This window comes from Pedobacter jaeyakensis (assembly GCF_054461315.1).
The window spans coordinates 2017317-2074333 of record NZ_CM136921.1; the positions used below are offsets into that span (position 1 = coordinate 2017317).

Below are 57017 nucleotides of genomic sequence, written 5' to 3' on the forward strand. Positions count from 1 at the left end.
GTTTCCTTGTTTTATCAAGTCATTATCCCACTTCACATAATCACCATAATCGTGATTACCTAAAATGGAGTATTGTCCGAATGGGGCTTTTACCTGACTAAAATAGCTGATCCACGGCTTTATTTCTTCAGCTTTATTGTTTACCAAATCTCCGGTAAATACGAAAAGGTCAGAATTTTGAGCCTTGATCATATCAATGCCTCGCTGCACAGCTTTGGGATTGGTAAAACTGCCAGCATGCACATCGGAGATTTGGGTAATGGTAAATCCATCAAAAGCAGGAGGGAGGTCATCAAAATAAAGCGTGTGTTTGATTACGCGGTAAGCATATTTTCCTCTTACGATGCCGTATAAAAATGCGAAGACAACCAAGGCAACCAGAGCCAGGTCAAAATCAATCCACAGATGACTTCGGGGCGTACCAGTGATCAATCGATATAAGTCGCCCAGCAATAGAACTATCGCAAACACCACTTCAGTAGTGAATAGGATCAAAAATAAGTGGGTTGAAAATTTAAACAGGGTGGTCATCTCCCTTTTCTGAAAGCTGCGTATACCAAAAACCAACAAGGCAATTGTCAATGTTATAAAAGTCCAGAAAACATAAGGAACGACTGGGTCTGGCGCTACAATTCGTATTCCAGACAATACATACCAGTTAATTCCAAAAAACAAAAATGATATAATGAGGAGCGGCAACAGACTAATTCTTCTTTTCATTCGATTTAATAAATCGGTCAAAAGTACTGGATGGTTTTGCAAAGTCGCTATTAGCCAATGCAATTTGACAATAACTGGATATAGATGATTTTGCAATGTTTATTCTACTGCAATAATTTGTAAATTTTTAACAACATTTAAACTTAGATGGTATCATTTTTTATTGATGAGCGATTGTAATTCTTCTATGTCTTTCTGACTCAAGTTTTGCTCCTTAACCATAAACGACAGTAGGCTAGTTGGAGAGTTGTCGAAATACCCTGAAAATAACTTAGCAAAGGTAGTCTTGGTGTACTGTTCCTTGCTAATGGCTGGAAAATATTCGTAGGTTTTACCATAAGCCTTATAACCGAGGTATCCTTTCTTTTCCAAAAGGCGCACAATTGAAGAGATGGTGTTGTAAGGAGGTTTTGGATCTTCATCCATTTCCTCTATAATATCTTTTACAAACACTTTGCCCAGCTTCCAAATGATCTGCATGATGCGCTCTTCTGATTTGGTTAATTCTTCCATATCTTAAAGCTATAACTTATATTTCAGTTATACAACTTAAATGTAAGTTTTATCTACGACAACATAGGAAACCCTGAGTAGAGTGAGAAAGATATAATCGAAGTAATATGAGGGCTCATATTTTACTTGTTTGCTACCGCATTCCTTAAATCATACAATAACCATTGCTTTTTTTGCACTTCCGGAGCTTCATTCTTTAACAGTTGGACAAAATCTTTAATACCCAATGGTTCATTCCCGTTGCCATGAATCAGCACAAGACTTCCATTTAAGGCTTGTTGTCCTTTCGCAAGCCATGCATCACTACCCACAGGTATCAAACCGTAACTGCAAATCTTATTAACTAGTTGTTGGTTAGAAACAAGTCCTGGGAACCTGAAGAAAACAGAAGGAAGTAATCCCTGTTCCAGCATGGCTACCTCAAGCGCAAGTACTTCTTCATTAAGATTAGTGCCCGGTTCCAATAAGAAATTGCGGCTAAGGGCACGGGAAGGATCATAAAAGTGATGATAAGTATGGTTGATCCATGTAATGCTAATCTGGCCTGAGGTAGCCAGGTCCTTTAGCCAGGCGATATCGCCCTCGTGTGCTAATAGAAACTTTCCCGTCAACGACAAGGCAACTGGTACTGGCTGTTCAATATTTTTAAAAGTAGTGATGAGTGAAGTAAAGATATTTCTATCCAAACCCTTGTGCGAAGGGCAGAGGTCAATAGTGAGCGTTATTCCGTTTTCCTTTGGGAAAGCATGTGTAATGCCCGCATCTTGCATTGGCAATGCTTCCGCCTGCGCTTTTAGAAGCGCTCGGATATAGGGAGTGTTACCCATTTTTAAACAAAGTTGCGGAAAGGTAGCTGAAACAATGTGGCTAAGGTCTGTTGCTTTGACGGTTTTTGTAATCAGGCTATTTGGATCTGTAGCTAGATAAGTTGGCACGCTATTCCAATCAAACTTTCTAAGCAGGATGCAATGTTCGCCTTTTACATCGGCAGTGCCGATCGTTAGTTGGTAATTGGATACGATATTCTGGGCATTGAGTAATGAACCGCCAATTAGCAGTTGTATTAAGACTAGCACTGCCACTTTATATGATAAATACTTCATACACTGTAAAATGTTAAGTTACTATGAAAATCTGAAATTTGATTTCAGATTTTCATAGTAAAATTTTAGATAGGTATTGAGGCTTATTGAGCTCCTTGCCCAAACATCTCCAGTAATTTCCTTAGTCCATCAGGCGAGTGCATAAATTCCGTGTTATTCAATGTGTCAGCACCAACTTCTGCAAATCTTCCAAGCATTTCATCTTCGTAGTGTGTAATAGCAGATTTCAGATCAGCAAAACCTTCATTTGTTAAACTTTCGCTCAATTGTAAAGCGTCAAGCATGGCCATATTTACGCCTTCGCCGGCATATGGGGGCATTACATGGGCTGCATCACCAATCAATGTAATATTGGAACTTGCTTCCCATTTTTGATCAAGGGGCATACAATATTGAGGCCTTGGGGTAAAAACAATGTTATCCCCTTTGAAAAGTTCAAGCCAAATGCTATCCCACTTGTCGTAGGCCGTTTTAAACCATTTTAGGATTTCTTCAGTATTTTTGAAATCTATATTGCTATTCGCAGCCCAGTTTGCGTCAGCATTCCAACCCAGATAAAAATCCAGGCTACCGTCGCCTTTGGCACTAACAGATAATGTTTTTGAATCACCTAAAGCCATAATCTTACCACCTTTTAAGAGGTTATTGACATTTGGAGCATTTACTTCAGGATTATCAATGTGCCCTTCCAAGACGGTTACGCCTGAGTAAAAAGGTTTGATGGGCGTAACAAACGGACGAATTTTTGACCGCGCTCCATCCGCTCCAATTATAATATCCGCAGTAACTGTGTTGCCATTTTGAAAGTGTATTTTCCATGCATCGTCAAGCTTTTCTATTAAAACGATATGACTGTCCCAAATAACGGTATTTGGTCGCAAAGAATCTAATAATAGCTCTCTTAGCGGTCCGCGGTCAATTTCCGGTCTAAACCATTCGTCTCCAAAATCACCTTTGGCCGTTTCACAATGTTCATCCAGGAAAATATGAGCATGCTCATCAACTACCCGAAGCTTATCTGCATTTGGCCTGTAGGCAGCTTTAAAAGCATCCATTAAGCCGGCCTGTTTTAATGCCAGCAATCCCGATTCAAAATGGAGGTCTAGCGTTGCGCCCTGTACCCTAACATCCCTGTTTTCATCTCTTTCGTAAACTTGAATATTTGCCCCTTTTAATTGTAGCAGTCTGGCCAGCGTCAACCCGCCTGGTCCACCACCTATTATTGCAACTGATTTATTTAGTAATAACATAACTTCTTTCTTTTATGATTACAAACGTATGGCAGCTTTTACAATTAAAATAGCTAGAATTGATATGAAAATAGTCGTAAATGAACATAAAAGGTTATCAATATAAATGAAAATATCAGTTACAGATAGACAGGGAACTGGCATAATGGCCGAATTTGCCCGGGCAATTGGCGCAAGCGTGGAGGGGCGCTATTTCCGAATTCCAAAAAGCAAAGGAGGGGGTTATATCACCGGGTTCACCTGGGGTACCGACTTGCGGATGTTGGTTCGAAATTACTATTTAAATGAAGAGATCCTTGTAGACAGAACAAACGAACTCGCAGAAGGGCAAGATTATATTGTATTTCTATTAAGCGGCATTTTTTCATCCCCATTGTCAGGCAATTCAGATCTGATGCACGAGCAAGCCAGCGTAATGATTTGCAGACATGCAGCTTCTTCTTTGATAACTATGCCTTCAAACACGTCATTTAGAAGTATTACCATTGCGGTTTCCCGGCAATATCTGCAACAAGTTTTCGGTACGATGCTTCATCCTGTTGTGCAGAGTATTCTACGGTCCACCGAGCAATTTGTATATGAAGCGGTGATTTCAGCAGAAATGGTGCGGACGGCCAATGAGATGCTAACTCAACCAATACCTGAAAGTATAGAACGTCATTTTTACAAATTGAAGTGTGAGGAGTTGCTATGTTATATTTTCTCCCTATTGGCGCAACGCGATGAAACGCCGACAAGCGGAATGCACATAGCAGATATCAAGGCAATTTATGCGATAAAGTCGAGATTGCAATCTGACTTGCATATTCCTCCTGATATTGCGTCTTTGGCCAGAGAAGCTGGAATGAGTGAACCAAAAATGCGCAAGCTTTTTAAGCAAACATTTGGAAAGGGTGTTTTTAATTACTATCAATCGATGCGGATGAATGAGGCTGCTAGGTTATTAAAAAATAAGCGCTTATCGGTTTCTGAAGTTGGCTACAACTTGGGATTTACCAATTTAAGTCACTTTTCGAGAGTGTTTGAAAAGTACATTGGTTTGAAACCCAAAAAATACTCCGCTATCAAAATTGAGGGGTGATTTTTGAAATTCTCATCATTTTATTTAAGTATTAATTTTCTTTAGACAAGACTATTGTAACTGAAAATAGGTGGATGGTCTAAGGTTGAGATGGGATTTATTTAGTTAAGCTGGTGTTTGTGATAATGGTAAGTGATATTGCGTTAATTGTTGGTTACACAAAGAATACTGTGTAATAATGCATCCCATTTTCGTATCTTCGTATTATTAAAATCGTCTAATAATATTAATCATGACTGCCCCTCAATACAATGAGGGCGGAAAAACTTTAACGACTGTTAAGGTTGTAGTTTAATATTATCATTTTTTTTTAGACGTAATGCATAAAATAAATACAATTGCCCTTATTGGTGGGGGCGGCAGAACAGGTAAATTCCTCGTTAGCAAATTCCTTAAACAAGGTTATTCTATAAAAGTCCTTCTTCGTAATCCTAAAGCATTTGAGTTGGAGAGCTCTAAATTAGAAATCGTTATTGGCGATTCCACTGATCCGGGAGCTATTGATCGATTAATTAATAACTCCGATTGCGTAGTGAATACTGTTGGTCAGCGACCTGGTGACCCTATGGTTGCTGCCAGTACTACAGCTAATGTGCTATCTGCAATGCGCAAATACCAGTTAAATAGATATGTGGTGCTTGCCGGTTTAAACATTGATGCGCCCCTCGATAAAAAGGGACCCGAAACTGTAATGGCTACGAATTGGATGAAGGCAAATTACCCTGAAATTCAGGAAGACAGGCAAAATGCTTACAGGTTGCTTGTAGATAGCAATGTGGACTGGACTTTAGTAAGAGTGCCGATGATCATGTTTACTGATGCAATAAGTGAGGTAAATGTTAGCTTGCTGGATTGTCTTGGAAATAAAATCAGTGCTGCAAATATCGCAGCGTTTATCGCGCGCGTAATAGCTGAAGATGGTTACAAAAAGGAAGCACCTTTTATAGCAGAAATTTAATAAATCAATTTACCAGCAGATTAGAAATGACCTGCTGGTATATTACAGCAAGCTCTGAGTTACGTTTTCTTCGAAGTACTTCTTTACCAATAGGTTGATAAATCTTTTTAAATAAGTTTCATTGAGGAACACATTTGACCAATTATCATATCGCTGGCATTGTATGCCCAAGTAAAAGAAATAAAGGCTTACACCAAGAATTGGCAACATTCGCTGTTCTTCAGCGGTTAGCTCATTCACTGATTCATAACCCTTCAGGAAGGCTTCGATTTTCGAATCCCTCGCATTAATATCCTTTTCAGTACTATGTAGTTGCAAAATGTAATAAGCGATGTCGTAACAAAGCCAGCCATTCCCAAAAAAGTCAAAATCAAAGATCGTTACCTGTCCATCTTTGGTGATGTTCATGTTGTCAAACCATATGTCCAGATGAACAGCTCCTGAACGTAATTGTGTGGTATCTGCTCTGTTAATTTCCTGTAAAAGGTATTGCTGTGCATATAACATCCAAGCCATCTCCTCTGATTCTGCAGGAAGAAACTTGTTTAGCTGCAAAAATGGATCTTCCAAAACAACTTTCGGAATGTACGTAACCCTTTCCAGCTTTAAATTTTTGGTAGATTGATGGATTTTCGCCATGGTCTCACCCACTTTAAAATGCAGGTCGGCTGAGAAATTAAATTGTTTTTCCCCTTCAGCAAATGAGAACAATACACCTTGTCGGGTTCCTTCAGGTGCATCTAAATATTGGATGTAGTTTTGATCCAAATCCTGTATTGGGTAAGAAATTGATATACCCCTATCTTTTAACAAGTTGAGTAATCGTATTTCTTCATTTATCTCTATATCGCTGCGCCAGTTTAAGCTGTATATCCTGAAAACAAACTTACCGTTTAGCTGCTCAATCAAATAACTATGGTTAATACCTGTTTTTAATAATTTACAGGAAACAAATCCAAACATTCCGTATTTGCCTGCCACAAATGCTCCCAGTTGGTGGGCAGAAAGGGTTGAACTAGTGACAGGGAATTTTTCCATCAGAAAAGGATTTGTTTGCAAAGGAAGTGAAAAAATGAAGACTTGACCTTCTCAAGTTTAAAACTTACATTTGATTGTATTGAAAAATGTTTGTAAACATATCGCATCCTTAACCCCTGCAATCTGCAGTCGATTATTCTATATCCCGTCTTTTAAGGATTTTGATAATCTGGCCCCAAGCCTTTAAAAAAAGATAATCCTGGCCTGGGGTTTTAATAACAACTTCTTAATCCATTTCAAATGCTTGATTATTTGCTGTGATTTCACACGCATGTTTCAGCAGATAAGTACAGCTGGTAATTCTAACTGCTATAAATGGTTACAGGTTTTTTAATTTAATAACGAAGATCAATTCTTGATGAAAACTATAGATATGTTAAATAATAAGTCTATAAAATGGTATGCACTTTGGGCAATGGTGGCTATCAATGTGGTACTATTAGCGATTGCGATTGCAAATGATGGGGTATGGTACATGCTGGCCAGTTTGTTGTGGTCCTTAATTATTCTACGTTACCATGCTAGGATAACCAGAATAAAGGAACTTAAAATGTTAAAAATGAATAAGCGTAGGAATACCTTAAAACTTAGGTCTGGGATGCCCAACGAAAGAAGGCCGAGAGCAGAAGTTCAATCTTGAATATATAGCAGTTTTTCTAGTTTTGAAACCGATTAATTCTAATATGCTTTATATTGCATGATATATTAATGATATGAGATCAGTTAGAATTTTTGTCCTGATAGCCAGTTTAGTAAGCGGTATAGCATTTGTTTCCCGGGCAAATTTTTGCGTGGCAGATACCAGCAGGTTCAACAAATCTTTAGATACGTTAAAGATCGTGTATCTTGGTTCATCCGTACCATATGGCACTGGTGCTACCAAGGATTTTGGTTATACCTCGATATATACCAGGTTGTTAAGACAACGTGCCTCAGATGGCACGGGCAAGGCTTGGATGCCTGTAAATAAATCTATAGGTGGCGATAATACAATAAAGGTAATGGCACGTTGGGAGCGCGATCTGGTTCCGCAGAAGGCTAAATATGTGGTGATCGCGTTATCATTAGGTAATGAAGGAATCCATGAGGTTGGTAAACCAAGATTTGATCAGTTCAAAACTAACATGTCCAAACTGATTTCGATGGCCCGCGACAGTGGTTATGTGCCTGTGCTGACCAACTGTTATACTCGTAACGATTTTAATGAGGCTGATTATTATTATGTTAAACAGTTAAATCTCTGGATTAACTCACTTAATGTACCATCAGTAAATTTGTTAGGAGCAGTTGATGATGGAACTGGTAAATGGGCTCCTAATTACTGGTTTAACGAAGGTCATCCAAATGATGCTGGTCATGCCGAAATGAGTTATGCTATTGTGCCTTCGCTATTTGACGCTTTGGCCTTAGGCAAACGCCAACCTAAATTTATAGAAGCCTCTTCAATCACCTGGGATAAGAACAATAAAAAACTGCTTTATTTTAAACCGGACAATGCTTTGCATGCATTTACAACTAGTATCACTATAAAAACTACTGGTAAGGGACAAGTTTTGCAATTGGCTGATAGTAGCGGTAATTTTGGTAGTCTAGCTGTAAATCGAAAAGGACTTCTCGCCTATAAATCTGCTGTAAATCAAGTTATACAAGGAAGTACTAAAATAGATGATGGTAAATGGCATAAAATTACCTTGACGCATTATTATGCCAGAGGAGAGACTGTACTTTATTGCGATGGCGTAAAAGAGGGAAGTACTTATGAAAAGCTGTTGATCAAAGCACTTTATGCAGGGTATAGAAAAGGCAGAGGACTGTCTGCAAAGAACTGGTTGTTTTACCGGTCGGGCATGAATTTATCTGAAGCGATGGCCTTGAACGAAGATAAGTTACTGCAATCTAGCCTTGAATTGTATGCTCCATTAGATGGGGAGCATACAATTTTGAAGGATGAGTTGTCTAATTTGGCGCAGAGCACTAATGTAGTAAGGTGGTTGAAGTAGTCAGCTGCAACTACAGTTTCTCGTAAGTTACAGTACTTCCATCGGATGCGATAGATCCATTGCAGATTAGGAGTTGTTTTCCCGAGAATTTGATAAATACCCTCCAGTCTTTTTCATCATCAAACAAGATCCTTTTTTCATATTTATTTCCATCTATATCGGCGGTAGCATCAACAATTGTGTAGGTACCTTCTGTAATGACTTTTCCGCCTTCTATTCTTTTATAGTTTGTTGCTGAAAACTCTATTATGCTTCCATTTCCTTTTGCAAATTGTGATGGAGCTCCAGCTACTTGTACCCCTAAAATAGACCGTACTTCCCATTTTCCTAAGAGATTTTCTGGCTGCATATCCTCATTTTCTTTTTTGCAGCTAAATAATAGGGTGATAATGGCTAAAATAATAATGTTTTTCATCTTGTTTTAAGTTTTATAAGGAATACGTAGTAACTGATTTAAACGCTACATCAGCTGATAAAAAAAATACATGTTGATAAAGAATACGCTAAGATTATCTAATTTTCGAATAATTTCCTAGTTTTAGGTTGAACATAAATTATAATACTATGGGTTTTGTTAAGGAATTTAAAGAGTTTGCCATAAAAGGTAACGTAATGGACCTCGCTGTTGGGGTAATCATTGGTGCTGCATTTGGAAAGATAATAGACAGCGTTGTTAAGGATTTGGTAATGCCTATTGTGTCTGCAGTAATTGGTCAGCAAGACTTTAGCGACAAATATCTAGTATTGAAAGGAGAGGTGCCTAAAGGAACTACTTTAGCAGCGGCGAAGGAAATACCTGAAACTGCCATCTTTGCTTATGGTAATTTTATTACTGTGGCCATCAACTTTTTTTTGCTGGCTTTAGTCGTGTTTATGTTGGTTAAGGGCATTAATGCGCTAAAACGTAAAGAAGCCGCGGCCCCATCTGCACCGCCAGCACCTTCTAAGGAGGAGATCTTGTTGACAGAGATTAGAGATGTATTAAAAGCAAAGAACTAATACGACCTTTTTACAGCCGGGTCGGTTACAATAATGTAATCGCCCTGGCTTTTATATTTCTCCCAATTTGGATTTGAGAAATCATCAGCATAAAAGCAGGAAATATTGGCCGACTTAATTTTTGGTAGTTGTTGCTGTAACTTTGCAAAAGTACCCAAATGGTAGTCGCTATGGAACCTGCCATTGAGTTGCAAGATTTTCGTTCCCTTATTGCTTTTTAGAAATTTAGCGATAGACCAAGCCATAGTTGCATCCCACAAGTTCTGAGTTTGGTAGACTTTCATGTTACCCATACCATGCCCACCCATTAATTCTACGAATTTATTGTAATAATCCCCGGTGGCTGTGTCTATTGGTAATGGAGGTAAAAATCTTTTGGAAACTTTTGGTAATGCTTCTAAGCCTGCTAAACCTGTTTTCGTGACCATATTACTATATCTAGTAGCAGCATTGCCACCAATTACGCTTAGGTGGTTCGTTTTTGCAAATTCAACCAGCGGTTTGTAGTCGTTGTAATTGTTCCAGGCCCTGGCCTCTTTGATAAAATTCTTTTCTGTTATGTAACCTTCAAGATATTCATCGATAACCCCTTGAACATCTGTAGAGAACATTTCCATTGATAATCCGATTTTTGGATATGCGGCATACATTTGCTTGAAAATTTCTGCCTCTAGCCAGTGCCCAACGGAATCATTATGTTCCTCTCCAAAAAATAGCACATTTATGTTTTTCATGTCGTTGACAAGGTCCGTCATCGTAATCAGTTTGCTTTGCTTCACATTGTATATTTTGTAGTGATCTGCCTGGGCGATGCCCAAAACAGGAAGAATTGCGAGCAACAACAGCAAAAGATTTTTCATGTTCAAATTAACACAATTTTTTTTACCGATTAAATGGAGGGATTTACCGACTATTCACTGCTGCATGGATTACTACTGTATATCACGGAACAACTTCTGTATACATTTGATTAAACAAACGAGTACAGGAAAGGTAAATCTTTTGTACCGTTTAAGAAATTAAGGATAAAAGGATATATTTAGAACCAGGAATATGGAAAAGTTTAATAATAACAGCTCGAGCAGAATATGGACCGGGTTGGTCGTTTTAGGAATAGGATTAGTTTATTTTTTAAGGAATATAGGTTTGGACATCCCAACCTGGATTATAAGTTGGCCGATGTTGTTTGTAGTTATCGGACTGTTGGTTGGTTATAAGCGTAATTTTAATGGGATAGGTTGGTTGATTATGGTTATGGTTGGCGGTTTTCTAACGTTGGATAAGGCCATCGACTATAACTTTTCTAAGTATTATGTTGCCATCGGTTTTATGGTTTTGGGAACCTGGCTGATTTTTAAGCCTAAAGAAAGCTACAAGAAACGCTGGAAAGAAAGATGTGATAAGAACAAGACTGCAGATTTCAGTCATATTAATACTTCTGAAGAAGCTGGTCCCGGTTATGTGAACACGGATAAAGAAGATAACGATATCCTTGATTCTGTCAATGTATTTGGAGGAAGTCACCAAAACGTATTCTCTAAGAAATTTAAAGGTGGTGATGTTATAGCGATTTTCGGTGGTTGTGATATCAATCTTACTCAATCTGATTTTGAAGATACCATTACACTTGATGTGGTTGCATTATTTGGAGGGGTAAAAATTATTGTGCCTCCTGGATGGCAAATCAAATCAGAAGTTACCGCCATATTTGGTGGAATGGATGACAAAAGAGGCGTTGCACCAATTAATAGCGATGCGCCAGCAAAAATATTGATTATTAAAGGTGTAGCCTTGTTTGGAGGAGTTGATATCAGGAATTTTTAATTGACAGGCGTTGACAACAAGACCCTTATCAGTAGGTAAAATACAACAAATTGCTACCATCATATTTTTGGTATGGGTAGCAATTTTTGTTTTTTTATTTTACTACTCGCTCAATTTTACCCTTTTAATCTCGGTTTCTGATAGCTTGATTACCAATGGGCTATTGGCTGTTGGCTGTATTATTCTTAGTAATTTACTCGGGTATTATCAGCCTAAGAACGAGACGATCCTATTTGTACTGGTGCTAACCTTAATGCTAGGACTGATCATTACTGTAGTGAGCAAAGTAGCGCTAAATATGTTATTTGCTGATGATCTCACCTACCAGAGTTTTTTGGACTTGTCTGTCATTATCAGGTTCATTATCATGTTTGTATTTTTGGCCTGGTGTGCCCTTGCCAATATCTTATGGTATAGGTTAGAGGAACAATCTGCCACGCAAGACCGCCTGTTGACGGCACAGAACTTATCAAAAGAAGCGGAATTGAATAAATTAAGACATCAATTGCAACCGCATTTTTTATTTAATAGTTTAAACTCTGTCTATGCCCTCACCATTGTGAATCCTAAAGAAGCAGGGACTATGATTACCAAGCTGGCTGCCTTTTTAAGAGGAACTTTGAAACGTGATGATGAGGTTTGGGTAAATGTTGCGGAAGAGATGGAGTACATACAACTTTACCTAGATATTGAAAAGGTAAGGTTTAGTCACCGCTTAAACATTGACGTTAAAATTGATGAAGATAGCCTCAGCATGTGCTTGCCAGGAACGCTATTACAACCTATAGTAGAAAATGCGATCAAGTTTGGACTTTACAATACCTCTGTCCCTATAACCATCGCTATGCACGTAAAAGTTGAACACGGTGTATTGGTGATAAAGGTGCAAAACCCATATGACCCGGAAATGAAAGCAACCGGCGGTACCGGATTTGGATTAACCGCCATTAAGAGAAGATTGTATTTATTGTTTGCAGATGAGCAACTGCTGCAAACAAATGCAACATCAGATAATTTATTTATAACAACGCTTAAAATACCTCAAAATAATGATAAGAACCATACTAATTGATGATGAATCACTAGCCAGGGATATTGTTAAACACTATTTAAGCAGTTTCCCGGATATTGAGGTTGTTGCAGAATGCAGTGATGGCTTTGAAGGATTGAAGGCAATTACCCAACATCAGCCTGATTTTATATTTCTTGACATACAGATGCCCAAAATTAACGGTTTTGAGATGCTTGAGCTGGTTGAAAAACCACCTGCCGTTATTTTTACTACAGCGTTTGACGAATACGCAATTAAAGCTTTTGAGGTCAATGCAGTGGATTACCTGCTAAAGCCTATAGAAAAGAGCCGTTTTGACCTGGCTATCCAAAAGCTACCGCCTAGATTAAATGCAGAGCATGAGGTGGCTACGCAAGAACTATTGGAATCTGCATCGATGAGTCCGGCCCAGCACAATAGGGTAGTGGTTAAGAAAAATGGGGTGATTAAAATCATTCCAGTAGCCGATATTCATTACCTGGAAGCCGATGATGATTATGTAAAACTAAGCACTACTGAAGGAATATTCCATAAGAATAAAACGATGAGCTTTTTTGAGAAGACACTTGATTCCGGACAGTTCATTAGGATACACAGGTCTTACATTATCAACCTGGCACAGGTCACCAAAATTGAGCTTAAGGAGAAGGACAGCTACATTGTGCTTTTAAAATCAGATATTTGGCTTCCGGTAAGTAAAACCGGATACATAAAATTAAAGGCGGCTCTGGGCTTATAGAAAATTCTATTTCTATTTGCAATTTGAAAAAAATCACACTATATTTGCACCTCTTAATTAAAAAAATAGTCTAAGATATAATACAGTTATGAAAAGAACATTCCAACCTTCGCAAAGAAAGAGAAGAAACAAGCATGGCTTCCGCGAAAGAATGGCTACAGCAAACGGTAGAAGGGTATTAGCTTCACGTCGTGCAAAAGGAAGAAAAAGATTAACGGTTTCAAGCGAAGGCCGTCATAAAGCATAATATTTGATTGCAGCACTTTAGGTGTTAGCAGATCAGAACATCTGCAAGGTTGCGATCAAAATATGAACACATTCAATAAAGAAGAACGGTTATGTAGCAAAAAGTTATTAGACTTGCTATTTAAGGACGGTTCTTCTTTTTTATTATACCCTTTTCGGGTTTCCTATCTGCCCATAGAGGCCATTCACCCATATCCCGCACAGGTTGTTATCAATGTGGCGAAAAAGCGTTACAAGAGAGCGGTAGACCGTAACCTGATTAAACGCCGTACACGGGAAGCTTACCGACTTCAAAAAGAACTTCAGCTTTATTCATCAATTTCCGTTTCAGGCAGATTGGTATTGCTATCAATTCAATTTGTAGGGAAGAAGATCTACGATTTTTCATTCTTTGAAAAGAAGCTGGCTTTGGTGATGAAAAAGCTGGTGGTAAATATTTCTGGTGATGAAGGTAATTAGACTGCTGTTTAGCTGGTTGTTTCTAGGTATTATTAGGCTTTACCAGTGGCTTTTATCGCCTCTACTTGGTGCAAGTTGTCGGTACACGCCCACCTGTTCTCAGTACGGAATGGAAGCAATAAAAAAACATGGACCTTTTAAAGGAGGTTGGCTAACACTTAAACGAATTGGGAGATGCCATCCATGGGGCGGCCATGGTCATGATCCAGTTCCATAATTAACCATTACATTTGCAATATGTCGCTAATACTTCAAATTGAAACTGCTACACAAGTTTGTTCCGCTGCTTTATCTAAAGACGGGCATACCATCGCCATAAAAGAACTTCAGGAAAATAATATTCATGCCCGAAGTTTGACGTTGTTTGTGCAGGATGTGATGAAACAAGCGAAAGTAAGTTTCGCCGATTTGGATGCTATAGCTGTAAGTAAGGGTCCTGGATCTTATACTGGGTTGAGGATTGGAGTTTCTACAGTAAAAGGATTTTGTTTCGCTCTTGATAAGCCGCTGATTGCTATTGACACTTTAAAGATGATGGCGCAAGGTTATCTATTGCAGCACCCAGATTATAAAGGCTTGATTTGCCCCATGATTGATGCCAGGAGAATGGAGGTCTTTACAGCGATTTATAATCCTGATTTGGAATACGTAGACGAAATATCTGCAAAGATTATTGATGAAAATAGCTTTACGACCTTTTTGGAGAATCAGGAAGTGGTATTTATAGGAGATGGCGCAGAGAAATGCAGGAGCTCAATCACTAGTCAACACGCCTCTTTTTCAGCAGGTAATTATAACTCAGCCGGAAATATGAGTAAACTTTCCCACATTGCTTTTGAGAACAAGGTTTTTGAAAACCTTGCTTACTTTGAGCCTTTTTATTTGAAGGATTTTGTATTGACCACACCTAAAAAAAGGGTGTAGTTATTTTTTCCTGGAGAAGATTCCAAAAAGGCTTTTAAAGAAACTAGTTTGGTTATCGTTTATGCCTGGCATGGTGCTGCTGTTCTGAGGATGTTCAACTGTATTGCCAAATTTGATCCCGATGCCCATATAGTAGGAGATTCCATTATATCCTTTCCCAATGGTTTCATCCCTGTTTAGTATTCCTTTAACTTGTGAACTGGTTTTAAATACATTATCAGAGCCTAGAAACACTTCGAAGTTTGGTGTTTTGTACATCCCCTGCAGACCGAAAAGCACTAGCCCGTCTATGCTGTAGGAAGGGACAGCACTCAATGAAAAATCGTTGTATGCAAATTTGTTCACAAAGGCTACATCACCACCTTTATAAAATACATTTTTAGAGACAATTAGACTCGGCGTGTAGAATCCATAAGGCCTGGAAATTAAGAAGTCTATTTTAGCATTGGTAAGCGCGTAAAAGCTTTGCCTTCTAGAGTTCAACAGGACAACATCTGTAATCTTATTCTCCACTTGTTTTGATGTCATCGTATCCGGATTATTGATCATAACGACCTTATTAAAATTGGCAACAGCGGAAGTTTTCCCCCACCTGATCACACCCAAATCTTTTAAATTAGCCATGATCACTGTTCCGTTTTTTGCAGTATATGTGGTACCTAAAGTGATGGCGGCTCCAGGGTTTTTAAATAAAGGAACTAAATCTCTTTTTTTCAGTTCGTCGCCTTTTAAAAAGCTGGCTTTGTAGTATCCTGTAAGTTTTACGGCGATATCTCCTTCTTCGCCTTGCTGATTAAAGTTGGATTCTGTGATGTTTAACCTGTTGTAGCTAATTCCACTTAATAAACTCAATTTAACGCCGAATGCCAGCTTCTTATTATAGTTTTCGCGATAGCTAAGGCTGAACTGGTGGTAACTTTGTACCAATGCTTTATTATTGAAGGCATTGTCGAAGTTTGTTAATCCGCTTTCCTCGAATCTTCTGTAACTATCCAGCAAAGCCAAAGTTTCATTCGTATAATCGGCACGACCTTCTGTTTTTACCTGCCAGGACAGCCCAATTTCTTTTTGATATTTATAGGAGTGGAAGATCTTAAGCGTGGCTATGTAGATATTAGAATTTTCCAGGATGGTATTGTTTTGATTGCCGTCAAGTGGAACATTCTTAGCGTTGTAAACACGGCCGTTTACCAGGTTCCGCATAAAATCATCGTTCCCTTTGGTTGAGGCGGTGAGTCCGAAATTTGGTAGAAAGAAGTTGGAGCTGAATTTCCTGGAGTAGTCTAGCAGAAAGGTTTTCTGAGCAGGGTTCTCAAAACCATCAAACATAGTTTTGGTATTGAATAGACCGTATTGCTGGGCATTCAGATGATTGAAAGAAAAAAGGAGTATGCTTAGTATTGCGTATTTTCTCAACATATTTAAAACTAACGCAATAAAGTTAATATTTAAATTGTGTGTTATGGAAGGATTGCAGAAGAATCAGGGCTGTGGCTATCAAGTTTTTTTGTCATCAGGAAATTACTCAGGAACTTTCCATTATCGCTACTCAATTGATAAGCAATGGAAGAATAGCTTTTCAATCCGTCATCTGAATAGATGTGTCTGAAAAAAGGCAAATAAATATTTTGCTGGATAATATCTGATGAATTTTCAAGGTCTATATAGAAATTGATGGTTGCCGAACCAGGAAGTTGGTTGAGCGCGTTGCTGTAATTAAGTTTGTTGATCAGTAAATGATTAGATCTATAATTGACCAGGTACATCTTTAGTGCGGGCGCACTATTTGAAAAAATAAGGTAGTTGTCTAATATCGTGTAGTATGGAGTTTTAAATTTCTTAAAAGCATCACCAAAGAATCCATAAAGGAGATTATTTGCTTTAAGCAATTTGATGTCTTCATCAAATGGATTGCTCAGGTCAATCAATAGCTGTTCCAGCTTATCTCCGTTGCTTAGATTAATAGCCCCTATTTTTTCTCCATTGCTGAGCTGGAAAGTGATCATTTGGTCTTTAAAATATTTTGGAATCAATTGTTCCACATCGATATGGTAGGTGCTGCTTATTGCTCTCAAGCCAGCATCAACTACCTTGTCTTCTTTTTTTGCTTTAAACCAGTTTTTTAGTCCTTTATTATAGGTTTGATAATTTTCAATAAAGTATGTAGTGTAGTTGGCAGTTTGTTCGGGCAGAATGTTGTTGATGGTGATCTTATTTGGCTTTGAGTTGAGGAATAAATTGTAGTAACTGGCAGGATCGTTGACTACTGTTGTTCCTGTTAGCAGTATCTTATCTTTGCTGAAATTGTAAATTAAAGCTCCATATGCCGCCTGATTGTTTAGTGGGCTCAATTCTCCACTTAGCGTACCCGGTGTTGTAACTTTTAAGATGTCTGGTAGCTTTAGAAAGTTTACGTATACTTCGGCCAGGCTGTTTTTGGTAATCCTGCTGTTGGCTTTAATGAACTCCGCGAACCTATTTTCTTTATCAATGCCAGCTTTTAAAGCGTTGTTAACTAACTCTGGTACGGTTGAAAGTAATATAAGATTGTCCTTATTCGCCAAATAAAACACAGCGCTATCGGACAGTTCTATCCTGACCGGATTTTTAGCGTTCTCAGTAACATTTATTTTTGCTGATCTAACAACCTGCAATAACTGCTGAAAGGTATGCTCGCTATTGATCTGCGTGCTATATAATAGCTCCAGGTTCTTTTCTTTTCCGGGGTATAGTCCGATATAAACGTTTTGTCTGGAGAAGAAGTTGGCAAGAGCAGGAATACTAATGAGGTTGTTTTTTAACGATTTCAATTGAGCGAATTTCTCGCTGCCTGTAATCTCCTGCAGCAAATCTTGTCCACTTAAGATATCCAGGATACTTGCATCGTTTTCAAAGGAAAATATAAGTGAGGCGTTTCCCGCCACCGCGTACAAACTGTGGTCATTATTTTTTTGCTCCGTTTTTAAGCCTGTGAAATAGAGATAGGCCATGGTAACGATGGCAATTAATAATACGGCGATTATGATTACTATCCTTTTCATGTGTGTTATAACAAACTTAGAGAATTTGTTTGTCTTTAGTACCTGTTAAATAACAATTTTATATAAGTTTGCTTTCTAAAAAAGCTTGTTGCAATGAACAGAAGCATATTATTGACCGCCTCCATTTTTGGCGCCCTAGCTGTTGTATTGGGTGCTTTCGGTGCACATGGATTGAAGCAATTGATTGATCCGGCAGCGCTGACGATATGGACCAAAGGAGTGGAGTACCAGTTTTATCATACTTTTGCCTTATTGTTTCTATCTCAATTGAAAAGCAGTAAACAACTCAGTCTAGCTTTTTGGTTTTTTACTATGGGCACTGTACTTTTCTCAGGATCTTTATACCTGCTGGCAACAAGATCAATCACCAATTTGAGTTTCGTGAATTTTATAGGACCGATTACACCTATAGGAGGATTATTGCTCATATTGGGTTGGCTGATGCTGTTTTTAAGTGCTTTAAAAATTAAGAATGCTTGATCTTCACGAACCTGATTTTGTAGAAAGGGAGACGCTATTTATAGAGGTGATCTTGCCTTTATCATTAGCGAAGAACTACATATACCGGGTTCCCTTTGATCTGAACGATCAAGTTGCCGTGGGTAAGCGTGTGGTTGTTCAGTTTGGTAAAAACAAAATTTATACTGCCCTGGTCAAAAGCATTAGCAGCACTGCACCAGAAGTTTATGAGGCCAAATACATTATTGACGTAATAGATATACACCCCATTATTACAGAACAGCTATTGCAGTTATGGGATTGGATGACCGGATACTATTTGTGTAACGAAGGAGATGTGATGTCGGCCGCCCTGCCTGCAGGTTTGAAGTTGGCCAGCGAAACAATTATTGTATTGAAAGAAGATGCATCGAGTGATGAAGAAGCGTTTACAGAAAAAGAGCAAGCTATACTTAATGCTTTTAGAAGCAGGCCCCGGCTAACTATTGATGATGTATCTGCATTGCTGGGACAGAAAACGGTTTACCCCATTGTCAATTCTTTACTAAGTAAGGGGATGATTTACATTGCTGAGGAGGTGATAGAGAAATACAAACCTTTACTAAAGAGTTTTGTATCGCTCAATGCTTTTTACCAGGATGAAGAGAACTTGAAGCAACTGTTTACTTTACTGGAGCGGGCGCCTAAACAGTTGGATGCTTTATTGGCTTACCTTAAACTGGCCAGACAACAGCAAATAGTCGCCAAACAGGAAATCTTGGAAGAAAGTAATTGTGGTGCGGGGGCTTTTAAATCTTTACTTGACAAAGAAATATTCACCATTACTAAAAGACCAGTAAGCAGACTTCAGGACAACAATGATGATTTTATTCTCAATTTCACATTAAGTGAAGCCCAGACTAAAGCATTAAATGAAATTCAGGACGCCTTTCTTGAAAAGGAAGTCGTGCTTTTACATGGCGTAACCGCCTCGGGGAAAACCCAGGTTTACATTAAATTAATAGAACAGGCAATAGAAAAAGGTGGTCAGGTGTTGTTCTTGCTTCCTGAGATCGCCTTGACCACACAAATTGTTGAACGCATACAAAGGTATTTTGGTGATGCCATAGGTGTATACCACAGCAAGTTTAACAACAATGAGCGTGTAGAAATTTGGAATAAGGTGCTTAATGGACAGTACCGTGTGGTACTGGGTGCAAGATCTGCCGTATTCCTGCCTTTTAAAGAACTAAAACTTATTGTGGTTGATGAAGAACACGAATCTTCCTATAAACAGCATGACCCCTCACCGCGTTATCAGGCTAGGGATGCTGCAGTTTACATGGGGCACATGCACGGCGCTAAGATCGTACTGGGATCTGCTACGCCGTCCATAGAGAGCTATTACAATGCCACAACGGGCAAGTACGGACTGGTAAAACTAAACCAACGTTTTGGTGGTGTGGAACTTCCGTTACAGGAGGTAATCAGCATTGCGGAGGAGACGAAAAGAAAGAAGATGGTTTCTTATTTTTCCAGCAAACTGATAGAAGATATTGAATTGACACTCCAAAATAAGGAGCAGGTTATATTATTCCAGAATCGCAGAGGATATGCAACCATTTTAATCTGTGCTACCTGTGGATATGCTCCTAAATGCGTGAATTGTGATGTCAGTTTAACATTCCATAAGACCAGCGGCAAGTTGCACTGTCATTATTGCGGATATCACCAGAGCAGTATCAATATTTGTCCGGCTTGCGGATCTGTACACATAGAACAAAAAGGATTTGGTACAGAAAGGATTGAAGAGGAACTGAGTTTGATTTTTCCTGAAGCAAAAATTGCCAGGTTGGATGTGGATAGTACGCGGACAAAAAATGGGTTGCAGCAAATCATCACTGAATTTCAGGAAAAGAAGACAGATATTTTGATCGGTACGCAAATGGTTGCCAAAGGTCTAGATTTTGAGAACGTTACGCTTATCGGTGTCATTAACGCGGATACCTTATTGAATTATCCCGATTTTAGAGCCTTTGAACGCAGTTATCAACTACTTGCCCAAGTTGCAGGCCGGGCTGGCAGACGCGATAAGCAAGGCAAAGTGATTATTCAGGCCTACGATGATAACCATAGGATCATTAGTCAGGTTATAGAGAACAAGTACCTGGAAATGTATGAAAGTGAGCTTGCCGAACGGAAGCAATTTAAATACCCGCCTTTTACTAAGCTTATTTTTATCAATGTTAAGCACAAGGATGCCGATTTGTTAAATGCAGCCTCACAAGCCTTCGCTACGGCATTGAGAATGCAATTGGGCTATAGGGTGCTGGGGCCGGAGCAGCCATTGGTGTCCCGCATCAGAAATTATTATATCAAACAGGTGATCATTAAAAGTGACAAAAGCACGTCGATGCCAAAGGTTAAATCGTTACTGAAAGAAGTGATATTGCAATTCCAGTCGGAAAAGGAATACCGTGGAGTGAATATTCAAGTAGACGTAGATCCTTACTAAATTTATTGGGATTGATTTCGTGTGGATTAGAATTATTTTAGCCACGCACCGGTAAATTAATCGCCAAATTATCGTTCAAAAACCTATTTTTGGAATAGAATGGCATATAAGTTTATCGACAACTATAGAGAACAGGGAGCAAGAAAAAAGCTGGTAGCACATCTTGCATCAAGAGGAATTGAAGATAAAAATGTGCTTAAGGCTATTGGCAAAGTTCCGCGTCATTTCTTTTTTGACGAAACATTCTGGAACCAGGCTTATAAAGATATTGCCTTTCCAATTGGAGACGGACAAACGATTTCACAGCCTTATACTGTCGCCTATCAAAGTGAGCTTTTGCATATAAAAAGGGGAGACAAGGTATTGGAAATTGGAACTGGGTCTGGCTACCAGACTTGTATCCTAATGGAACTTGGTGCAAATGTTTATACCATCGAACGTCAGGAATCTATTTACCGGCATACCATTAGGGTTTTGCCTGGAATGGGCTACAATGCACATTTCTTTTTTGGAGATGGATCTAAGGGGATAGCAGAGCATGCACCTTATGCCAAAATTATTGTTACCGCCGGAGCACCTTTTGTTCCAGAAATCTTATTGAAGCAATTGAAGATCGGAGGGATCTTGGTGATCCCGGTAGGAGACGAGCATTCCCAAAAAATGGTTACCGTGATTCGTGTAAGTGATTCTGACTTTGAACGAATTGAACTGGATACTTTTAGATTTGTTCCGTTGGTAGGTGATCAGGCCTGGTAAATTTATACCTTCATCGCTCTGTCCATTTCGCGTTTAGATTCTCTGTCTTTAATACTGTCTCGTTTGTCAAACTCCTTTTTACCCTGTGCCAGTGCGATCTCTATTTTAGCGAATCCCCTTTCATTGGTAAAAATTCTAAGCGGCACAATCGTATATCCTTTTTCTTCGCCTTTAACTTTTAGTTTTCGCAATTCCTTTTTTTGGAGTAATAATACCCTATCGCGCTTGATGTCGTGATGATGGAAAGAACTATGGCTATATTCTGATATGTGAAGATTTCTAACGTAAAGCGTATTTCCGATGAACATACAGAATGCGTCAGACATGTTTGCCTTACCCTGTCTAATGGCTTTTATTTCTGTTCCAAGCAGGGCAAGTCCGGCATTATATTTTTCAATAATGTGGTAGTCAAAATATGCCCTTTTATTCTTGATCTGTATATCGTTTTTCATTAGCGCAAATATCGTAAATTATCTCACAATTAGCACGGGTATCGTTACCCTATGCCTTACGGAGTTAACCGTAGTGCCCAGAATAAGGTCTTTGAGGCCTTTGTGACCGTGGGCACCCATAACCAACAATTCTAAATGGTTTTTGTTGCTGATCTCAACAATTGCCTGAACAGTACCTCCATAACCTATATGAGTGTTGGATTCATACCCCAGCTCGGCAAGATTTGTTTTGTATTTTTCCAGGTTTTGCTCGTCACTTTGAGTTTCATAATCCATTGCAGAGTTACCGTGATATCTGGCGGCGGCAGTTTCAACTACGTGAATGAGGTAATAGGTCGCCTCCTTGCCTCCTTGTATTAATGCGTGACGGATGGTGTTGCGGTCGTTCTTCGAAAAGTCAACTGTTATACCAATTCTTTTATAATGTACCTTTTCGATTTCTTCGATATTAAGCGCATTGCCATGAGGAGCAATATTTTGGGCAGAGTTGGCCTGTTTTACCAATGGATAAATAAAAATATACAGCAACAGGGCGCCGACAAGCATGGCTAAAGGAACAATGATGTAGTAAACATACCAGCCTCCTGTAGCACCCCAGGCACTGATTTCTTCAATAACCAATCTAACGTTAAGAGAAACAATAACGATTGAGCTTGCCCAGGCTAAAATCTTTAACCATGGTTTAATGGCAAAGTTTTTCATGGTTTTACGATCTGACGTGAAGTGTATGAGCGGGATTACTGCAAACCCTAGTTGTAAACTTAAGACCACCTGGCTTAGGATAAGTAGTCCGCCCAAGGCATCATCACCAAAGTAAAGGATGGTGAAAAAAGCCGGAATGATAGCTAATAATCGAGTAATTAACCGTCTTAACCACGGCTGTATCCGAAGCTTTAAGTGTCCCTCCATTACAATTTGCCCTGCTAGCGTACCCGTAACTGTGGAGCTTTGTCCTGCTGCAATCAATGCGATTGCAAAAAGGGTAGGCGCCGTGTTTCCGAATATATTTTGAAGCAACTTGTAGGCATCTTGAATTTCTGCAACTTCATGCAACCCGTTTTTGTAAAAGGCCGCGGCCGCTAGAATCAAAATGGCTGCATTCACAAAAAAAGCCAGATTGAGTGCGACTGCCGTATCAATAAAATTGAACTTAATGGCTTCTTTAATACCCTTATCATCCCGTTTAATTTTCCTTGTTTGAACCAATGAAGAATGGAGATATAAGTTATGTGGCATTACCGTAGCACCAATAATCCCGATGGCAATATATAAAGCCTCACTGGAAAGCATGCCTGGTTTAAAGCCTTTGGCAATCTCAATGATGGATGGTTCTACGATAAACATCTCCACTAAAAAGGAAAGCCCAACTATAAAAACCATAGAGACTATAAAAGCTTCCATCTTGCGCATGCCTTTATTTAGCAGGAATAACAGCAGAACGGTATCAAATATGGTAACACTAATACCCCAAATCAAAGGCAGGCCAAACAATAAGTTCAGGCCAATTGCCATACCAATGATTTCGGCCAGGTCACAAGCAACAATAGCCGTTTGAGCGAGTCCGAAAAGCGGGATATTTACCCATTTAGGATAGGCATTTCTTGATGCCTGGGCTAGATCTAATCCCCTTACAATCCCTAGTCGCGCGCTGAGCGATTGTAGCAGTAATGCTATTAAATTAGACATTAGCAAGATCCAGATTAGTTGGTATCCAAATTTGCTGCCACCAGCGATGTCTGTTGCCCAATTTCCCGGATCCATATAACCCACACTTACCAGGTATGCTGGACCTAAAAAGGAAAGGATTCGTTTCCATCCGGTTCTTTTGCTCGTATCTACACTGTTGTGTACTTCACTAAGCGAATCGGAGTGTTTGTGGTTGGATGACGTGTTCATTCTATTTTGATAAGTAGATGTTTTGCTATTTCGCGACTGACGTTTATTTTCTTTTGTTCCAATTTAAGCTCTAATGATCCATCGAAATCTATGATGTCTATGATTTCTATACCCTTGCCAAGGGTAAGTCCCATTTTTTCCAAATGCTGCAAAAAAGTAGGCGAATGTTCACTTACACCCATTATAATTCCCGTCTCTGACCTCGCCATTTTACTTAATTTAGTAAATGCCATGCTGCTAAATTTCCCGTTCTTATCGGGAATGGGATCGCCATGCGGATCATTGGCAGGAAAATTTAAGAATTCGTCAAGCCTTTCGATGAGTTCGCCGGAGTTAATGTGCTCCAGTTCTTCTGCAATGTCATGTACCTGATCCCATTTGAACTTTAGCTTGTCCACCAGAAATACTTCCCATAACCGATGCTTTCTTACGATATCTAAAGCAATAATTTTTCCTTGCTCAGTGAGTGATACTCCTTGATATTTTTGATAGTTAAGTAGCTTTTTTTCAGAAAGCTTACGCATCATATCGGTAACGGAGGCCGCCTTAGTTTGAATTTTTTCTGCAATGGCATTTGTTTGAACCAAACCGTTGGTGCCCAGAGAAAGGTGGTAAATGATTTTTAAATAGTTTTCCTCTGTGAAAGATCTCATCGGTGAATGTCTAACTTATAGTTTAGACAAATCTAAAAAAATTAATGACAAATAAAAGATATTTTTTATTCTGCATTTTAGAATAAAATTTGGCAATTAAATCATTGTTGTTCTATATTTGAATAATATTATTGAAAGTATGGCTTCAGAACTAGATAAAACCGATTTTAAGATTCTTAAATTATTGCAAGAAAATGGAAGAATAACCAATCTTTTACTTTCTCAGGAAATTGGCCTATCACCGGCACCTACGTTAGAAAGAGTACGGAAACTTGAAATGTCTGGCTTCATTAAAAGTTATCATGCGCTTGTAGATGAAGAGAAGCTTGGTTTAGGTATTAAAACTTTTATACAGGTTCAGTTGGATTTCCATAAGAACAATACGATCCAGATATTTTTGGATGAAGTTAACCAGATCAAGGAAATTACGGAATGCCATCATGTTACCGGGCAGGCTGATTTCCTGCTAAAGGTATACGTTAATGATATCAAAGCTTACGAACGCTTAATTATGGACAAGATCAGTAAGATTTCTGTGGTAAAAACATTCCAAACGATGATGATTATGTCTACTACTAAAAAGGAACCAATTGTGCCATTAGAATACTAGGTGATCTGCCAGTTTACGGCTGTTTGACCTTCTTGTTCTAAAATCGCATTCGTTTTGGAAAAGTGCTTACAACCTAAAAAGCCGTTGTAGGCAGAAAATGGAGAAGGATGCGCAGCTTTAAGTACCGTATGTTTTTTTTCATCGATCATGGAAGCTTTGTTTTGTGCATATCTTCCCCAGAGTAGAAATACAATACCCTTCTGTTTTTCAGAAAGCTCAGTGATGATTTTATCAGTAAATATCTCCCAGCCTTTGCCCTGGTGAGAACCAGCTTCATGTGCCCTCACTGTTAAAGTTGCATTTAAAAGCAGGACGCCCTGGTTTGCCCATTGCATTAAATTACCATGGTTAGGCATTTGAAAGCCGGAAATATCGTCTGTAAGTTCTTTGTAAATGTTTTTAAGTGAAGGGGGGACTACCATCCCTTTTTGTACAGAAAATGAAAAACCATGTGCTTGTCCGACATTATGGTAAGGGTCTTGGCCTAATATCACCACTTTAACCTGATCAAAAGGCGTATGATTTAGTGCATTGAAGATATCAGCACCTTTGGGATAAACCGTGTATCCGCTTTCTTTTTCCTGAACAAGAAAAGCCTTAAGATTGGTCATGTAATCTTTTTCAAATTCTTCTCCCAGCACTTCAAGCCAGCTTTTTTCCAAATTAACAGACATTATTTCTTTGCTAGTATATGGTACATGTCTTTTTCTAAAGTTTCCAGCGGACTTTCTGTAATGCGACCGAGTTCAATACCTTTTTCGTAAAAGATAATGGTAGGCACAAACTCAATATTTAAACCATCTAACAGCTTACCTTCCGCCTTTTTGGACCCATCTGTAGCTATAATAGTGATGTCTTTTTCAGCTATATTCAGGCCGTCCAATACTTTAAATAAGTGAGGTACCTGAAGTTTACTATCGCCACACCAGGTTCCTAATACTATGGTGACCGTTTTATCTTTTAATAAAGGCTTAATAGTGTCTAGCGTTAGTGAATCTACTTTATAGATGGGATATTGTGCGTCATAACTTTCTTTAAATTCTGGAAAAGATATCAATCCCTCCCGTGTGCAAAGGTTGATCATGACGGTTTTATTCCTGGTTTTATCTTCTATTTTTTTATTAATCTTCTGTGCGCTTACATTCATGGCTAATAGGATTATCATTAGTGCTAGTCCTGTTTTCATTGTGTGTCGATTTTTGCTGAAATTATAATTTTAAATCTATTTTTTGGTATTTAAACACGATATTTGCAAAAAAAATTACAAAGGAATATGCCAAATATAGTTCGTCTAATTTTAGGTTTTGTGTTACTTGGAGCATCTATCGCACTTATGGTATTCAGTTTTTGGGGCTGGGGTATATTAGGCGTATTTATAAGTATACTGGTTCTTGTCACTTATTTCTTTAATGAGAACATGTTGTTAGCGCAATGGTTTTTAAGAAAAGACAATATGGTTAAAGCGGAAGCTTTTTTAAAGAGAATAACAGATTATGAAAAGCAGCTGATTAGAGTGCAACATGGTTATTATAACCTTCTTGTTGGTCTGATCGAATCAAGGAAAGCTCCCATGGCATCCGAAAAGTATTTTAAGAAGGCTGTATCGCTGGGCTTACATATGGATCATAACATCGCGCTGGCTAAATTGAGTTTAGCAGGAATTGCAATGGGTAAAAGAAATAAGCGGGAAGCTCAAATGTATCTTACGGAAGCAAAGAAAGCTGATAAGAATAAGCTATTAGCAGATCAGATCAAACAAATGAAGGATCAAATGGTCTTAATGGACAGACAACAAATCAGATACAGGTAAAGAATTTAAAGCCACATGAAAATGTGGCTTTTTATTTTTCGCTTAATCTATCAAAGTTCTCATCACTTTCATAGTCTGACGCTCTGCTGATCAGATCCTCATCCATATACTGGCTTCTTTTGCTGAAAAACAACTGCTCAGATTGAATTCTTTTAATGAGCTGACGGATCAGGGTTAGGTCAAAGGAGTCCTTATTTAGTTTTATGCAATATTCGTTCTCTGTTATTTCAAGGCTTGAAGTATTCATCATCTTTAGTTTTTGTTATACGCCTTAAAATTAAGAAAGCCCTGCTACACTAAATGTGGCAGGGCTTTAAGCTTTTGTTATGGTTTTGTTAAGAGAACCAAGCAGTTACTTCTTCTTTTGTAGGCATTGTCAATTCCAGTTTTAGCTTTTTACGCATGCCTCCAAGGTCGTTAAACACTTTATTCGGGTTGGCGGCTTTCAGCTCTTCAATGGTATTGATGCCCATTTTCCTGATTACTTGTACCCATTCTGCAGCTACCCCTTCGTTTATGAAATCCTCATCAGTGGTTACTTTTACCTTCTTTTCCGGGCGCATTTGGGGGAAGAAAAGTACTTCTTGTATGGTGGATTGATTCGTCATCAGCATCACCAATCTATCTATGCCAATACCCAATCCAGATGTTGGAGGCATACCGTATTCTAACGCGCGAATGAAGTCATCGTCCATCGCCATTGCTTCATCATCGCCTCTGGCGGCTAAAGTCAACTGGTCTTCGAATCTTTCTCTTTGGTCTATTGGATCATTCAGCTCCGAATAAGCGTTTCCAATTTCTTTGCCCATTACAAACAATTCGAAACGCTCTACCAGACCTTCTTTGCTGCGGTGCTTTTTAGCAAGGGGGGTCATCTCTAAAGGATAATCTGTAATGTAGGTCGGCTGAATCAGGTTCGCTTCTACTTTCTCACTGAATATTTCATCTACCAGTTTACCGCGACCCATACTTGAATCTATTTGTATATTCAAACTTTTACATGTTTCCTGCAGTTCTGCTTCAGTCATTGCTGACACATCAATTCCGGTATATTTTTGAATTGACTCGTACATGGTCAATTTCTCGTACGGACCTTCAAAGTTTATTTCATGTGCACCCACAGTAACGGTTGATTTACCATGTATGGCAACAGCTATTTTTTCGAAGCATTGTTCTACCATGGACATCATCCAGATATAGTCTTTATAGGCCACATAGATCTCCATTGAAGTAAACTCCGGATTATGTGTCCTGTCCATACCTTCATTTCGGAACATCTTGCCGAATTCATAGACGCCATCAAAGCCGGCTACTATAAGCCTTTTTAAGTAAAGCTCATTAGCAATACGAAGATAAAGTGGCATGTCCAGCGTATTGTGATGGGTGGCAAAAGGCCTAGCCGCGGCTCCACCGTGAATGGGTTGCAGGATAGGAGTTTCCACTTCCATCCAACCCTGATCATCAAAATAGTTCCTCATGGTATTAATTACCTTTGACCGGTTGATGAAAATTTGTTTAAAATCTGGATTTACGGTAAGATCAACATAGCGCTGCCTGTATCTTAATTCAGGATCGGTAAAACCATCATATATATTTCCTTCCTCATCACGTTTAACAACAGGAAGTGGTTTTAAAGATTTTGATAATAGTGTAAGGGAGGTAACATGGATGGAAATTTCGCCAGTTTGGGTGGTAAATACATATCCTTTAATCCCGATAAAATCACCAAGATCCAGTAGTTTCTTGAAAACGGTATTGTAAAGCGTTTTGTCTTCATCCGGACAAAGGTCGTCACGTTTAAGGTAGGCCTGTATTCTGCCGGTCGAATCCTGCAGTTCAACGAATGAAGCACTTCCCATAATGCGGCGGGACATAATCCTACCCGCAATACTAATATTCTTATATGCTGTTTTATCGCGCTCGTAGTTCGCTGTTATATCTGCAGCATTTGCATTGATTTCAAATGCCTCGGCAGGGTAGGGATTGATACCTAATTCACGCAGTTGTTGAAGCGAGCTGCGGCGAAATACTTCTTGTTCTGATAGTCCTGTACTCATGTTTATGCTATACGGCAATAGCCGAATAATTTAGTTGTCTATATGATTTTGGCAAAAATAGGCAATTGAATGGTTTTAAAATTATTTTTTTGTCAAGCAATTAATCTGCTTCAACGGACTCATTATACATTTCTTCAATTGCATCTGCATATTTTTTTTCAACTACCTTTCTTTTTATTTTAAGCGTTGGCGTTATTTCGCCCGCTTCCATACTGAACGGGTTACGTTTAACTTTAAAGTTTTTAATACGCTCAAATTTTGATAACTCGGTTGAGAGTTGCTTAATGTCTCTTCCAATCCAGTCGTTAATTTCCTTGTTTTCAATAAAAAGGTTGTCGTCCTGGAAAAAAGATGCCGAGAGATCGAATTCCTCCTGGAGGTTTTCCTGGTTAGGAATGATAATGGCAGTTAGGTATTCCCTTTTATCACCAACAAGAAATAGCTGATCTATCTTTGAACTTTTTAAATAGATATTTTCTACAGGTGTAGGATAAACATTTTTACCATATGCGTTGACAATCATGTTTTTTAATCGATCCGTTATTTGAAGGTTTCCCTTAAAGAACCGCCCAATATCACCAGTGTGAAACCACTGATCTTTATCTATTGCTTCTGCAGTTTCAGCAGGCTTATTAAAATAACCTTGCATTACGCAATGCCCCCTAACAATAATTTCACCCTCTTCGCAGGTAAAATTCTCATTGAAAGACTCATGCGTCTGTACGTTGATCATTTCTTTAGTTTCCACATCCTGAATGCCAATTTCAATTCCCGGAATTACGCGCCCAACAGTGCCATAAACTTGACGATGATATTCTGTAACTGCCATTACTGGCGATGTTTCTGTTAAGCCAAATCCTTCCAGGATTTTGATTCCCAGATTTCCAAAAAACTCACCAACATTCTTTGGAAGTGCGGCCCCACCGGATATCATAAATTTCAGTCTGCCTCCAGTTTTCTCTTTTATTTTGCTGAATACCAGCTTCTCTGCGATGGCTTTCTTTGCCGAAAGCAACAGACCCGGGTTTGCTCCAGCCTCTTTTTTCTTCCTGTATTGTTGACCAGTTTCCAGTGCCCACAAAAATATTTTTGCTTTCGTACCACCAGCCGATGTTCCACTTTTTATCGCCTTGTCGTGGATTTTTTCAAGCAGCCTGGGTACGCAGTTCATTACAGTAGGCCTTACTTCACCCATATTCTTTGCCAGCAGTTCCAGGCTTTGTGCAAATGCGATTTTACACCCTTGGGCACAACATACGTGATAAGTTGCAGTTCTTTCAAACACGTGTGATAAAGGAAGGAAGGAAAGAAATGTCTCCGTCTCATCTATTACTGGTATTTGCTGAAGGCACACCTCAACATTTTTCACAAAATTATGGTGAGAAAGCATTACACCCTTTGGGGTACCCGTAGTTCCGGAAGTGTAGATTAGCCCTGAAGTGTCTGATGGTCTTAAAGAAGATCGTATTGATGCTATCTTGGATACTACTTCAGTAGTTAGCGCAGATTTATTCTCTAAAATATCCTGAAAGTATACTACTTTAGGCTGCAGGTCTCTTGGTAGCTCCACTTTAGTGTATTCCGGAAATGCTGGAATCAGGTATGATAAGTTGGTACAGTTATTTGCGATCTTTAGTATTTTCTTAAACAGGAACGTGTTTCCAATTAGAATGGCCTTAATGCCAGAATCATTGATGATATACTGTACCTCCTGTTCTGAAAGGGTAGGATAGATGGATACGTTTATGGCCCCAATCTGTTGGATACCCTGATCATAGTACACATATTCTGGTGAATTTTCAATCATTAGTCCCATCCTGTCGCCTTTTACTATGCCTTTATAAAGGCAAAATGCAGAAACAGCATCCGCATTGTCCAGCGTTTCACGATAAGAAATTTCCTCCCATTCGGTACCTTTTTTGTGAATTAGAAATGTTTCTTCGGGTCTATGAATGTTTTCTACTACGTTTCTGAGCAAACTCGGAACAGTTGAGAACTCATTAAATGATACCATATTAATTGTAATTAGCTCGTTAAGAAATATACAGGTTATCTATATAACAAAAAAAGGGCGCCATAGCGCCCTTTCAAATATAGTAATTGAAAATTAAACGGAGAAACTTTCACCGCACCCGCAAGACCGGCTCGCATTAGGGTTGTGAAAATTAAAACCTTTGCCGTTTAAACCATCTGAAAAATCAAGTTCAGTTCCTGCCAGGTACAAGAAAGATTTCATGTCCAAAGCAATCTTAATGCCTCTGTCCTCGAAAAACTGATCGCCTTTTTGCTCCTCATTATCGAAGTCCAGGTTATAAGAAAGGCCTGAGCAACCGCCACCTTTAACCGAAACGCGTAAGAAATAGTGCTCATTCATATTTGCATCTTGCATCAGGTGATCTATTTTACTCTTTGCTTTATCTGTTATTGTGATCATAATCGTAGTTATTAATTAGTGATGAGACTTAGCAAGCTCAAATGGTTCCAAACCATTTTTAACCCGGTAGTCGTTGATAGCTGATTTAATTGCGTCCTCAGCCAATACCGAACAGTGAATTTTAACAGGAGGAAGTGCCAATTCTTCAACGATATCCATATTGTCAATAGCCAATGCTTCATCAACCGTTTTACCTTTTAGCCATTCTGTAGCCAGTGAAGAAGATGCAATTGCAGATCCACAACCAAAAGTTTTAAATTTTGCATCAGTGATCACATTGTTTTCATCAACCTCTATCTGCAAACGCATTACGTCGCCACACTCAGGTGCACCAACTAATCCTGTTCCAACAGACTTGCTATCCTTATTTAAAGTACCAACGTTTCTTGGGTTGGTATAGTGTTCCATTACTTTTTCTGAATATGCCATGTTATATTTTCTTTATTAGTGTTCTGCCCACTCTATTTTACTTAAATCAATTCCTTCTTTAAACATTTCCCAAAGAGGAGAAAGGTCTCTCAGGTGATTAACTGCTTTCTTAGTGTTTTCAATCGCATAATCGATTTCTTCTTCAGTTGTAAAACGACCTAATCCAAAACGTATCGAAGAGTGTGCCAAGTCATCTGACAGGCCAAGACTTTTTAGTACGTAAGAAGGTTCTAAAGATGCTGAAGTACAAGCTGATCCTGAAGATACTGCCAGGTCTTTCATCGCCATCATCAAGCCTTCGCCCTCAACATATTTAAAAGAGATATTAGCCACGTGAGGCAAACGGTGTTCCACATTCCCGTTCACATAACTTTCTTCCAACACAGTTAGTGCGCTTTCCAACTTATCTCTCAAACCTGATAAGCGTTTTGCTTCGCTTTCCATTTCTAAACGGCAAAGCTCACATGCTTTACCAAGCCCAACAATACCGGGAACGTTTAATGTCCCTGAACGCATACCGCGTTCGTGTCCACCACCATCCATTTGCGCTGTTACTTTAACCCTAGGGTTTTTACGACGTACATATAAAACGCCAACACCTTTAGGTCCATACATTTTATGAGCAGAAAAGGCCATCAGGTCAATTCCGTCCGCATTAACATCAACTGGTATTTTACCAACAGCCTGAGTTGCGTCTGTCATGAACAAAGCACCGTATTTATGCGCTATTGCTGAAATCTCTTTAACTGGTTGTACAACCCCAATCTCGTTGTTACCATACATAATGGTCACAAGGATTGTTTGCTCAGTCATGGCTGCCTCAAGTTCCTGAAGATCTATTAAGCCATCTTCTTTAACTTTCAGATAGGTTACCTTAGCGCCAAGTTTTTCAAGGTGTTTACAAGTGTCAAGAACTGCTTTATGCTCTGTTGTAGCAGTGATAATGTGATTGCCCTTATCCTGGTACATCTCGTATACACCTTTGATACCAAGATTATCGGCCTCGGTAGCTCCCGATGTAAATATGATTTCTTTCTCGGTACAGCCAATTAATTTTGCAGCTTGTTCTCTTGCATAATCAACCCCTTCTTCTGCAACCCAACCAAAAGCATGGTTACGGCTTGCAGCATTGCCGAATTTATTTGTGAAGTAGGGTAACATTGCTTCCAGTACTCTGGGATCCAGAGGAGTAGTTGCATTGTTATCTAAGTAAATAGGAAGTTCCATTATTTGTTATTATCTTAATAATGAACAAAGATACTAAAAAAGTATCCCAATAATTATAATTAATACCTATGACGGTATAGGTAAAACCCGCATTTTTACATTCCCTTAACGGTTTGTCAGATTATGAAGAACATAGAACATATTGGTATTGCGGTTAAAGACTTAGCCCAGGCCTGCGATTTGTACGAACAGCTGCTTGGAGTTCCGGTTTTTAAGAAGGAAACTGTTGGGTCAGAAGGAGTGGAGACTGCTTTTTTTCTTACTGGCAGCAGTAAAATTGAATTGCTTTCTTCCATTACTGATGAAAGTCCAATCTCTAAATTTTTGGAGCGGAAGGGCGAGGGGATACACCACATTGCTTTTGAGGTAGAGGATATTTTACTTGAAATGGATCGATTGAAAAGGGAGGGATTCGTTCTGTTAAATGAGCTTCCTAAAAAGGGTGCCGATAATAAGCTGATTTGTTTTGTGCACCCTAAAAATACCCATGGCGTTTTAGTAGAGATTTGCCAGGAAATAAAGTCCTAATAATAAACCGATTAAACTTGTGTTAATAGGCTTCCAGATTTTTTCAACAGATTCTTGTTAATGAAAAATAAATTTACGATATTTGCATCCTTTAAAATAAGCGACAATAGACAATATAAGTATATAATAATATGAAAAAAGATCTGCATCCATCAAACTATAGATTTGTAGTATTTAAAGATATGTCAAATGAATACTCTTTTTTAACTAAATCTTGTGTAGATACTAAAGAGAGCATTACCTGGGAAGACGGCAAAGAATATCCTCTTTATAAGCTGGAAATTTCTCATACTTCACACCCATTCTATACTGGTAAAATGAAGTTAGTTGATACCGCTGGTCGTATCGATAAATTCAAAACGCGTTACGCTAAGAAGTAATTCTTTCATTTTATAAATTATTTTAAAGTCCCCTTGCTGATGCATCGGGACTTTTTCTATTTTTGTTGCTTATGACAATCAATTTATTTGATGACAGTGCATGGCATACTTTGCTCCCACTAACTTTTACCCGTCCGGTAGCAGATCTTCGGATCGGCATCTTAACAATTGCGCAAAAGTGGGAAAGATCTTTAAACGCACAAGCAGGTTATATTACCTCAGCCTATCTTCAATTCAAATATCCGAAAGCTGCTGACGCCAAAATCTTTATAAATGGATCTGTTTGCCCGAATGAGGCGCTAATTAATACAGTTCTATCTTTGAAATCTGGCGAAGCCCTCTATCATAAGGGACTGCTAATCGCTTATACAGAAGACATCAGTCCAGCTACCTTGAAACCAATTCAATTTGACCATGATTTGGTGAGCGTAGTATATCCTGAGGATATATTTAAATTGAATGATCATGAAATTCGTAGTGATTTTAAATTGATCACCGAAGGGCGCACATCAGTACAGCTCAGTGCTACAAACACTTTTTTAGGCGATAATATTTTTGCTGAAGAGGGGGTAGAGGTAGAGTGCTCGACTTTGAACAGCTTGTCGGGCCCTATTTATCTTGGAAAAAATTCTCAAATATGGGAAGGTTGTAATATCCGAGGCTCGTTTGCCCTGTGTAACGATTCTCAGGTAAAAATGGGAGCAAAGATCTACGGCCAAACCACGGTAGGTCCTTTCAGCAGAGTAGGTGGTGAAATCAATAATGCCGTCATCTGGGGATACTCATCTAAAGGTCATGAGGGATATCTGGGTAATTCAGTAATGGGACAATGGTGTAATATCGGCGCAGACAGTAATAATTCTAACCTCAAAAATAACTATGCTGAGGTTCGGCTTTGGGATTATAATACGGAAAGCTTCCGTAAAACCGGACTTCAGTTTTGCGGATTGATCATGGCAGATCACTCTAAATGCGGTATAAATACCATGTTTAATACTGGCACAGTTGCAGGGGTAAGTGCCAATATATTTGGCGCTGGCTTTCCAAGAAACTTTATCCCAGATTTTGCCTGGGGAGGTGCCCAGGGCTTTGAGGTTTATAGCCTCAAGAAAATGTTTGAAACTGCAACTAAAGTCTACGAACGCAGAGACATCGTTTTTAATCAAGTGGAACAGGATATCCTAACTCAGGTCTTCGAAGACACTAAAAAACACAGACACTTTTAAGATCTTTTTGATCAAGTTATAAATAGAACCAAAAATATTATGAGAAAAAAAATAGTAGCAGGAAACTGGAAGATGAATTTGGAATATGCTGAAGGCATTTCTTTATTTTCAGAAATCGTTAACATGGTTAAGGACGAGAAAAAAGGTGAGCAAATTGCCATCATTTGCGCGCCTTTTATCCACTTGAACAGCTTGGCTCAACTTGGCGGAAGTACCGTTTACATTGGAGCTCAAAATTGCCACCAAAAAGAAAGCGGTGCTTATACAGGTGAAACCTCTGCAAAAATGATCAAATCAGTAGGATGTGGGTACGTCATTATTGGACATTCCGAAAGACGCCAATATTTTGCTGAGTCTGATGAGTTGCTAGCTGAGAAAACGACCATTGCATTACAAAATGGGCTAACCCCTCTATTTTGTATTGGAGAAACTTTGGATGAGCGTAACAATGGAAGTTATTTTGAGGTGTTGAAATCTCAATTGGTTAACGGTGTTTTTGGACTATCTGGTGCAGACTTTTCTAAGGTAGTTATCGCTTACGAACCTGTATGGGCTATTGGAACTGGCTTAACTGCTACTTCGGAGCAAGCACAAGAAGTACATGCTTTCATCCGTAAAGAAATTGCTGCACAATACGATCAGGAAGTTGCGGATAACACCTCAATTCTGTATGGCGGAAGCTGTAACCCAAAAAATGCTGCAGAGCTTTTTGCACAGGCAGATATCGATGGCGGCTTAATTGGCGGTGCTTCTTTAAAATCAAGGGATTTTGTTGATATTATCAAAACCTTCAATTCTTAATGCAATATATCCAAGTTACATTTCAATTTGAAGCCATAGAAGATTACCAGAGAGATCTCTTGATTGACGATCTGGCTGGTATTGGTTATAATACCTTTGATGAAGTTGATAACGGCTTTGCTGCCTTTATAGATTTCGATTCTTACCATGCGGAAAAACTTGAAGCTGTCACAGCGCAGTTAGATGAAGAGCTAAAGTTCAGTTATACCATTACAGAAATTGCCGCTGAAAACTGGAATGAAGAATGGGAAAAGAACTTTGAGCCCTTAACCATCGACAATAGGTGCTACGTTAGGGCAACCTTCCATAAGCCCCGGCCAGAATTTGAATATGAGATTGTCATAGACCCAAAGATGGCTTTTGGAACAGGTCATCATCAAACTACCACCATGATGATGCAGTATCTCCTGGAAGGTGATATTAAAGGTAAAGCTGTTCTTGACATGGGATGTGGCACAGGAATTTTGGCCATTCTTGCTGGTAAACTTGGTGCCACCGAGCTAGTTGCGATAGACAATGACGATGTCTGCTATCAAAGTACATTGGAGAATACTTCCCTGAATGAAATAGAACACCTTATTGCTTTATGTGGTAGTAAAGAGAAAATCCCTAATCAGCAGTTTGATCTGATTCTGGCCAATATCAATAGGAATATACTTTTAGATCAAATACCTTATTATAGCCGGGCTTTAGTATCTGGAGGTGATATCTACTTCAGTGGATTTTATGAATCGCCAGATTTGGGAATGATCAGGGAAGCTTGTGAACAACTTGGTATCCGATACAAAGATCATAAACAAATAGGGGATTGGGTTGCTGCCCACTTTATTAAAGACTAATTATGCGTATACACTTTATTGCAATAGGCGGAAGCGCGATGCATAACCTCGCCATAGCGCTTCATAAAAAGGGTTATAAGGTTACAGGTTCTGATGATGTTATTTTTGAGCCATCTGCAGGTAGATTAGATAAGTATGGCTTATTACCAGTGCGGATGGGCTGGTATGAGGATCAGATTACTGAAGATCTCGACGCAGTAATATTAGGAATGCATGCTCTGACCGATAATCCTGAATTGGTAAAGGCACAAATGCTGGGCTTAAAAATCTATTCTTACCCAGAATACATTTATGAACAAACAAAAGAAAAGCTAAGGATAGTAATTGGCGGAAGTCACGGTAAAACGACCATTACTTCCATGATCCTTCATGTTCTTAACTTTTATAAAAAGGATTTTGATTATCTGGTAGGAGCGCAATTGACGGGATTTGATACCATGGTTAAAATCACCAATTCAGCACCAATGATTGTGATAGAGGGAGATGAATATTTGGCCTCGCCAATTGACAGGCGACCAAAGTTTCATCTCTACAAAGCAAACATAGCGGTAATCAGCGGAATTGCCTGGGACCATATCAATGTTTTCCCCACTTATAAAGATTATGTGCGTCAGTTTGAACTTTTCATAGATACCATTCAAGTGGGAGGTCAACTTATATATTGTGAGGCAGATCAGGACCTTAAAAAGATTGCTGAAGAATCGATAGCACCCATTGATAAAATAGGCTATGATATTCCAGCGAATGAAATTATTAACGGAGTAACATTTCTCCTTCCGGATAAGACACCACTAGCTGTTTTTGGTGAACATAATCTGATGAATCTCAACGCTGCCCGCTTGGTATGCACAGCGGTAGGAATCTCCCAGACCGATTTCAATAAGGCAATAGCTTCCTTTACCGGAGCTGCCAAAAGGTTAGAGCTTTTGGGGAAAACTGATGAGACAAATGTTTATAAGGATTTTGCACACTCACCGTCTAAATTGAAGGCAACAATCGATGCAGTTAAAAGACAGTTTCCTGCTAGAAAATTAATTGCTTGTATAGAGTTGCATACGTTTAGTAGCTTAAATAAAGAATTTTTAAGTCAATATTGCGATAGTATGTCCCAGGCGGATTACGCAATTGTTTTTATTGATAAGAAAACATTCGAGCACAAAAAAATGGTTCCTTTTTCAGAATCTGATGTTCAGATAGCCTTTAACGATTCCAAAATTAAGTTTTTTGATAATGTTGCTTTGCTTAAAACATACCTCATAAGTTTAAATTATAACAAGGCAAACCTTTTAATGATGAGTTCGGGGAACTTTAGCGGTTTGGATCTCACTAATTTGGCACGTGAGTTGAACACTTCCGGTTAAACAAAGTATCACCCTAAACTTAAATTATGAATACTATAGGTAAAAACATTAGACAATTGCGTCAAAAAAATGGCTGGAGTCAGGGAGAAGTTGCAAAGCGTCTTAATATTTCTATACCAGCATTTTCCAAAATAGAAACAGGCATTACAGATATTAACATATCAAGGCTGGCCCAAATAGCCAACCTTTTCGAAGTATCCACAATGGACATTATTTCCAAAGAAGGAGAGAACCCACAGTCGCTGAACTTTGAAGAAATTAATAAGTTAAAAGAAAGATTATCTCAAAGAGAAGAAGAAATCATAAAACTTCAAAAGAAAGTAATAGACCTATACGAAGAAATCAGGGACAAATAGCACCTAGTTAAACGTTTTTCTCATTGTCAGGTGTCGCTTACCAAAAGTGGCACCTGTTGCTTCATGAATAGCTAACATTTTATCGTTAAAGTCCCCCACCCAAGATAGCTCAAGTTCGTCATACTGATTTAATGGCAAAACATATTCCTTTAGCTTTATGAAAAGCGCAGACTCAAGTCCATGCTTCTGGTAGGCTTGCTTTGTACCCATCACAATAGCCCTCATCCTGTTTACGCCAACCCATCTTCTGTATACAAATTTCAGCTTTTCGATAAGTCCGAGCTTACCTTTGAAGTCTTTAATCATCTGGTTCGCATCGGGAATGATCACTACAAAGGATGCTGGTTCGCCATTTAAGTAAGCAAACCAAATTAACTTCTCGTCCATTATGGTTTCCATTTTTTTAAAGCTTTCCAAAAGGGTCGCTTTTTTTATGGGAACGAAGTTCTCGAAATCTTTCCATGCATCGTTATAGATTTCCATTAGATCGTTAACATATTTCTCGGCAGATTTTTTTGAAAAATGCTCGAAGGTGTAACCTGGTTTATTGGAAACCCATGTGGCTATTTTAGTAAACCTTTCGGGAAAAGGTTTGCGGACTTGTAAGTGATTGGTAATTTGCTCGTACACCTTTTTAAAGCCATAACTGTCAAAAAGATCAAGATAGTAAGGGAAATTGTAATTCATTCCGTAGGATGGGGGTGTAAAGCCTTCAACAAGCAGGCCCCAAAATGAATCATTTTCTCCAAAATTTATTGGACCATCCATAGCTTCCATTCCATGCGCTTTTAGCCAGCCCTCAGCTTCTTTAAAAAGCACGTCCGCAGCATTCTGGTCGTTAATGCACTCAAATAATCCTACGCCACCGGTAGGTACTTCATACTGATAAGCTTTTTTCTCATTAATAAACGCAGCTATTCTACCAATAACCTTTCCATCGTCGCTTTTCAATATCCATCTTGTACATTTTCCATGCAGAAAGAAAGGATTCTTGCGCTCATTGAATATGTCCTCTATGTCATTGTCCAGAGGACAAATCCAATTGCTGTCATTCTTATAAAGAAAACGGGCAACATCCAAAAACGCTTTCTTACTTTCTTTGTCCGCTACGGGTTTTATTACCATACTAATAGTGATCGTTATAAACTAAAAAGCATCCATAAAGGATGCTTAAAAATTGTTCTATTAAGGGTTAATAATCGTCATCATCATCGTCAGCCCCATACGTATCGAATGTATCCAGATCATCCAGAGGCAGATCAAAGTCATCCTCGTCTTCATCCGCTAACTTCTTGTTCGTGGTTTCTTCGTTTGAATCTTCCATTTCGTCTTCCGGGTCCACTAAAGGACTTTTCTTGATTGGTTTCTTTGGCGCTTTCATTGATTAAAAATAAGTTACCTGAGGTTTTTATTTACAATTTAAATTTACGAAAAAGGTTTCAGATCCCGTAGACTGATTACAAAGATTTTCGTTGCCTCAAAAATAAAACAAAATTCAGTTTTAAGGAAGAGTTTATTTACAAATTATCAGGTTTTTTTAAATAGATCATTGGTTCTGATAATTTTAACGCGGTTTCTTAAGGTGTCCTAGTGCAAAAAATTATGGGCAAAAAAAAATGGTAAAGCTTGAACTTTACCATTTTTTAACACACAAATGAAACCTGAATTGAGATATAGTTTTAGGTTAGGTAAAATATCTTTGATCAATTCTATAAGAACGCTTTCTACAAACACTCGGTTTGTTTTAATATCTATAACAATGTTAATGCAATTCTTAAAATGATTTTTTAATAGTTAGTGAGTGGTATATTTAATTGAGTTAACGGTAAAAACTAATTCACAGGAATCAAAATAGCTACCGATGTACCTGATTTTCCTAACTGCTTAACATCAATTTGTATTGGATTTACTTCAACTTGATTAAGCAGGTTGATCCGTTCTTTGGTTAGACTCATTCCTTTGCTTACGTGGTCTCCTTTTTTCTCGGCAAGTGAATTGGTAATACCCACGCCGTCGTCTTTTATTAGAATTCTCAGTTGTGACTGACTAGCCAGTTCAATCCTTACCGTTATATTTCCTCCATCTTCTTTTGGCATAATACCATGCCATATTGCATTTTCAATGTAAGGCTGTAAGATCATTGATGGGATCATAGTTTCTTCGCGATCTATCTCCGGGGCAAGGTGAATGCTATAATTAAGCTTATCTCCAAATCTCTTTTTTTCCAAACTCAGGTATAAAGTGAGGTACTCAATTTCTTCATCCACTGAAATATAGCTCTTGGTACATATTTCCAAATTTTTCCTGATCAATCTCGCAAACCCGGTTAAAATTTTATTTGCAGATCCAGTATCTTTTGTGTTAATGTAGTGCTGTATGGAGTTCATTACGTTAAAAACAAAATGCGGGTTCATCATAGCCTGTAATGCCCGCTGCTCAAGCATTAATATTTTATTTTTTAATAGAAGCTGCTCCTGCTCTTTGTTTTTTTGTCTACGCGTTACATCTACTGCTACCTTGTAGAAGAAAAATACCGCAATCACAAATAAAATGGCGATGAACCAAAGCGACTGCCAAAAATGCTTTTCCAATTCAAAATTTACTATTGTTGGTTTGCTCCAGTTGCTGTCATTGCTTTTTGCACTCAGCTGAAAAGTATATTTTCCAGGTTCTAATGAACTAAATTCAAGTCTTCGGCTTTTCGTTTCAGTCCAATTGGCATCAGCTTTTAATCGATACCGGTAAGTCACATTTTTATTTTGAAAGTCTATCGCACTGTAGTGAAAGGTGATGTTATTTTTCGAGGGATCGAGCAAGTAGGATGGGTAGTCTAAACTGAGTTTTTTGTCATCATTTACAATGGCTGTTACAAATACTTTTGGGGCTTCCTTAAAGGGTTTTACCTGGTTAATGGAAAAATACACCAGCCCGTTGTTAGTTGCAAAATAAGCATGTGTATTGTCAACGTAAAGCCCGTTTACATCGTCTTTTAACAAAGAATTGGTATATTCAAACGTCTCTACTGAAACCAAATCTTTATTTAAAAAAACCTTATTTATGCCATTATTGGTAACCACCCATATGTTGCCATTTCTTATAAAGAGTTTTTTGCAGATGTTATCTGATAAGCCGTCTTTCTGACTTATCAACTTTATAATTTTGTTGTCTTTTATGCATACAATACCGTATCCATCTGTTGCCAATATAATCGTTCCATCTTCCAGTTGTTGAATATCATTTATCCTTTTAGTAAGTAAAGGACTGTCCTTGTAAAAATTAAATAATTTACCCTCTGATAATTCAGATAATCCATTTATGCTGGAGAACAGAAGTTTCTGGGTGTTGTCAAAGAATACACAGTAAGCTCTGCCAGGGAAAAAATCAGTACCTATTTTAAAGGAAAAGGAATTGAATTCAAATCTCTTATTTCTATCCGGTAGAATAACTACTCCAGAAGAAAGCGCAAGCGAAAGACTTTTATCTTTAGATATGCTGAAACTCTTGATCACAAACATAGAATTGTTTGTTTCTTTCAGATAATCAATCCTGGAGTTAATGTCATTGGCATTCGTAATTCTGCCTAATCCATATTCGCCGGCAAAATACATGGCGTTTATCTTGGGGTCGTAATTTAGTTGTCTAACGGTACTGTATTTTTCTCCATTTGGCAAGAAGAATTTCGTGATTTTATAATCATTGATCCCAACAATATTTATTGTTGCATCATCCATACCCAACCATAGCCTATTACTTCCATCCCTCGCAATGCTTCTTATCGCCTGGTTGCTCAAACCCTGACCTTCATCAATAACATACAAACGTTCATCTTTCCTGGGGAGCATATAAATCCCATTAGTTGTAGTAAACCATAAGTTGTTTTTTTCGTCCTTAATGATCTGACTGGCAGAAATATTACTCAGGTAATTAACTGTGCTTCCATCAGTTTGAATATTATGGATGCCCGAGTTGTTACTAAGCCAGATACCTTCAGACTCATCAATGTAGAAATAGCCGGGATTGTTGTTTAATAAATTTGAGTTGATCGTTTTTTTAAATATTTCCTGTCTGCCAACCCTAAGGATCAGACCGTTTTTATCAATAAATGCAAGTGTTTTATCTGGTAATGATAACGACATTTTATAGGAGATAGGGAGTGATTTATGCGATACTACTCGAAAATCCTTCCCAACTAGCATCCTTACACTGCGGTTGCTATAAGCCCAAATTCGTCCAGCTTTATCTTCATGAATAAAAGTGTTGATAAATTGCCGGTCGTTGTTGTTTGAAATAAATTTGGTGATTGATTTTCCATCCAGCATCACCAACAGATTTTTATTGGTGCCAAACCAAATTCGCCCACTTCTGTCTTGAAAAAATGAAACGATTATCGCATTGAATTTCAATAACTTAAGTAAGCTGTTATTGGTTTCATTATAGATCTTTCCGTTAAAAAAATAACTGAGTTGACCATTCAAGGCTAAGAACCATATTTTACCACTGCGATCTTCCTTTACCTGAAGAATTTGATTATCAGGTAAACCATCATCGATGGAGAAGTTTTCAAATATCGAACCATCAAATCGGCTAACCCCGGCATCTGTTGCAATCCAGATATAACCTCTGGAATCTTGTAAGGTAAAATAACAGTTGTTGCTGGGCAATCCTTCCTTTGTGGTAAAGTGGTTGAGGTAAATGGACTGGGCACGGGCCCCATTAATAAATCCTATAGACAGCATAAGTGTAGCTGCAAGCCAGAATTTTATTAGGTTATTTTTCATTTTCAAGACTCGTATACGCTTTAACTTTTTCCAAAAAGTCGCTCGCCCTTCTTCTGGAAACTGCAATTCTGTCACCGTTTTTCAGCGTAACTTCCAATCCGTTTTTTGAGTTGTATTCGTTCAGGTAATCAAGATTTACGATACTAGATTTATGTATCCTAATAAACTGATGGTCTGGTAGAATTTCTTCATATTCTTTAAGGACTTTTGATACGGTAATCTTTTCACCACCTGAGAGATAGAAAACAGAGTAATTGCTGTCGGCCTCAATATGAATAATATCCGACAAACTTACCACGCTGTAGCCCTGACCATTTGGAAGGCTAATTTTTTTAATCTCGGCGCGTTCGGAGAGTTGCTGCGATAAGTTTAAAAGGTTTTCGTTCTTTTCATTGGCTTTTCTGTTCAGCGAAATATATTTTGATGCCCTGTCTACAGCTTCTTTAAGCTCGTCAATATCTATCGGTTTCAACAGGTAATCAAGCGCATTTGCCTTAATCGCTTTTAGGGCATACTGATCGTAAGCAGTTGTGAAAATTACATGTGCATTGGTCTCTCTTACGGTGCTGATCAATTCAAAGCCATTCTCACCAGGCATAGCGATGTCAAGAAATACAAGGTCTGTTTGATTGTTAGACAGGATCGCACGCGCTTCTGCTACAGATTTCGCAATCCCCGTAACGTTGATGTTTTCGCAGTTTTCCTGTAAGAGAAAATAGAGGGAAGAACGTGCGAATTCTTCATCATCGACAATAATTGCATTAAGTACCATAACCTGTTTTATGTGGTGAATTTATCAAAAATAAGAGTGATTGATAATAATTTCTTTCGAATTAAAAAAACCGATAGTTTTTTTCTCTCGTATGTGACACTATAAAGACATAAACTTTGAAAGATAAAAACTTGTGTAAACGAGTTCAACCATTTAAAATCAAAACCCAATTACTATGAAAAACTTACAACAATTAGATGAGCAAGAAGAGAGGGGCATCCTTTCTGCTCCATTGCAACGTCGCTCTTTCCTGCAATATGCGGGTGCTGGTGTAGCTGGTGTAGCACTAGTAGCAGCAGGATGTTCTAAAGACCGCGGAGAATTGAACCCTTCTACAATGACGGGAGTGACATTAGACTTTAAAGACGATTTCGGTGTTTTAAACTATGCTTATGCATTAGAGCAATTAGAGGCCGCATTTTATATTCAAGTTGCATCAGCTCCACCAGCAGATTTCAGCGCAACTGAGAAAGCATATTTTCAAGACATTCAATATCATGAAATCGCACACAGAGAATTTTTCAAGAAAGCATTAGGTACTGCTGCTATTGGTAGTTTAGATGTTAATTTTTCAGCGATTAATTTTAGCAGCAGAACAAGTGTTTTAGCGACCGCAATGGCGTTTGAAGATTTAGGTGTTGCCGCTTATAATGGTGCCGGTATCCGTCTAAAATCAAACGACTATTTATTGCTTGCTGGAAAAATCGTTTCAGTAGAGGCTCGTCACGCAGCTTACATCCGTGATATTATTTCAAACGGAACTTTCGCAAGCTCACCTCAGGTTGATGCTAACGGATTAGATATGGCCCTGACTCCTGATAAGGTTCTTGCAGTTGCAGGCGCTTACATCAAAACAAAAGTAAACGTTATCAATCTTTAATCTTTAAAACAGAAATCATGAATATCTTAAATATATTAGACCAAATTGAAAAAGTAGACGGAGAAATCTACGAAAGGCTGAACCCGAGAAGAGCAGCGATGAAGGAATTCTTCAACGTTGGTAAAAAAGTTTCTTTAGCAGCTGTACCATTGGCATTAGGTTCAATGTTCACTAAAGCTTACGGTCAGTCAACTCCATCAGCTGTAGTTGATGTATTGAACTTCGCACTTTCTTTGGAATATCTGGAGTACCATTTTTACAATCATGCATTGAATGCTACTGTACCGACTCCAATTCCTACTGGCGCGCCTCTAGCTGCCATCACAACTATTCGTAACCATGAAGATGCTCACGTTAAATTATTAGCTGGTGCATTGGCTGGTAGCGCAAGATCGGTTTTGGTTTATGATAACTTTGACTATACTGCAGGCGGTGCGTTTGCTGACGTATTCACCAACTATCAGACCTTCCTTAAAATTGCATTAGCATTCGAAGATACAGGTGTAAGAGCTTATAAAGGTCAGGCAGGTGTTTTAAACGGAAACGCATATTTAACTACTGCATTACAAATTCATTCGGTGGAAGCACGTCATGCTGCCCATCTACGTCAAATGGTTGCAGCTAATGTAACTGGTGCATCTGGTTTAAAACCATGGATTAGTTTAGGTGCTGGTGGTGTATCCAACGATACTGGAATTGCTGCTGTAAATGCAGTTTATGAAGGAACAATTAAGGAAAACAACACTGTTCAAGCTGGAATTACCATTACTGGCATCGGTACTGGGGTTTCTGCGACTGCAGCAGCTGAATGTTTCGATGAGCCACTAACTAAAGCTGAAGTTGCAGCGATTGCAAACCAGTTTATCAAAACGGGTTACAAATTGTAATTAGCAAAGGATAATAATATTAAGGGAGGAGACTTTAGGGTTTCCTCCTTTTTTTTAAACAAATTAATTGAAATTTAGTAGTTGATTACCTGTTCTTCCAATTGCTCCGGTAAATCACGGTAGTTATACTGTTGGCCTCTCAGCTGAGGTTCAAAACCTGCTTCTCTTATTGCATCCTGAATACCCTTAGCAGTAAATCGGTGCGGTGCACCTGCTGCTGAAACCACATTCTCTTCAATCATAATTGAACCGAAGTCGTTTGCTCCCGCATGCAGACAAAGCTCTGCTACATTTTTGCCTACAGTTAACCAGGAAGCCTGGATATTCTTTACGTTAGGCAACATGATTCTGCTCAAAGCCAGCATACGGATGTATTCATCACCAGATACATTGTTGCTGATACCCCTCAGTCTTTTCAGTAAAGTGCCGTCATCCTGGAAAGGCCATGGTATAAATGCTAAAAACCCTTTAGCATACTCAGGCTTTTCACTTTGTACTTCACGGATCCATACCAGGTGCTCAAAACGTTCTTCAATGGTTTCTACATGGCCAAACATCATCGTTGCAGAAGTAGTGATGTCCAATTGATGAGCTGCACGCATGACATCCAGCCATTCTTGTCCGCCGCATTTTCCTTTTGAAATCAAACGTCGTACCCGGTCGTTCAAAATTTCTGCACCAGCTCCAGGTAACGAATCCATCCCTGCGGCTTTAAGGGCTCGCAGCACTTCTGTATGAGATATACCTTCCAACTTGGCCACATGGGCAATTTCAGGCGGACCTAAAGCATGAAGTTTTAAATCGGGATACAATTCCTTAAGCTTGCTGAAAAGGTCAGTATAAAACTGCAAACCAAGATCAGGGTGATGCCCCCCTTGTAAAAGCAATTGATCACCTCCTAATCTAAAAGTCTCCTCAATCTTAACCTTATAGGTTTCGATATCGGTAATGTAACTTTCATCGTGACCGGGTCTTCTAAAAAAATTACAAAACTTGCAATTTGCAATGCAGACATTAGTGGTATTAACATTTCGGTCTATTTGCCAGGTTACCTTTCCACTGGGTACTTGCTTTTTTCTAAGTTCGTTCGCAACAAAGGCCAATTCAGCAGTTGATGCATTTTCATACAAAAAAACACCTTCTTCTTTTGTTAAAAAATCAAAGTGTAAAGCCCTTTCTAATAGCGCTGCGGTTTCCATAACACAAACTTAGATAAAATGGCTTATTAAACACATTAGCCCATTGTCATATTTCCTATATTTGGCGCAATTATTTCAATTTATGGTAGAATTTAATCGCTTTACACTCTCCAATGGTTTACGTGTTCTCGTGCACGAAGACAACACCACGCCAATGGCCGTATTAAACATAATATATGACGTAGGGGCCAGAGATGAAGAGCAGGGTAAAACCGGCTTCGCTCATCTTTTTGAACACCTGATGTTTGGTGGATCGGTAAATATTCCAAGTTACGATGAACCACTCCAGCGTGTAGGAGGGGAGAATAATGCATTTACCAGCAATGATGTTACAAATTACTACATCACATTACCTGCGGTAAACCTGGAAACTGCATTTTGGTTGGAGAGCGACAGGATGCTAAGCTTGGCATTTTCAGAAAAGAGCCTGGAAACCCAACGTAACGTAGTTTGTGAAGAGTTTAAACAACGCTATTTGAATCAGCCATACGGCGATGTTTGGCTTAAACTGAGGCCGCTTGCCTATAAACAGCATCCATACCAGTGGGCTACCATCGGTCAGGACTTAAAGCAGATCGAAGAAGCGAAAATGGAAGATGTAAAGGCATTTTTCAAAAAGCATTATAATCCTCAAAACGCCATAATGGTTGTCGGGGGAGATATCAAAACTGAAGACGTAAAGGAACTCGCAGAGAAATGGTTCGGTTCAATTCCTGCCGGAGAGAAATACAACAGAAATTTACCAAAGGAAGAAGTTCAAACTGAAATGCGACAGGAAACAGTTACTGCCGCTGTACCTTTAAATGCCATATACATCGCATTTAAAATGCCGGAGCGAATGAATTCAGAATACCCATGCTACGATTTGCTGGTTGATATTTTATCGCAAGGGCAGTCATCACGACTGTATAACAGCCTACTTAAGGAACAGCAGCTTTTTAGTGATATCCATGCTTACCTAACGAGCAGTATTGACGAAGGATTGTTTATAGTAGAAGGAAAATTAGTAGAGGGAATTACTGTAGAAGTGGCAGAAGCAGCAGTATGGGCAGAGCTTTTCAAATTGACACAAGAGGAAGTTACCGAGGATGAGCTCACTAAAGTAAAGAACAAGTCGGAATCCATCATGTTATTTGCCGAAATGAGTTTGCTCGACAAGGCAATGAACCTTGCTTATTTTGAGTTGCTGGGTGATGCAGCTCTTTTGAATACTGAAATCGACAAATACCTTGCTGTTACGCCACAACGTATTATGAATGCAGCGAAGGCAACATTTCTAAAACAACAATCATCAACCTTGTATTACTTAACCCAACAAGATGCTTAATCGTACCATAGCTCCAGAATCAAGAGCGGTTCAGGATATAAATTTTTTTAAACCCGTTAAACAGCATTTAGACAATGGAATTCCTGTATTTACAATTAATGCTGGTCAGCAGGAGTTGGTACGTATTGAATTTCTTTTTCAAAATGTTAACTGGGATAAATCGAAACCGCTGCAATCATTAGCAGTAAGTCACCTCATCAATAATGGAACGGCAGACCTTTCCGCTAAGGAGATTGCAGATAGGGTTGATTATTATGGCGCATTTCTTCAAACCGAATACGGTGCAGACCTTTGTAGTGTAAAATTATATACCCTTAACAAGCATCTGGCTTCGGTATTGCCGGTGTTGTACAACATATTAAACGGAAGTATTTTTCCAGAGCAGGAACTAGCTATTTTTATACAAAATCAAAAGCAATCCTTGTCGGTTAGTCTGCAGAAGAATGATTTCCTGGCCAGGAAAGAATTTGCGCAAACCCTTTTCGGATCTACACCTTATGGATCTGATATTGCTGCGAAAGATTACGATGCGGTTAAAAGGGAAGATCTACTGGCGTATTTCAAAGCGGCGTACAAACCAGAGAACTGTACCATCATTGCGGCAGGCAAATTTGAAGATAACGAATACAGTATATTGAATTCAATAATGGGCAAAGGCTGGGCAAATAATGAGCCGTCGGTAAAGAACCATTTTGAGTTTTCTGCTGTGCCAGGCGCTGAAATTGTGATTGAAAAACCTGATGCCTTGCAATCTGCAATTAGGATGGGCATGCTTACCATCAACAGAAAACATGATGACTTTGCCGGATTACAAGTTTTAAATTGTGTGCTGGGTGGTTATTTTGGTTCCAGATTAATGTCTAATATCAGGGAAGATAAAGGTTACACCTATGGCATTGGTTCTGGAGTGGTGTCCTTGCAACAAACCGGGTATTTGTTTATTGCCACAGAAGTAGGTGCCGATGTATGCGGTGATGCACTAAATGAAATCGAGAAAGAGATAGAAACTTTAAAAACGACAGAAATTCCTGAAGAGGAGCTAGACCTTGTCCGCAATTACATGCTAGGCTCTTTACTGGGTAGTCTGGAAAATGCTTTCTCACATGCTGATAAGTTTAAGAACCTTCACTTTTCTGGACTTGATTATGGTTATTATGACCGCTACATCAAAACCGTACGTACGATAACACCAGATGAATTGAGAAAACTGGCTCACAAATATTTAAATAACACGGATTTCACCAAAGTGATTGCCGGTAAGAGATTTTAACTTCCGGCTATTCAGCCTTAGTTAAAATTCCTTTCTGCTTATCTGCTTGAAATATTTTTTTAGAAAATGCTACGTAATCACCGTATTTTTCGGCTGGGTAATCCCGTTTAGTAATCGTCTTGCTCCGGTGATAGATCAATGTGTTATCTTTTGCCGTAACACTTGCCGTGTACTTTCCAAACTCAGATTCTATGGTAACATCTTTTGGTAAAAATTCAACCTTATACCCTTTCGGAACAGTATAGATAATCTCATCATCATCATTATAACTGTAATCTACTGCGAAGCCGGTCTTGCGACTCTCTACAGGTGATGCAGTTGCATTTTGCCTGTTAAGCAAGTTGAGCGTTAAAAATATTTTATCTCCACCTTTAGTTAGCAATTGCGATGCTTTCAACGCCAGTTTTTCTTCAATCAAAGCATTGTCTTTATTGGGCTGACTATAGCTCAATTGCTCAATTTGCATGTTTGGAATGCTGAACATATTCATTACCCTTTTACGCTGGTCGGTGGGTTCCAGCAACATCATGCCGATATTCTCTTCATACTGGGCATATCCGAACCTGGTATTGATATTGATTTTGGCAGAACCTTCTTCATCAAGATCAACCTTGGTAATGCGTTTTTGATAATTATTTTCTGGTGTATATAGAGGAGTTTGAGCTAGTTTGCCTCCTTTTTCTGTGATTAATAAAATGATTTTATCTGAATTTCCGTTTCCAATGTAGCCCATGGGTACATACTGACTGGTGCACTCTAACCAAGTTGTGTCTTTCTCTAGCGGCACGCATAAAATCATGTGATTGGCCTGATTTAAACTTGCATACTTAGGGTTTAGGGAAGGCATGTCGTTGCCAATCACAACCAGGTTTGATTGGATACCCGCTTCCAATAATAAAGCTTTCATATAGTTAGAAAGCCCTTTACAATCGCTATAATTAACAGCTGAGACTTTCTCAGCAGAAATTGGTCTATACCCACCAAGTCCAAGTTGCACGCCCACATATCGCGTGTTTGCCTGCAGGTAATGGTACAACACCTGCATCTTTTCTTTATCTGTCTTTAAATCTTTTACCAGTTCCTGCACCTTAGCTTTTGTTGACGTAGGTAAAACTTGCAGGCCATTACTTAGTCCGTATAGCCAGGAACCCAAACTAACCCAATTTTCAATATTCGCTTTTGAGTTGTCGTATTCAAATTGATTAGGAGCAAGATTTACCCAGGGTGTTACTCCAGATAAACCGGTACTCAATGGCTCATACTCAAATGCAGGCACATTTTGGCAACTCCATTTATACTGTATTTTGTCTTTTACCTTTGAGGAATCGGTTTGGAGTCCTTTGCTCTTAAGATATTTGAAAGTCATGTTTTCCGGGATCCTAAAAGTAAAGCTTGATTTCTCCACTGCGTATCCCCAAGCGGTTACAGGATGCCATGATTGGTAAAATCTAATTCCGTTATAATCTACACTATAACTGTACTCTATCGTATATGGAAAACTGGTGTGCATGATGTTCAAAAATTTCACCCGGTTATCTTCATAGATCGATCCGCTTGAAATCGCACTGCGATCCTTAAAATCTGAAGCTTTAAAGTCCTTTATTTTAATTCCTTTTGCGTCATATAGTGTGGCTTTTAGGTTATAAACAGAAGAGAACTTGTCATAAAATTCATGCATGTTGCTCGCCTCTTCACCATTGCTATTCATGATGCTGATAGCAGTTTTGTACTCATAATAGGCATTACCAGGATTTTTAACCTCATAAAGCTGCTCCTCATTTCTTACAACAACAGAAGCATTAGCTGAAATAGTTGCTGGTATCTTGTCCACGTCGTAAGTGCCTTGTGCATCAGCTGTCAATGCCGTAATGACTGTTACGATAGTGCATATAATTTTTTTCATATTAAGATTTCTTGATGACCACTTGTTCAGCCTGTTTCCTTACGATATTTTTAAAAAGCTCCTGTAAATCGAAATACTCCTCTGGTGTGAATAGTGATTTTTTAATGGAGATTTTACTGATTAATCCAATCTTATTTTCGGTCTGAGAAAAAATAAAAGAGAATGATGCTGCCTGACTGGGCAATACAAACTTTTCGCTAGTCGGAAGTTTATCTACCACATAATTTTTTGGAAGCTCAATCGTAATTCGAAAGGTCTCTTCAGATGGAAATCCAAAGTCTACAGGGAACTTTCTGTCATCTAGTTTAAATGGGTTGTCTTTTGTTCTCTCAAATAATAGTGGAGTAAAAAAGGCAAGGTTACCACCCTCGTCAACATTATCCTCAATCTGGATATCCATTGACTCAGATAGGGCCGCATCTGTGTTGTTAAGGTTTATCAGCTGATAGTTTTTCAATGCAAGGCCAGGCTTATCATCTTTATAGTCTTTGAGATATTCTGACTCGTTTGCGGCATCAGTAAGCAATTTTCGTTTAGCCAATGCTATGTATTCAGTAGATGTGATAAAAAGTTTACCTGTCAGCTTATTATCTTCATTCAAGGTAAGGAGGTAATTATAAACTTCACTGCTAATTTTTTCTTTTTCAAGGCTTATCCACTCAGAAGTTTCCTTAGCTAAATCTAAAAGAAGACCTTCATGGTTTAAATCATTGTAGGCGATTAGGTTAGGACAATGATTTTTATCTGTGGCATCAAGCAAAACCTGCTTTTCGCCAATGACCACGTTAACAATGACATTGTTGAATGCACTGATCATAGGAAACCCCGGGTGCTTACCATTTTTCCTGGTGCTCAACAATACAGGCGATGCATTTAATTTTGCAGCATTCAAGAGGACAAGCAGGCAAAGATTAATATCTGCAGAATTTCCGATTTTTTTTTCAAGCACGGTCTTTGGACTAAACTCCGAAGCCATCATGTCATATTCTTTATTCCATTTGATGTTGTTTTTTACGTAATTGAAAATACGGGTTACTATGCTATCCTGATTGGTTTCGGCCTTTATTAGGGTGGCTAATATAGGTTTGGTAAAAGCATCTTTATTAATAAATCCACCAAAATCGGTATCATCTTTTAACTGGCGTATTATTTTCGGCCAGGTAGAAGTGAAATCTTTAGTCATTTCTCCCGGTCGGGTAATGGTCGCAATTTCAAAATTAACGCGAGATAAATAATCGTCCATGTTCGCTACATATTTTTCTGATCTCAATCCGGGAACATTGTTGACCACATATTTATAAACAACTCCATCAGTGACAATTTCTTTTTGAGAGTTTACTTGATTTAAACCGTCTGAAATCGCTTTGTAGTTGAAAAAGTCGGGAACACTGACAACATATTCTGAATATATTGTCGGAATATGCCGCTGAAAGTACCATGTTGGCAACCTAAAGAAGTAATCTGTCTTTATTTTATATTTAAATTCTACGATTGATCCTTCTTTAATATTTGGAAGGGCGAACTTTTTTATCGAATAATTCTTGTCTTGCCGCTCGGTAAACTTGGCATCACTGCCGATCTTGCTCACCACCATCTTCCCATTTTCCATATTATAAGTACAAGCTTCGATGCCGCTTAATGTTGTGCCCTTGCTGGAAGTTCTGTACAACTGGATTTCCAGGTTAGCGTAATCGTAACCACTCTTATTGATGATCTTAATTCTGGTATGGCGCTCCATTACATATTGTATAGTGGCCGTATTGGTCTCGAAGTAACCCTGTCCGACGTCAAAAATTGCCACAGCGGCAGCAGCAGAATCAGCGCCACCTGGTTTAATGTTGAATTCTTCAGGATCTATCTTGCCAAATTTGATGCTTTTGGGCTTATAGGAGTCCGTTTGTGCAGGTGCATACAGGCTAGCCACAACCAATATTAAAACGATTGCAATTCTTTGTACAATTTTGAGCATGTTAATTAAATTTTCTTGATTACTATCTGTTCGGCTTGTTTTGCTACTATTTTGGAATACATCGTTTTAAGCAAACTGTATTCAGAAGGAGTAAAAACTGATCTGTTAAATGCAATCTTACTGGTCAGTACAAATTTGTTACCATCCTGTTTAGTAGTAAATGTAAAAGAAGCACCTTCATCTAATAACGATATCTTTTCATTAGCCGGCAGCTTTTCCAATTTATATTCAGCAGGAACATCAATGATAAATTTATAAGTGTCCTCTCTTGGGTGCCCAAAATCCACTGGAAACTGTCGGGCTTCCAATTTAAAAGGATTGTCTTTTATTCTTTCAAAAAGTAAAGGTGTAAAATAAAGCAGATTTCCTCCTTCCTCTACGGCATCATCAATTTGTACATCCATAGATTCAGAAAGTGGTTCGGCAGGGTTATCCATGTTTTCAGCCACATACTCTTTTATTCCTAAACCTGGCTTGTCACTTTTATATTTCTTTAAAAATTCGTCCTGACTATTTGCGGATGTAAATTCGTTTCTGCGCTCTAACGCTGCATAATCCGTGCTTAAAAGAAATAACTTTCCTTCCAGCTTGTTCTCTTTGTTTAAAGTGAGCACGTAGTTCACCGTCTTTTTACTAAGCCTGCCTTCCTCTGTATTTACCCATTCACCAGATTTTTTATCCAAGTCTACTTTCAGGCCCACATGATTCAGGTCATCAAAAGCAATGAGATCAGCAGTATGGTTTTTACTGGTCGCATCAAAAAAGATATGCCTTTCTCCAAGTTTTACATCAATCACCAGATTATTAAATTTAGCCGTAGTAGGAGTTCCCGGATGTTTGCCATTGCTCCGTGTACTGATTAAGATGGGCCAGGCCTCAAGCTTTGCTTCCTTAAACATTGCTAACAATGCCAGATTGATGTCTGCTGCATTCCCCAATTTCTTTTCAAATATCTTTTTAGGATCAGCTTCAGACGTGGTGTAACTGTTTTGCTCGTTCCACTTGATGTTCTTTTTTACATAGTCAAATATCAGATATGGTACAGTGTCTTTTGGGGTGTTGTCTTTAACGATTTCCTTAAGCAAAGTTTTCACATAATCGCGTTTGTTTACGTAGCCGCCGAAATAAGGGTGCTGCCCAAGTCCACTAACAATTTTCGGCCAGCTTCTCACATTGTCAAGAAATGAAGTTCCCGGTAAAGCAATGCTATTCAGGTCAAATTCCAGCTTGCTGATGTAATCGTCGATTGATGTAATGTAATTCTCCGTTTTCAGGGCCGGTATATTCTCGGCGATGTACAGGCTTCTGGCTACCGGTTCATCTATAAAGTTTGCATAGAAGGAGATGAAGTTTTGTTTAATGTACTCCCTTTTAGGCTGAGGTTTAAAATCTCCGTTCTGGGAAACCCTATATTTGAAAAAAGGAGGCATTCTAACATCGTATTCTGAGTATAAAGTAGGAATGCTGTTTTGGAAATACCATGGCATCAATGTTTGGTAAAAATCTGATTTAACGGTATACTTAAATTCTATTATTGAACCTTCTTTAACGTTAGGTAAAGCGAATTTTTTAATGGTAAAGTTGTTATCCTGTTTTTCCGTAAACTTTGATTGTTTACCAATCTTGCTGACCACCATTTTACCACCTTCCATGTTATAGGTAGCACCTTCCATATCATCCAGGTAAGTCTCCGCATTATCAGCCCTGAAGAATTGCAATTGCAGGTTGGCGAAGTCGTAACCCAATTTACTGAATATTTTATACCTGATGTGCCTTTCAATGACAAATTCGAAACCATTTTTGCCCAGTGCAAATTCTCCTTTTCCAACGTCAAAAAGTATCACAGCTACAGCAGCAGAATCTGCTCCTTTAACTTTGGTCTCGAACTCCGAAGGGTCAATTTTTCCGAATTTAAACGTTCTTTGGGCAACTTCTTTATTTTGTTGAGCGCCAGCACAAAGACCTGTTAATAGCAACAGGCCACAAAGCATAGATTTGAGGTGGTTCATAAGAGCTTGTTTGGTTATAGCAATAATAGCATATATCCAGATAAGAAAGAAATATTTTTCGCAGTTTAATATAAATGTAATCTTTTACTCATCCAGAGCTATCTGAACAACTTTATTGCGTAATCTTGAAAAGAAACGTATCTTTGCCCGGCAAATAGTAACTCCTAAATTATTTGCGATGCAACTTGATCCCAACAAATTTATTGCCGAAGGTCTCACATACGATGACGTATTACTGGTACCAGCCTATTCTGAAGTTCTTCCGCGCGACGTTGATACCGGAACGTATATAACCAAAAACATCAAGCTTAATGTACCGATAGTTTCAGCTGCTATGGATACTGTTACTGAAGCAGGTTTAGCTATCGCTATTGCCCAGGCAGGCGGTATTGGCATGCTGCACAAAAACATGAGCATAGAGCGCCAGGCTGACGAAGTACGCAAAGTTAAGCGCTCAGAAAGCGGCATGATTCAGGATCCGGTAACGTTAAGCGCAACAGCAAAAGTAGCCGATGCTTTCCAGATCATGAAAGAGTTCAAAATCGGGGGCATACCTGTTATTGATGCGGATCGTAAATTAGTGGGAATTATTACCAATAGAGATCTTCGTTTCCAAAAGGATATGCAGCGCCCGGTTTCTGAGGTAATGACTAAGAAGGACCTGATCACTGCGGCAGAGGGCACAACCTTACTGCAAGCTGAAGAGATCTTGCAAGACTATAAAATTGAAAAACTTCCTGTAGTTGATAAAGATGGCCGCTTGGCTGGATTGATCACTTTTAAGGATATCCAAAAATATAAGAATTACCCTAAAGCTTGTAAAGACGATAGGGGCCGCCTAAGAGTTGGTGCAGCTGTTGGTGTTGCAGCAGATAACATTGAGCGTGTTGCTGCACTTGTACAGGCTGGTGTTGATGTAGTGACGGTTGATACTGCACATGGTCATTCAAAGGGTGTTATTGATATGGTGAAAGCCATAAAAACAAGGTTTCCTGATCTTCAGGTGATTGCCGGTAATATCGCTACAGCTGACGCTGCCAGAGCTTTAGCAGCTGCTGGTGCTGATGCTGTTAAAGTAGGTATTGGTCCAGGTTCTATCTGTACTACCCGCATTATTGCAGGTGTTGGGGTTCCGCAATTGTACGCGGTTTTCGAATGTGCACAAGCACTAATCGGTACCGGTATCCCGGTAATTGCAGATGGTGGTATCAAACAAACCGGTGATATTGTTAAGGCAATTGCTGCTGGTGCCAGTTGCATTATGGCAGGTTCGCTATTTGCAGGTGTTGAAGAATCGCCAGGCGAGACC

General features: G+C 38.8%; 57 protein-coding genes (2 of these 57 cut by a window edge). 29 read left to right on the forward strand and 28 right to left on the reverse strand.

Annotation, left to right across the window (positions count from 1 at the left end; all coding sequences use genetic code 11):
• From ACXZ1K_RS08995 to ACXZ1K_RS09010, 4 genes are all read right to left on the reverse strand, one after another.
• A protein-coding gene (locus ACXZ1K_RS08995) for a metallophosphoesterase (protein WP_458973051.1) crosses the window boundary here: on the reverse strand, positions 1 to 720 show its 5' portion. It extends 477 nt beyond the left edge of the window; only the first 720 of its 1197 coding nucleotides appear in the window; its start codon is at positions 718 to 720; its stop codon lies beyond the left edge, outside the window.
• A gap of 153 nt (positions 721 to 873) precedes the next feature.
• A complete protein-coding gene (locus ACXZ1K_RS09000; RefSeq protein WP_458973052.1) occupies positions 874 to 1233 on the reverse strand; it encodes a BlaI/MecI/CopY family transcriptional regulator in 360 nt (119 codons plus the stop codon).
• Between the two features lie 122 nt (positions 1234 to 1355).
• A complete protein-coding gene (locus tag ACXZ1K_RS09005; RefSeq protein ID WP_458973053.1) occupies positions 1356 to 2336 on the reverse strand; it encodes a polysaccharide deacetylase family protein in 981 nt (326 codons plus the stop codon).
• A gap of 83 nt (positions 2337 to 2419) precedes the next feature.
• Positions 2420 to 3586 (reverse strand): FAD-dependent oxidoreductase, encoded by a 1167-nt coding sequence (locus tag ACXZ1K_RS09010; protein ID WP_458973054.1) that lies wholly within the window; start codon positions 3584 to 3586, stop codon positions 2420 to 2422.
• Positions 3587 to 3692: 106 nt separating this feature from the next.
• Between ACXZ1K_RS09010 and ACXZ1K_RS09015 the strand changes: the two genes are divergently transcribed.
• Positions 3693 to 4667: a helix-turn-helix transcriptional regulator gene (locus ACXZ1K_RS09015; protein WP_458973055.1), complete on the forward strand. Its 975-nt coding sequence runs from the start codon at positions 3693 to 3695 to the stop codon at positions 4665 to 4667.
• 319 nt (positions 4668 to 4986) lie between these two features.
• Positions 4987 to 5625 carry an NAD(P)-dependent oxidoreductase gene (locus tag ACXZ1K_RS09020; RefSeq protein ID WP_458973056.1) on the forward strand — a complete coding sequence of 213 codons (639 nt, stop codon included), beginning with the start codon at positions 4987 to 4989 and terminating at the stop codon, positions 5623 to 5625.
• Between the two features lie 42 nt (positions 5626 to 5667).
• On the opposite strand, the gene ACXZ1K_RS09025 is transcribed toward ACXZ1K_RS09020, so the two are convergent.
• Positions 5668 to 6663 (reverse strand): phosphotransferase enzyme family protein, encoded by a 996-nt coding sequence (locus ACXZ1K_RS09025; RefSeq protein ID WP_458973057.1) that lies wholly within the window; start codon positions 6661 to 6663, stop codon positions 5668 to 5670.
• A gap of 358 nt (positions 6664 to 7021) precedes the next feature.
• Here ACXZ1K_RS09025 and ACXZ1K_RS09030 point away from each other — a divergent pair, with 358 nt between their 5' ends.
• Positions 7022 to 7303, forward strand: coding sequence for a hypothetical protein (locus tag ACXZ1K_RS09030; RefSeq protein ID WP_458973058.1), 282 nt, complete (start codon positions 7022 to 7024; stop codon positions 7301 to 7303).
• A 73-nt stretch (positions 7304 to 7376) separates the two neighbouring features.
• The gene (locus ACXZ1K_RS09035) at positions 7377 to 8663 is read left to right on the forward strand and encodes an SGNH/GDSL hydrolase family protein (protein ID WP_458973059.1); all 1287 of its coding nucleotides are present in this window, start codon (positions 7377 to 7379) and stop codon (positions 8661 to 8663) included.
• Between the two features lie 10 nt (positions 8664 to 8673).
• Here the strand turns inward: ACXZ1K_RS09035 and ACXZ1K_RS09040 are convergent, their stop codons facing one another.
• Positions 8674 to 9078 carry a hypothetical protein gene (locus ACXZ1K_RS09040; RefSeq protein WP_458973060.1) on the reverse strand — a complete coding sequence of 135 codons (405 nt, stop codon included), beginning with the start codon at positions 9076 to 9078 and terminating at the stop codon, positions 8674 to 8676.
• Positions 9079 to 9227: 149 nt separating this feature from the next.
• Here ACXZ1K_RS09040 and mscL point away from each other — a divergent pair, with 149 nt between their 5' ends.
• Positions 9228 to 9662, forward strand: a complete 435-nt coding sequence (gene mscL / locus ACXZ1K_RS09045) for a large conductance mechanosensitive channel protein MscL (RefSeq protein WP_458973061.1) — start codon at positions 9228 to 9230, stop codon at positions 9660 to 9662.
• Here mscL and ACXZ1K_RS09050 read toward each other — a convergent pair.
• The gene (locus ACXZ1K_RS09050; protein ID WP_458973062.1) at positions 9659 to 10522 is read right to left on the reverse strand and encodes a ChaN family lipoprotein; all 864 of its coding nucleotides are present in this window, start codon (positions 10520 to 10522) and stop codon (positions 9659 to 9661) included. The genes mscL and ACXZ1K_RS09050 overlap by 4 nt on opposite strands.
• A gap of 193 nt (positions 10523 to 10715) precedes the next feature.
• Between ACXZ1K_RS09050 and ACXZ1K_RS09055 the strand changes: the two genes are divergently transcribed.
• The 7 genes from ACXZ1K_RS09055 (at position 10716) to tsaB (ending at position 14905) form a co-directional block, all read left to right on the forward strand.
• Positions 10716 to 11486, forward strand: a complete 771-nt coding sequence (locus ACXZ1K_RS09055) for a LiaF transmembrane domain-containing protein (RefSeq protein ID WP_458973063.1) — start codon at positions 10716 to 10718, stop codon at positions 11484 to 11486.
• 10 nt (positions 11487 to 11496) lie between these two features.
• Positions 11497 to 12558 (forward strand): sensor histidine kinase, encoded by a 1062-nt coding sequence (locus tag ACXZ1K_RS09060; protein WP_458973064.1) that lies wholly within the window; start codon positions 11497 to 11499, stop codon positions 12556 to 12558.
• Complete coding sequence (locus ACXZ1K_RS09065) at positions 12536 to 13276, forward strand: LytR/AlgR family response regulator transcription factor (protein ID WP_458973065.1); 741 nt, start codon at positions 12536 to 12538, stop codon at positions 13274 to 13276. The genes ACXZ1K_RS09060 and ACXZ1K_RS09065 overlap by 23 nt, the downstream gene beginning before the upstream one ends.
• Before the next feature lie 88 nt (positions 13277 to 13364).
• Entirely contained in the window at positions 13365 to 13523 is a 159-nt protein-coding gene (rpmH, locus tag ACXZ1K_RS09070; protein ID WP_015807371.1) for a 50S ribosomal protein L34, read from the forward strand.
• 62 nt (positions 13524 to 13585) lie between these two features.
• Positions 13586 to 13981, forward strand: coding sequence for a ribonuclease P protein component (locus ACXZ1K_RS09075; RefSeq protein ID WP_458973066.1), 396 nt, complete (start codon positions 13586 to 13588; stop codon positions 13979 to 13981).
• Positions 13968 to 14198 carry a membrane protein insertion efficiency factor YidD gene (yidD, locus tag ACXZ1K_RS09080; protein WP_458973067.1) on the forward strand — a complete coding sequence of 77 codons (231 nt, stop codon included), beginning with the start codon at positions 13968 to 13970 and terminating at the stop codon, positions 14196 to 14198. Before ACXZ1K_RS09075 ends, yidD begins: the two co-directional genes overlap by 14 nt.
• A 20-nt stretch (positions 14199 to 14218) precedes the next feature.
• Positions 14219 to 14905: a tRNA (adenosine(37)-N6)-threonylcarbamoyltransferase complex dimerization subunit type 1 TsaB gene (tsaB, locus tag ACXZ1K_RS09085; protein WP_458973068.1), complete on the forward strand. Its 687-nt coding sequence runs from the start codon at positions 14219 to 14221 to the stop codon at positions 14903 to 14905.
• Here tsaB and ACXZ1K_RS09090 read toward each other — a convergent pair whose 3' ends face one another.
• Positions 14906 to 16324, reverse strand: a complete 1419-nt coding sequence (locus tag ACXZ1K_RS09090) for a DUF5723 family protein (RefSeq protein WP_458973069.1) — start codon at positions 16322 to 16324, stop codon at positions 14906 to 14908. It lies immediately after the preceding gene.
• A 41-nt stretch (positions 16325 to 16365) separates the two neighbouring features.
• A complete protein-coding gene (locus ACXZ1K_RS09095) occupies positions 16366 to 17946 on the reverse strand; it encodes a hypothetical protein (protein WP_458973070.1) in 1581 nt (526 codons plus the stop codon).
• Between the two features lie 93 nt (positions 17947 to 18039).
• Between ACXZ1K_RS09095 and ACXZ1K_RS09100 the strand changes: the two genes are divergently transcribed.
• The 3 genes from ACXZ1K_RS09100 (at position 18040) to ACXZ1K_RS09110 (ending at position 21655) form a co-directional block, all read left to right on the forward strand.
• Positions 18040 to 18426, forward strand: coding sequence for a DUF423 domain-containing protein (locus ACXZ1K_RS09100; RefSeq protein ID WP_458973071.1), 387 nt, complete (start codon positions 18040 to 18042; stop codon positions 18424 to 18426).
• On the forward strand, positions 18419 to 20899 hold the full coding sequence (gene priA, locus ACXZ1K_RS09105; RefSeq protein ID WP_458973072.1) for a replication restart helicase PriA: 2481 nt from the start codon (positions 18419 to 18421) through the stop codon (positions 20897 to 20899). The genes ACXZ1K_RS09100 and priA overlap by 8 nt, the downstream gene beginning before the upstream one ends.
• Before the next feature lie 99 nt (positions 20900 to 20998).
• Positions 20999 to 21655, forward strand: a complete 657-nt coding sequence (locus ACXZ1K_RS09110; protein ID WP_458973073.1) for a protein-L-isoaspartate(D-aspartate) O-methyltransferase — start codon at positions 20999 to 21001, stop codon at positions 21653 to 21655.
• 2 nt (positions 21656 to 21657) lie between these two features.
• Here the strand turns inward: ACXZ1K_RS09110 and smpB are convergent, their stop codons facing one another.
• The 3 genes from smpB to ACXZ1K_RS09125 are packed head-to-tail and all read right to left on the reverse strand — an operon-like array spanning position 21658 to position 24656.
• On the reverse strand, positions 21658 to 22107 hold the full coding sequence (smpB, locus tag ACXZ1K_RS09115; protein WP_457288172.1) for an SsrA-binding protein SmpB: 450 nt from the start codon (positions 22105 to 22107) through the stop codon (positions 21658 to 21660).
• A gap of 18 nt (positions 22108 to 22125) precedes the next feature.
• A complete protein-coding gene (locus tag ACXZ1K_RS09120) occupies positions 22126 to 24003 on the reverse strand; it encodes an Nramp family divalent metal transporter (protein WP_458973074.1) in 1878 nt (625 codons plus the stop codon).
• Positions 24000 to 24656, reverse strand: a complete 657-nt coding sequence (locus ACXZ1K_RS09125; RefSeq protein ID WP_458973075.1) for a metal-dependent transcriptional regulator — start codon at positions 24654 to 24656, stop codon at positions 24000 to 24002. The genes ACXZ1K_RS09120 and ACXZ1K_RS09125 overlap by 4 nt, the downstream gene beginning before the upstream one ends.
• 139 nt (positions 24657 to 24795) lie before the next feature.
• On the opposite strand from ACXZ1K_RS09125, the gene ACXZ1K_RS09130 reads away from it, so the two are divergent.
• On the forward strand, positions 24796 to 25266 hold the full coding sequence (locus tag ACXZ1K_RS09130; protein WP_458973076.1) for an Lrp/AsnC family transcriptional regulator: 471 nt from the start codon (positions 24796 to 24798) through the stop codon (positions 25264 to 25266).
• On the opposite strand, the gene ung is transcribed toward ACXZ1K_RS09130, so the two are convergent.
• Positions 25263 to 25940: a uracil-DNA glycosylase gene (gene ung, locus ACXZ1K_RS09135; RefSeq protein ID WP_458973077.1), complete on the reverse strand. Its 678-nt coding sequence runs from the start codon at positions 25938 to 25940 to the stop codon at positions 25263 to 25265. The genes ACXZ1K_RS09130 and ung overlap by 4 nt on opposite strands.
• Entirely contained in the window at positions 25940 to 26452 is a 513-nt protein-coding gene (locus tag ACXZ1K_RS09140) for a thioredoxin domain-containing protein (RefSeq protein ID WP_458973078.1), read from the reverse strand. The genes ung and ACXZ1K_RS09140 overlap by 1 nt, the downstream gene beginning before the upstream one ends.
• An 87-nt stretch (positions 26453 to 26539) precedes the next feature.
• On the opposite strand from ACXZ1K_RS09140, the gene ACXZ1K_RS09145 reads away from it, so the two are divergent.
• The gene (locus ACXZ1K_RS09145; protein WP_458973079.1) at positions 26540 to 27076 is read left to right on the forward strand and encodes a DUF2892 domain-containing protein; all 537 of its coding nucleotides are present in this window, start codon (positions 26540 to 26542) and stop codon (positions 27074 to 27076) included.
• A gap of 31 nt (positions 27077 to 27107) precedes the next feature.
• On the opposite strand, the gene ACXZ1K_RS09150 is transcribed toward ACXZ1K_RS09145, so the two are convergent.
• From ACXZ1K_RS09150 to ACXZ1K_RS09175, 6 genes are all read right to left on the reverse strand, one after another.
• Positions 27108 to 27326 (reverse strand): hypothetical protein, encoded by a 219-nt coding sequence (locus ACXZ1K_RS09150; protein ID WP_458973080.1) that lies wholly within the window; start codon positions 27324 to 27326, stop codon positions 27108 to 27110.
• Positions 27327 to 27411: 85 nt separating this feature from the next.
• Positions 27412 to 29133: a lysine--tRNA ligase gene (gene lysS / locus ACXZ1K_RS09155; protein ID WP_458973081.1), complete on the reverse strand. Its 1722-nt coding sequence runs from the start codon at positions 29131 to 29133 to the stop codon at positions 27412 to 27414.
• Positions 29134 to 29233: 100 nt separating this feature from the next.
• A complete protein-coding gene (locus ACXZ1K_RS09160) occupies positions 29234 to 31147 on the reverse strand; it encodes an AMP-dependent synthetase/ligase (protein ID WP_458973082.1) in 1914 nt (637 codons plus the stop codon).
• 93 nt (positions 31148 to 31240) lie between these two features.
• Positions 31241 to 31567, reverse strand: coding sequence for a HesB/IscA family protein (locus ACXZ1K_RS09165; protein ID WP_458973083.1), 327 nt, complete (start codon positions 31565 to 31567; stop codon positions 31241 to 31243).
• Positions 31568 to 31582: 15 nt separating this feature from the next.
• Positions 31583 to 31996, reverse strand: coding sequence for a Fe-S cluster assembly scaffold IscU (iscU, locus tag ACXZ1K_RS09170; RefSeq protein ID WP_458973084.1), 414 nt, complete (start codon positions 31994 to 31996; stop codon positions 31583 to 31585).
• Positions 31997 to 32011: 15 nt separating this feature from the next.
• Positions 32012 to 33223, reverse strand: a complete 1212-nt coding sequence (locus ACXZ1K_RS09175; protein ID WP_458973085.1) for an IscS subfamily cysteine desulfurase — start codon at positions 33221 to 33223, stop codon at positions 32012 to 32014.
• A 123-nt stretch (positions 33224 to 33346) separates the two neighbouring features.
• On the opposite strand from ACXZ1K_RS09175, the gene mce reads away from it, so the two are divergent.
• The 7 genes from mce to ACXZ1K_RS09210 all read left to right on the forward strand — a co-directional run bounded on the left by mce (position 33347) and on the right by ACXZ1K_RS09210 (position 38714).
• A complete protein-coding gene (gene mce, locus ACXZ1K_RS09180; protein ID WP_458973086.1) occupies positions 33347 to 33751 on the forward strand; it encodes a methylmalonyl-CoA epimerase in 405 nt (134 codons plus the stop codon).
• A 131-nt stretch (positions 33752 to 33882) separates the two neighbouring features.
• Entirely contained in the window at positions 33883 to 34131 is a 249-nt protein-coding gene (locus tag ACXZ1K_RS09185; protein ID WP_458973087.1) for a type B 50S ribosomal protein L31, read from the forward strand.
• Between the two features lie 71 nt (positions 34132 to 34202).
• Positions 34203 to 35357 (forward strand): putative sugar nucleotidyl transferase, encoded by a 1155-nt coding sequence (locus ACXZ1K_RS09190; protein ID WP_458973088.1) that lies wholly within the window; start codon positions 34203 to 34205, stop codon positions 35355 to 35357.
• A 39-nt stretch (positions 35358 to 35396) separates the two neighbouring features.
• Positions 35397 to 36158, forward strand: coding sequence for a triose-phosphate isomerase (gene tpiA, locus ACXZ1K_RS09195; RefSeq protein WP_458973089.1), 762 nt, complete (start codon positions 35397 to 35399; stop codon positions 36156 to 36158).
• A complete protein-coding gene (gene prmA, locus ACXZ1K_RS09200) occupies positions 36158 to 36997 on the forward strand; it encodes a 50S ribosomal protein L11 methyltransferase (protein WP_458973090.1) in 840 nt (279 codons plus the stop codon). Before tpiA ends, prmA begins: the two co-directional genes overlap by 1 nt.
• A 2-nt stretch (positions 36998 to 36999) precedes the next feature.
• Positions 37000 to 38358, forward strand: a complete 1359-nt coding sequence (locus ACXZ1K_RS09205; RefSeq protein ID WP_458973091.1) for a UDP-N-acetylmuramate--L-alanine ligase — start codon at positions 37000 to 37002, stop codon at positions 38356 to 38358.
• Positions 38359 to 38384: 26 nt separating this feature from the next.
• Entirely contained in the window at positions 38385 to 38714 is a 330-nt protein-coding gene (locus tag ACXZ1K_RS09210) for a helix-turn-helix domain-containing protein (protein WP_458973092.1), read from the forward strand.
• A 3-nt stretch (positions 38715 to 38717) separates the two neighbouring features.
• Here the strand turns inward: ACXZ1K_RS09210 and ACXZ1K_RS09215 are convergent, their stop codons facing one another.
• The 4 genes from ACXZ1K_RS09215 to ACXZ1K_RS09230 form a co-directional block, all read right to left on the reverse strand.
• Positions 38718 to 39839, reverse strand: coding sequence for a GNAT family N-acetyltransferase (locus ACXZ1K_RS09215; protein WP_458973093.1), 1122 nt, complete (start codon positions 39837 to 39839; stop codon positions 38718 to 38720).
• 67 nt (positions 39840 to 39906) lie between these two features.
• Positions 39907 to 40056, reverse strand: coding sequence for a hypothetical protein (locus ACXZ1K_RS09220; protein ID WP_458973094.1), 150 nt, complete (start codon positions 40054 to 40056; stop codon positions 39907 to 39909).
• 490 nt (positions 40057 to 40546) lie between these two features.
• Positions 40547 to 43492 (reverse strand): sensor histidine kinase, encoded by a 2946-nt coding sequence (locus ACXZ1K_RS09225; RefSeq protein ID WP_458973095.1) that lies wholly within the window; start codon positions 43490 to 43492, stop codon positions 40547 to 40549.
• Entirely contained in the window at positions 43482 to 44264 is a 783-nt protein-coding gene (locus ACXZ1K_RS09230) for a LytR/AlgR family response regulator transcription factor (protein ID WP_458973096.1), read from the reverse strand. Before ACXZ1K_RS09230 ends, ACXZ1K_RS09225 begins: the two co-directional genes overlap by 11 nt.
• Before the next feature lie 175 nt (positions 44265 to 44439).
• On the opposite strand from ACXZ1K_RS09230, the gene ACXZ1K_RS09235 reads away from it, so the two are divergent.
• Together ACXZ1K_RS09235 and ACXZ1K_RS09240 are read left to right on the forward strand one after the other, a co-directional pair.
• Positions 44440 to 45144, forward strand: a complete 705-nt coding sequence (locus ACXZ1K_RS09235; protein ID WP_458973097.1) for a ferritin-like domain-containing protein — start codon at positions 44440 to 44442, stop codon at positions 45142 to 45144.
• Between the two features lie 17 nt (positions 45145 to 45161).
• Positions 45162 to 46031, forward strand: a complete 870-nt coding sequence (locus tag ACXZ1K_RS09240; protein WP_458973098.1) for a ferritin-like domain-containing protein — start codon at positions 45162 to 45164, stop codon at positions 46029 to 46031.
• 74 nt (positions 46032 to 46105) lie between these two features.
• Here the strand turns inward: ACXZ1K_RS09240 and mqnC are convergent, their stop codons facing one another.
• A complete protein-coding gene (gene mqnC / locus ACXZ1K_RS09245) occupies positions 46106 to 47230 on the reverse strand; it encodes a cyclic dehypoxanthinyl futalosine synthase (RefSeq protein ID WP_458973099.1) in 1125 nt (374 codons plus the stop codon).
• A gap of 82 nt (positions 47231 to 47312) precedes the next feature.
• On the opposite strand from mqnC, the gene ACXZ1K_RS09250 reads away from it, so the two are divergent.
• Both ACXZ1K_RS09250 and ACXZ1K_RS09255 read left to right on the forward strand, forming a co-directional pair.
• Entirely contained in the window at positions 47313 to 48557 is a 1245-nt protein-coding gene (locus ACXZ1K_RS09250; protein ID WP_458973100.1) for a M16 family metallopeptidase, read from the forward strand.
• Complete coding sequence (locus ACXZ1K_RS09255) at positions 48550 to 49827, forward strand: M16 family metallopeptidase (protein WP_458973101.1); 1278 nt, start codon at positions 48550 to 48552, stop codon at positions 49825 to 49827. Before ACXZ1K_RS09250 ends, ACXZ1K_RS09255 begins: the two co-directional genes overlap by 8 nt.
• A 7-nt stretch (positions 49828 to 49834) precedes the next feature.
• Here the strand turns inward: ACXZ1K_RS09255 and ACXZ1K_RS09260 are convergent, their stop codons facing one another.
• The 3 genes from ACXZ1K_RS09260 to ACXZ1K_RS09270 are packed head-to-tail and all read right to left on the reverse strand — an operon-like array spanning position 49835 to position 55708.
• Positions 49835 to 51730, reverse strand: a complete 1896-nt coding sequence (locus ACXZ1K_RS09260; protein WP_458973102.1) for a DUF3857 domain-containing protein — start codon at positions 51728 to 51730, stop codon at positions 49835 to 49837.
• 1 nt (position 51731) lies between these two features.
• Complete coding sequence (locus tag ACXZ1K_RS09265) at positions 51732 to 53699, reverse strand: DUF3857 domain-containing protein (RefSeq protein WP_458973103.1); 1968 nt, start codon at positions 53697 to 53699, stop codon at positions 51732 to 51734.
• A 5-nt stretch (positions 53700 to 53704) separates the two neighbouring features.
• Entirely contained in the window at positions 53705 to 55708 is a 2004-nt protein-coding gene (locus tag ACXZ1K_RS09270) for a DUF3857 domain-containing protein (protein WP_458973104.1), read from the reverse strand.
• Positions 55709 to 55886: 178 nt separating this feature from the next.
• Here ACXZ1K_RS09270 and guaB point away from each other — a divergent pair, with 178 nt between their 5' ends.
• A protein-coding gene (gene guaB, locus ACXZ1K_RS09275; protein WP_458973105.1) for an IMP dehydrogenase crosses the window boundary here: on the forward strand, positions 55887 to 57017 show its 5' portion. 339 nt of this gene lie beyond the right edge of the window; 1131 of the gene's 1470 nt are visible here — the first part of the coding sequence; its start codon is at positions 55887 to 55889; its stop codon lies off the right edge, out of view.

Excerpts from the sequence above, each read along its gene's own strand:
- ACXZ1K_RS09010 (WP_458973054.1), bottom strand. The coding sequence starts at position 3,586 with ATGTTATTACTAAATAAATCAGTTGCAATAATAGGTGGTGGACCAGGC.
- ACXZ1K_RS09215 (WP_458973093.1), bottom strand. The coding sequence starts at position 39,839 with ATGGTAATAAAACCCGTAGCGGACAAAGAAAGTAAGAAAGCGTTTTTG.
- ACXZ1K_RS09020 (WP_458973056.1), top strand. The coding sequence starts at position 4,987 with ATGCATAAAATAAATACAATTGCCCTTATTGGTGGGGGCGGCAGAACA.
- mscL (WP_458973061.1), top strand. The coding sequence starts at position 9,228 with ATGGGTTTTGTTAAGGAATTTAAAGAGTTTGCCATAAAAGGTAACGTA.
- rpmH (WP_015807371.1), top strand. The coding sequence starts at position 13,365 with ATGAAAAGAACATTCCAACCTTCGCAAAGAAAGAGAAGAAACAAGCAT.
- ACXZ1K_RS09235 (WP_458973097.1), top strand. The coding sequence starts at position 44,440 with ATGAAAAACTTACAACAATTAGATGAGCAAGAAGAGAGGGGCATCCTT.
- ACXZ1K_RS09025 (WP_458973057.1), bottom strand. The coding sequence starts at position 6,663 with ATGGAAAAATTCCCTGTCACTAGTTCAACCCTTTCTGCCCACCAACTG.
- ACXZ1K_RS09000 (WP_458973052.1), bottom strand. The coding sequence starts at position 1,233 with ATGGAAGAATTAACCAAATCAGAAGAGCGCATCATGCAGATCATTTGG.
- ACXZ1K_RS09075 (WP_458973066.1), top strand. The coding sequence starts at position 13,586 with ATGAACACATTCAATAAAGAAGAACGGTTATGTAGCAAAAAGTTATTA.
- ACXZ1K_RS09205 (WP_458973091.1), top strand. The coding sequence starts at position 37,000 with ATGCGTATACACTTTATTGCAATAGGCGGAAGCGCGATGCATAACCTC.
- yidD (WP_458973067.1), top strand. The coding sequence starts at position 13,968 with ATGAAGGTAATTAGACTGCTGTTTAGCTGGTTGTTTCTAGGTATTATT.
- ung (WP_458973077.1), bottom strand. The coding sequence starts at position 25,940 with ATGTCTGTTAATTTGGAAAAAAGCTGGCTTGAAGTGCTGGGAGAAGAA.
- ACXZ1K_RS09050 (WP_458973062.1), bottom strand. The coding sequence starts at position 10,522 with ATGAAAAATCTTTTGCTGTTGTTGCTCGCAATTCTTCCTGTTTTGGGC.
- ACXZ1K_RS09255 (WP_458973101.1), top strand. The coding sequence starts at position 48,550 with ATGCTTAATCGTACCATAGCTCCAGAATCAAGAGCGGTTCAGGATATA.
- priA (WP_458973072.1), top strand. The coding sequence starts at position 18,419 with ATGCTTGATCTTCACGAACCTGATTTTGTAGAAAGGGAGACGCTATTT.
- ACXZ1K_RS09225 (WP_458973095.1), bottom strand. The coding sequence starts at position 43,492 with ATGAAAAATAACCTAATAAAATTCTGGCTTGCAGCTACACTTATGCTG.
- ACXZ1K_RS09250 (WP_458973100.1), top strand. The coding sequence starts at position 47,313 with ATGGTAGAATTTAATCGCTTTACACTCTCCAATGGTTTACGTGTTCTC.
- ACXZ1K_RS09260 (WP_458973102.1), bottom strand. The coding sequence starts at position 51,730 with ATGAAAAAAATTATATGCACTATCGTAACAGTCATTACGGCATTGACA.
- tsaB (WP_458973068.1), top strand. The coding sequence starts at position 14,219 with ATGTCGCTAATACTTCAAATTGAAACTGCTACACAAGTTTGTTCCGCT.
- tpiA (WP_458973089.1), top strand. The coding sequence starts at position 35,397 with ATGAGAAAAAAAATAGTAGCAGGAAACTGGAAGATGAATTTGGAATAT.
- mce (WP_458973086.1), top strand. The coding sequence starts at position 33,347 with ATGAAGAACATAGAACATATTGGTATTGCGGTTAAAGACTTAGCCCAG.
- ACXZ1K_RS09270 (WP_458973104.1), bottom strand. The coding sequence starts at position 55,708 with ATGAACCACCTCAAATCTATGCTTTGTGGCCTGTTGCTATTAACAGGT.
- ACXZ1K_RS09040 (WP_458973060.1), bottom strand. The coding sequence starts at position 9,078 with ATGAAAAACATTATTATTTTAGCCATTATCACCCTATTATTTAGCTGC.
- ACXZ1K_RS09145 (WP_458973079.1), top strand. The coding sequence starts at position 26,540 with ATGCCAAATATAGTTCGTCTAATTTTAGGTTTTGTGTTACTTGGAGCA.
- ACXZ1K_RS09265 (WP_458973103.1), bottom strand. The coding sequence starts at position 53,699 with ATGCTCAAAATTGTACAAAGAATTGCAATCGTTTTAATATTGGTTGTG.
- ACXZ1K_RS09120 (WP_458973074.1), bottom strand. The coding sequence starts at position 24,003 with ATGAACACGTCATCCAACCACAAACACTCCGATTCGCTTAGTGAAGTA.
- ACXZ1K_RS09185 (WP_458973087.1), top strand. The coding sequence starts at position 33,883 with ATGAAAAAAGATCTGCATCCATCAAACTATAGATTTGTAGTATTTAAA.
- ACXZ1K_RS09160 (WP_458973082.1), bottom strand. The coding sequence starts at position 31,147 with ATGGTATCATTTAATGAGTTCTCAACTGTTCCGAGTTTGCTCAGAAAC.
- ACXZ1K_RS09240 (WP_458973098.1), top strand. The coding sequence starts at position 45,162 with ATGAATATCTTAAATATATTAGACCAAATTGAAAAAGTAGACGGAGAA.
- ACXZ1K_RS09100 (WP_458973071.1), top strand. The coding sequence starts at position 18,040 with ATGAACAGAAGCATATTATTGACCGCCTCCATTTTTGGCGCCCTAGCT.
- ACXZ1K_RS09055 (WP_458973063.1), top strand. The coding sequence starts at position 10,716 with ATGGAAAAGTTTAATAATAACAGCTCGAGCAGAATATGGACCGGGTTG.
- ACXZ1K_RS09175 (WP_458973085.1), bottom strand. The coding sequence starts at position 33,223 with ATGGAACTTCCTATTTACTTAGATAACAATGCAACTACTCCTCTGGAT.
- ACXZ1K_RS09165 (WP_458973083.1), bottom strand. The coding sequence starts at position 31,567 with ATGATCACAATAACAGATAAAGCAAAGAGTAAAATAGATCACCTGATG.
- ACXZ1K_RS09090 (WP_458973069.1), bottom strand. The coding sequence starts at position 16,324 with ATGTTGAGAAAATACGCAATACTAAGCATACTCCTTTTTTCTTTCAAT.
- ACXZ1K_RS09065 (WP_458973065.1), top strand. The coding sequence starts at position 12,536 with ATGATAAGAACCATACTAATTGATGATGAATCACTAGCCAGGGATATT.
- ACXZ1K_RS09140 (WP_458973078.1), bottom strand. The coding sequence starts at position 26,452 with ATGAAAACAGGACTAGCACTAATGATAATCCTATTAGCCATGAATGTA.
- ACXZ1K_RS09095 (WP_458973070.1), bottom strand. The coding sequence starts at position 17,946 with ATGAAAAGGATAGTAATCATAATCGCCGTATTATTAATTGCCATCGTT.
- lysS (WP_458973081.1), bottom strand. The coding sequence starts at position 29,133 with ATGAGTACAGGACTATCAGAACAAGAAGTATTTCGCCGCAGCTCGCTT.
- prmA (WP_458973090.1), top strand. The coding sequence starts at position 36,158 with ATGCAATATATCCAAGTTACATTTCAATTTGAAGCCATAGAAGATTAC.
- ACXZ1K_RS09210 (WP_458973092.1), top strand. The coding sequence starts at position 38,385 with ATGAATACTATAGGTAAAAACATTAGACAATTGCGTCAAAAAAATGGC.
- ACXZ1K_RS09125 (WP_458973075.1), bottom strand. The coding sequence starts at position 24,656 with ATGAGATCTTTCACAGAGGAAAACTATTTAAAAATCATTTACCACCTT.
- ACXZ1K_RS09015 (WP_458973055.1), top strand. The coding sequence starts at position 3,693 with ATGAAAATATCAGTTACAGATAGACAGGGAACTGGCATAATGGCCGAA.
- ACXZ1K_RS09110 (WP_458973073.1), top strand. The coding sequence starts at position 20,999 with ATGGCATATAAGTTTATCGACAACTATAGAGAACAGGGAGCAAGAAAA.
- iscU (WP_458973084.1), bottom strand. The coding sequence starts at position 31,996 with ATGGCATATTCAGAAAAAGTAATGGAACACTATACCAACCCAAGAAAC.
- ACXZ1K_RS09190 (WP_458973088.1), top strand. The coding sequence starts at position 34,203 with ATGACAATCAATTTATTTGATGACAGTGCATGGCATACTTTGCTCCCA.
- mqnC (WP_458973099.1), bottom strand. The coding sequence starts at position 47,230 with ATGGAAACCGCAGCGCTATTAGAAAGGGCTTTACACTTTGATTTTTTA.
- ACXZ1K_RS09035 (WP_458973059.1), top strand. The coding sequence starts at position 7,377 with ATGAGATCAGTTAGAATTTTTGTCCTGATAGCCAGTTTAGTAAGCGGT.
- ACXZ1K_RS09030 (WP_458973058.1), top strand. The coding sequence starts at position 7,022 with ATGAAAACTATAGATATGTTAAATAATAAGTCTATAAAATGGTATGCA.
- ACXZ1K_RS09150 (WP_458973080.1), bottom strand. The coding sequence starts at position 27,326 with ATGATGAATACTTCAAGCCTTGAAATAACAGAGAACGAATATTGCATA.
- smpB (WP_457288172.1), bottom strand. The coding sequence starts at position 22,107 with ATGAAAAACGATATACAGATCAAGAATAAAAGGGCATATTTTGACTAC.
- ACXZ1K_RS09005 (WP_458973053.1), bottom strand. The coding sequence starts at position 2,336 with ATGAAGTATTTATCATATAAAGTGGCAGTGCTAGTCTTAATACAACTG.
- ACXZ1K_RS09230 (WP_458973096.1), bottom strand. The coding sequence starts at position 44,264 with ATGGTACTTAATGCAATTATTGTCGATGATGAAGAATTCGCACGTTCT.
- ACXZ1K_RS09130 (WP_458973076.1), top strand. The coding sequence starts at position 24,796 with ATGGCTTCAGAACTAGATAAAACCGATTTTAAGATTCTTAAATTATTG.